At 60.3% G+C, this 56,886-nt stretch carries 53 protein-coding genes and 1 riboswitch (1 of these 54 only partly in view); of the genes, 14 read left to right on the top strand and 39 right to left on the bottom strand.

The features are described 5' to 3' along the window. From AB5Y97_RS03565 to AB5Y97_RS03540, 6 genes are all read right to left on the bottom strand, one after another. On the bottom strand, positions 1-765 hold the 5' portion of the coding sequence (locus tag AB5Y97_RS03565; protein ID WP_005334369.1) for a YfcC family protein. 711 nt of this gene lie to the left of the window's left edge; only the first 765 of its 1,476 coding nucleotides appear in the window; it begins with the start codon at positions 763-765; its stop codon lies beyond the left edge, outside the window. A 162-nt stretch (positions 766-927) separates the two neighbouring features. Next, on the bottom strand, positions 928-2,121 hold the full coding sequence (gene fabV / locus AB5Y97_RS03560) for an enoyl-ACP reductase FabV (protein WP_005353312.1): 1,194 nt from the start codon (positions 2,119-2,121) through the stop codon (positions 928-930). A 150-nt stretch (positions 2,122-2,271) separates the two neighbouring features. After that, positions 2,272-2,859, bottom strand: coding sequence for a histidine phosphatase family protein (locus tag AB5Y97_RS03555; RefSeq protein WP_368157253.1), 588 nt, complete (start codon positions 2,857-2,859; stop codon positions 2,272-2,274). A 152-nt stretch (positions 2,860-3,011) separates the two neighbouring features. Further along, positions 3,012-3,665, bottom strand: a complete 654-nt coding sequence (locus AB5Y97_RS03550) for a transcriptional regulator (protein WP_201973251.1) — start codon at positions 3,663-3,665, stop codon at positions 3,012-3,014. 64 nt (positions 3,666-3,729) lie between these two features. Next, complete coding sequence (locus AB5Y97_RS03545; protein ID WP_201947845.1) at positions 3,730-5,019, bottom strand: serine dehydratase subunit alpha family protein; 1,290 nt, start codon at positions 5,017-5,019, stop codon at positions 3,730-3,732. Positions 5,020-5,041: 22 nt separating this feature from the next. Then, a complete protein-coding gene (locus tag AB5Y97_RS03540) occupies positions 5,042-5,425 on the bottom strand; it encodes a Rid family detoxifying hydrolase (RefSeq protein ID WP_005344164.1) in 384 nt (127 codons plus the stop codon). A 251-nt stretch (positions 5,426-5,676) separates the two neighbouring features. Here AB5Y97_RS03540 and AB5Y97_RS03535 point away from each other — a divergent pair, with 251 nt between their 5' ends. The 3 genes from AB5Y97_RS03535 to AB5Y97_RS03525 all read left to right on the top strand — a co-directional run bounded on the left by AB5Y97_RS03535 (position 5,677) and on the right by AB5Y97_RS03525 (position 9,727). After that, a complete protein-coding gene (locus tag AB5Y97_RS03535; RefSeq protein ID WP_201947843.1) occupies positions 5,677-6,972 on the top strand; it encodes an amino acid permease in 1,296 nt (431 codons plus the stop codon). A gap of 193 nt (positions 6,973-7,165) precedes the next feature. Then, a complete protein-coding gene (locus AB5Y97_RS03530) occupies positions 7,166-9,172 on the top strand; it encodes a methyl-accepting chemotaxis protein (protein WP_201947841.1) in 2,007 nt (668 codons plus the stop codon). Between the two features lie 267 nt (positions 9,173-9,439). Then, positions 9,440-9,727, top strand: a complete 288-nt coding sequence (locus AB5Y97_RS03525; RefSeq protein ID WP_139493905.1) for a hypothetical protein — start codon at positions 9,440-9,442, stop codon at positions 9,725-9,727. A gap of 80 nt (positions 9,728-9,807) precedes the next feature. Here the strand turns inward: AB5Y97_RS03525 and AB5Y97_RS03520 are convergent, their stop codons facing one another. Together AB5Y97_RS03520 and speA are read right to left on the bottom strand one after the other, a co-directional pair. Next, positions 9,808-9,996: a hypothetical protein gene (locus AB5Y97_RS03520; protein WP_005334402.1), complete on the bottom strand. Its 189-nt coding sequence runs from the start codon at positions 9,994-9,996 to the stop codon at positions 9,808-9,810. Between the two features lie 273 nt (positions 9,997-10,269). Then, positions 10,270-12,171 (bottom strand): biosynthetic arginine decarboxylase, encoded by a 1,902-nt coding sequence (gene speA, locus AB5Y97_RS03515; protein WP_005344160.1) that lies wholly within the window; start codon positions 12,169-12,171, stop codon positions 10,270-10,272. Between the two features lie 1,014 nt (positions 12,172-13,185). Between speA and pepT the strand changes: the two genes are divergently transcribed. Both pepT and AB5Y97_RS03505 read left to right on the top strand, forming a co-directional pair. Further along, a complete protein-coding gene (pepT, locus tag AB5Y97_RS03510; protein WP_216951721.1) occupies positions 13,186-14,409 on the top strand; it encodes a peptidase T in 1,224 nt (407 codons plus the stop codon). Between the two features lie 213 nt (positions 14,410-14,622). Beyond that, entirely contained in the window at positions 14,623-16,332 is a 1,710-nt protein-coding gene (locus AB5Y97_RS03505) for a lysophospholipid acyltransferase family protein (protein WP_216951722.1), read from the top strand. Positions 16,333-16,446: 114 nt separating this feature from the next. Here AB5Y97_RS03505 and AB5Y97_RS03500 read toward each other — a convergent pair whose 3' ends face one another. From AB5Y97_RS03500 to AB5Y97_RS03485, 4 genes are all read right to left on the bottom strand, one after another. Further along, a complete protein-coding gene (locus AB5Y97_RS03500) occupies positions 16,447-16,755 on the bottom strand; it encodes a SelT/SelW/SelH family protein (RefSeq protein ID WP_005344153.1) in 309 nt (102 codons plus the stop codon). 77 nt (positions 16,756-16,832) lie between these two features. After that, positions 16,833-17,957 (bottom strand): adenosylhomocysteinase, encoded by a 1,125-nt coding sequence (locus tag AB5Y97_RS03495; RefSeq protein WP_182963541.1) that lies wholly within the window; start codon positions 17,955-17,957, stop codon positions 16,833-16,835. Between the two features lie 182 nt (positions 17,958-18,139). Next, the gene (locus AB5Y97_RS03490; protein WP_216950430.1) at positions 18,140-18,877 is read right to left on the bottom strand and encodes a hypothetical protein; all 738 of its coding nucleotides are present in this window, start codon (positions 18,875-18,877) and stop codon (positions 18,140-18,142) included. Further along, positions 18,877-19,437 (bottom strand): YceI family protein, encoded by a 561-nt coding sequence (locus AB5Y97_RS03485; protein WP_005334411.1) that lies wholly within the window; start codon positions 19,435-19,437, stop codon positions 18,877-18,879. Before AB5Y97_RS03485 ends, AB5Y97_RS03490 begins: the two co-directional genes overlap by 1 nt. Positions 19,438-19,546: 109 nt before the next feature. Here AB5Y97_RS03485 and AB5Y97_RS03480 point away from each other — a divergent pair, with 109 nt between their 5' ends. Next, a complete protein-coding gene (locus AB5Y97_RS03480; RefSeq protein WP_201947837.1) occupies positions 19,547-20,446 on the top strand; it encodes a LysR family transcriptional regulator in 900 nt (299 codons plus the stop codon). Between the two features lie 58 nt (positions 20,447-20,504). On the opposite strand, the gene AB5Y97_RS03475 is transcribed toward AB5Y97_RS03480, so the two are convergent. Continuing rightward, complete coding sequence (locus AB5Y97_RS03475; protein WP_201947835.1) at positions 20,505-20,933, bottom strand: hypothetical protein; 429 nt, start codon at positions 20,931-20,933, stop codon at positions 20,505-20,507. A gap of 67 nt (positions 20,934-21,000) precedes the next feature. Between AB5Y97_RS03475 and AB5Y97_RS03470 the strand changes: the two genes are divergently transcribed. Next, positions 21,001-22,731 (top strand): formate--tetrahydrofolate ligase, encoded by a 1,731-nt coding sequence (locus tag AB5Y97_RS03470; protein WP_201947833.1) that lies wholly within the window; start codon positions 21,001-21,003, stop codon positions 22,729-22,731. 71 nt (positions 22,732-22,802) lie between these two features. On the opposite strand, the gene AB5Y97_RS03465 is transcribed toward AB5Y97_RS03470, so the two are convergent. Next, positions 22,803-24,458, bottom strand: coding sequence for a methyl-accepting chemotaxis protein (locus AB5Y97_RS03465; protein WP_368157252.1), 1,656 nt, complete (start codon positions 24,456-24,458; stop codon positions 22,803-22,805). Between the two features lie 411 nt (positions 24,459-24,869). Then, positions 24,870-25,526 (bottom strand): GTP cyclohydrolase I FolE, encoded by a 657-nt coding sequence (gene folE / locus AB5Y97_RS03460; protein ID WP_005334419.1) that lies wholly within the window; start codon positions 25,524-25,526, stop codon positions 24,870-24,872. 308 nt (positions 25,527-25,834) lie between these two features. Between folE and moeA the strand changes: the two genes are divergently transcribed. Both moeA and moeB read left to right on the top strand, forming a co-directional pair. Then, positions 25,835-27,061 carry a molybdopterin molybdotransferase MoeA gene (gene moeA / locus AB5Y97_RS03455; protein WP_368157251.1) on the top strand — a complete coding sequence of 409 codons (1,227 nt, stop codon included), beginning with the start codon at positions 25,835-25,837 and terminating at the stop codon, positions 27,059-27,061. Beyond that, positions 27,058-27,813 (top strand): molybdopterin-synthase adenylyltransferase MoeB, encoded by a 756-nt coding sequence (moeB, locus tag AB5Y97_RS03450; RefSeq protein ID WP_368157250.1) that lies wholly within the window; start codon positions 27,058-27,060, stop codon positions 27,811-27,813. Before moeA ends, moeB begins: the two co-directional genes overlap by 4 nt. 71 nt (positions 27,814-27,884) lie before the next feature. Here the strand turns inward: moeB and AB5Y97_RS03445 are convergent, their stop codons facing one another. The 18 genes from AB5Y97_RS03445 to moaA form a co-directional block, all read right to left on the bottom strand. Then, positions 27,885-28,643 (bottom strand): hypothetical protein, encoded by a 759-nt coding sequence (locus AB5Y97_RS03445; protein WP_368157249.1) that lies wholly within the window; start codon positions 28,641-28,643, stop codon positions 27,885-27,887. Next, positions 28,636-29,679 (bottom strand): plasmid segregation protein ParM domain-containing protein, encoded by a 1,044-nt coding sequence (gene parM, locus AB5Y97_RS03440; RefSeq protein WP_103252105.1) that lies wholly within the window; start codon positions 29,677-29,679, stop codon positions 28,636-28,638. Before parM ends, AB5Y97_RS03445 begins: the two co-directional genes overlap by 8 nt. 105 nt (positions 29,680-29,784) lie before the next feature. Continuing rightward, positions 29,785-30,561, bottom strand: coding sequence for an alpha/beta fold hydrolase (locus tag AB5Y97_RS03435; protein WP_368157248.1), 777 nt, complete (start codon positions 30,559-30,561; stop codon positions 29,785-29,787). Between the two features lie 91 nt (positions 30,562-30,652). Beyond that, on the bottom strand, positions 30,653-31,753 hold the full coding sequence (modC, locus tag AB5Y97_RS03430; RefSeq protein WP_368157247.1) for a molybdenum ABC transporter ATP-binding protein: 1,101 nt from the start codon (positions 31,751-31,753) through the stop codon (positions 30,653-30,655). After that, on the bottom strand, positions 31,750-32,430 hold the full coding sequence (gene modB, locus AB5Y97_RS03425; RefSeq protein WP_005353447.1) for a molybdate ABC transporter permease subunit: 681 nt from the start codon (positions 32,428-32,430) through the stop codon (positions 31,750-31,752). The genes modC and modB overlap by 4 nt, the downstream gene beginning before the upstream one ends. Positions 32,431-32,541: 111 nt before the next feature. Continuing rightward, positions 32,542-33,270 carry a molybdate ABC transporter substrate-binding protein gene (modA, locus tag AB5Y97_RS03420; RefSeq protein ID WP_088869494.1) on the bottom strand — a complete coding sequence of 243 codons (729 nt, stop codon included), beginning with the start codon at positions 33,268-33,270 and terminating at the stop codon, positions 32,542-32,544. 87 nt (positions 33,271-33,357) lie between these two features. Beyond that, positions 33,358-33,831, bottom strand: coding sequence for a molybdopterin synthase catalytic subunit MoaE (moaE, locus tag AB5Y97_RS03415; RefSeq protein WP_335833838.1), 474 nt, complete (start codon positions 33,829-33,831; stop codon positions 33,358-33,360). A gap of 101 nt (positions 33,832-33,932) precedes the next feature. After that, entirely contained in the window at positions 33,933-34,178 is a 246-nt protein-coding gene (moaD, locus tag AB5Y97_RS03410) for a molybdopterin synthase sulfur carrier subunit (protein WP_005353453.1), read from the bottom strand. Continuing rightward, entirely contained in the window at positions 34,175-34,699 is a 525-nt protein-coding gene (moaC, locus tag AB5Y97_RS03405; protein ID WP_110302479.1) for a cyclic pyranopterin monophosphate synthase MoaC, read from the bottom strand. The genes moaD and moaC overlap by 4 nt, the downstream gene beginning before the upstream one ends. A 9-nt stretch (positions 34,700-34,708) precedes the next feature. Beyond that, positions 34,709-35,215: a molybdenum cofactor biosynthesis protein B gene (gene moaB / locus AB5Y97_RS03400; protein WP_005344126.1), complete on the bottom strand. Its 507-nt coding sequence runs from the start codon at positions 35,213-35,215 to the stop codon at positions 34,709-34,711. Between the two features lie 242 nt (positions 35,216-35,457). Further along, complete coding sequence (locus AB5Y97_RS03395) at positions 35,458-36,048, bottom strand: cytochrome c3 family protein (protein ID WP_107685087.1); 591 nt, start codon at positions 36,046-36,048, stop codon at positions 35,458-35,460. A gap of 11 nt (positions 36,049-36,059) precedes the next feature. Further along, positions 36,060-36,515, bottom strand: a complete 456-nt coding sequence (locus AB5Y97_RS03390; RefSeq protein ID WP_005334452.1) for a nitrate reductase cytochrome c-type subunit — start codon at positions 36,513-36,515, stop codon at positions 36,060-36,062. Beyond that, the gene (gene napH / locus AB5Y97_RS03385; protein WP_368157246.1) at positions 36,515-37,390 is read right to left on the bottom strand and encodes a quinol dehydrogenase ferredoxin subunit NapH; all 876 of its coding nucleotides are present in this window, start codon (positions 37,388-37,390) and stop codon (positions 36,515-36,517) included. Before napH ends, AB5Y97_RS03390 begins: the two co-directional genes overlap by 1 nt. Next, the gene (gene napG / locus AB5Y97_RS03380) at positions 37,387-38,124 is read right to left on the bottom strand and encodes a ferredoxin-type protein NapG (protein WP_005334456.1); all 738 of its coding nucleotides are present in this window, start codon (positions 38,122-38,124) and stop codon (positions 37,387-37,389) included. Before napG ends, napH begins: the two co-directional genes overlap by 4 nt. 16 nt (positions 38,125-38,140) lie before the next feature. Next, positions 38,141-40,630, bottom strand: coding sequence for a nitrate reductase catalytic subunit NapA (napA, locus tag AB5Y97_RS03375; protein ID WP_368157245.1), 2,490 nt, complete (start codon positions 40,628-40,630; stop codon positions 38,141-38,143). Between the two features lie 101 nt (positions 40,631-40,731). After that, positions 40,732-40,986 carry a chaperone NapD gene (locus tag AB5Y97_RS03370; RefSeq protein ID WP_031227438.1) on the bottom strand — a complete coding sequence of 85 codons (255 nt, stop codon included), beginning with the start codon at positions 40,984-40,986 and terminating at the stop codon, positions 40,732-40,734. Positions 40,987-41,003: 17 nt separating this feature from the next. Continuing rightward, the gene (gene napF, locus AB5Y97_RS03365; RefSeq protein ID WP_088869499.1) at positions 41,004-41,546 is read right to left on the bottom strand and encodes a ferredoxin-type protein NapF; all 543 of its coding nucleotides are present in this window, start codon (positions 41,544-41,546) and stop codon (positions 41,004-41,006) included. A gap of 239 nt (positions 41,547-41,785) precedes the next feature. Further along, positions 41,786-42,781: a GTP 3',8-cyclase MoaA gene (gene moaA / locus AB5Y97_RS03360; RefSeq protein ID WP_368157244.1), complete on the bottom strand. Its 996-nt coding sequence runs from the start codon at positions 42,779-42,781 to the stop codon at positions 41,786-41,788. Next, positions 42,769-42,909, bottom strand: a riboswitch (molybdenum cofactor riboswitch). Its footprint overlaps the gene before it by 13 nt. A gap of 78 nt (positions 42,910-42,987) precedes the next feature. Between moaA and narQ the strand changes: the two genes are divergently transcribed. From narQ to AB5Y97_RS03345, 3 genes are all read left to right on the top strand, one after another. Continuing rightward, complete coding sequence (gene narQ / locus AB5Y97_RS03355) at positions 42,988-44,700, top strand: nitrate/nitrite two-component system sensor histidine kinase NarQ (protein ID WP_108541440.1); 1,713 nt, start codon at positions 42,988-42,990, stop codon at positions 44,698-44,700. Beyond that, entirely contained in the window at positions 44,700-45,338 is a 639-nt protein-coding gene (gene narL, locus AB5Y97_RS03350) for a two-component system response regulator NarL (protein ID WP_204420481.1), read from the top strand. Before narQ ends, narL begins: the two co-directional genes overlap by 1 nt. A 103-nt stretch (positions 45,339-45,441) precedes the next feature. Next, entirely contained in the window at positions 45,442-46,017 is a 576-nt protein-coding gene (locus AB5Y97_RS03345) for an LON peptidase substrate-binding domain-containing protein (protein ID WP_005334473.1), read from the top strand. A gap of 249 nt (positions 46,018-46,266) precedes the next feature. Here the strand turns inward: AB5Y97_RS03345 and AB5Y97_RS03340 are convergent, their stop codons facing one another. After that, positions 46,267-48,363 carry an ATP-binding protein gene (locus AB5Y97_RS03340; RefSeq protein WP_201947823.1) on the bottom strand — a complete coding sequence of 699 codons (2,097 nt, stop codon included), beginning with the start codon at positions 48,361-48,363 and terminating at the stop codon, positions 46,267-46,269. Between the two features lie 31 nt (positions 48,364-48,394). Further along, positions 48,395-49,579: an FIST signal transduction protein gene (locus AB5Y97_RS03335; protein WP_201947822.1), complete on the bottom strand. Its 1,185-nt coding sequence runs from the start codon at positions 49,577-49,579 to the stop codon at positions 48,395-48,397. 113 nt (positions 49,580-49,692) lie between these two features. Between AB5Y97_RS03335 and yvcK the strand changes: the two genes are divergently transcribed. Then, positions 49,693-50,607 (top strand): uridine diphosphate-N-acetylglucosamine-binding protein YvcK, encoded by a 915-nt coding sequence (gene yvcK / locus AB5Y97_RS03330; protein WP_047438497.1) that lies wholly within the window; start codon positions 49,693-49,695, stop codon positions 50,605-50,607. Positions 50,608-50,646: 39 nt separating this feature from the next. On the opposite strand, the gene AB5Y97_RS03325 is transcribed toward yvcK, so the two are convergent. The 3 genes from AB5Y97_RS03325 to lpcA all read right to left on the bottom strand — a co-directional run bounded on the left by AB5Y97_RS03325 (position 50,647) and on the right by lpcA (position 52,826). Next, on the bottom strand, positions 50,647-50,982 hold the full coding sequence (locus tag AB5Y97_RS03325) for an Hpt domain-containing protein (protein ID WP_005353511.1): 336 nt from the start codon (positions 50,980-50,982) through the stop codon (positions 50,647-50,649). 291 nt (positions 50,983-51,273) lie between these two features. Beyond that, complete coding sequence (locus tag AB5Y97_RS03320) at positions 51,274-52,083, bottom strand: class II glutamine amidotransferase (protein ID WP_005353514.1); 810 nt, start codon at positions 52,081-52,083, stop codon at positions 51,274-51,276. Positions 52,084-52,247: 164 nt separating this feature from the next. Then, the gene (gene lpcA, locus AB5Y97_RS03315) at positions 52,248-52,826 is read right to left on the bottom strand and encodes a D-sedoheptulose 7-phosphate isomerase (protein WP_005334485.1); all 579 of its coding nucleotides are present in this window, start codon (positions 52,824-52,826) and stop codon (positions 52,248-52,250) included. A gap of 255 nt (positions 52,827-53,081) precedes the next feature. Here lpcA and fadE point away from each other — a divergent pair, with 255 nt between their 5' ends. Further along, positions 53,082-55,538 (top strand): acyl-CoA dehydrogenase FadE, encoded by a 2,457-nt coding sequence (fadE, locus tag AB5Y97_RS03310; protein WP_201947820.1) that lies wholly within the window; start codon positions 53,082-53,084, stop codon positions 55,536-55,538. A gap of 47 nt (positions 55,539-55,585) precedes the next feature. Here the strand turns inward: fadE and AB5Y97_RS03305 are convergent, their stop codons facing one another. Continuing rightward, complete coding sequence (locus tag AB5Y97_RS03305) at positions 55,586-56,788, bottom strand: ISL3-like element ISAeme19 family transposase (RefSeq protein WP_368157222.1); 1,203 nt, start codon at positions 56,786-56,788, stop codon at positions 55,586-55,588. Positions 56,789-56,886: the final 98 nt, after the last annotated feature.

Below are 56,886 nucleotides of genomic sequence, written 5' to 3'. Positions count from 1 at the left end.
GTCATAGACGATGTCGGCCAGCACGGAGCGGGACTTGTCCTGCTGCACCTGCTTGGCGTAGCGCATCACGAACCAGGAGGCGAAGATCACCAGCAGCAGCCACTGGATGACCCGCAAACCGATCCCTTCGCCGATGGGGATACCGGCAAAACCGGAGGCAATGCCGGTGGCAAACGGGTTGACGGTGGAGGCAAGCACCCCGACCCCGGAGCCAAGCAGGATAATCCCCGCCGCCACCATGCGATCAAAGCCCGCCGCCATCATCACCGGCACGATCAGCGCCCAGAAGGCCACCGTCTCCTCCGCCATGCCGAAAGTGGAGCCGCCGAGGGCAAACAGGGCGATCAACACAGGAATTAGCAGCCGCTCACGGCCGGCAAAGCCGCGCACAATGGCCCCCACCCCGGCATCGAGCGCACCGCTTTGCATGGTCACCGCGAGAAAACCACCGATGATGAGCACGAACAGCGCTACGTCGGCCGCCTTGTGAAAGCCCTGAATGGGGGCCTTGAGCACCTCGAATACCCCTTGCGGGTGGGCGGGTAACTCGGTGTAGCTGCCGGGTACAGGCAACAGCCGCTCGTCGCCGCTGTAATCGGCCACGGCCGCTGCCGCCACCGGCTGCTGGGTCTTGGCGGTGACATAGTCATATTTGCCCGCTGGCAGCACCCAGGTGAGGGCGGCCATCAGGGCGATGATAATAAAAAGCAGGGTATAGACAGTGGGAAGTTGGCGCTTCTTGGGCGCCTCGTTTGGAGTGGTCATAGCTTCCGTTCCTCGGCAATGCCGTCTGTGATCCGATCAGCGCAAGACTAGCGGGTTTGATATGGGGAAAAGGTGATCGCTGATAATAAAATTCCGCAAATTAGCGGGATTTTTGCCAAAAAAACAGGGCCCCGCGGGGCCCTGTTTTCACTTGAGTCAGACTCAGAGCTCGACCACGTCGAATTTCACGTCCGGATTTACATCCGCATCGTAATCGACCTCGTCCAGACCGAAACCGAACAGGCGCAGGAACTCCTGCTTGTAACCGGTGTAATCGGTCAGTTCGGAGAGATTCTCGCTGGTGATGGATGGCCACAAGTCGCGGCAGGTCTGCTGCACATCTTCACGCAGTTCCCAGTCATCCATGCGGATGCGAGCCTGCTCGTCCAGCGCCATGTCGGACGCGTAGAGACGGGTGCGCATCATGCGATCCACCTGCTCCATACAGCCCTCGTGAATGCCCTTCTCCTTCATGATCTTGAAGGCCATGGAGATGTAGAGCGGCATCACCGGAATGGCAGAGGAGGCTTGAGTCACTACGGATTTGAGCACGGCCACGTGAGCGGTGCCGCCCTTGGCAGCCAGATCGCCACGGATGGCGGCAGCGGCGCGGTCCAGATCTTCCTTGGCGCGGCCCAGGGTGCCGTGCCAGTAGATTGGCCAGGTCAGATCGGTACCGATGTAGGAGTAGGCCACGGACTTGGCGCCGTCAGCCAGCACGCCGGCATCGCGCAGGGCAGCCATCCACAGCTCCCAATCCTGACCGCCCATGACGGTGATGGTGTTCTGGATCTCTTCCTCGTTCGCCGGCTCGACGGTGGCGGTGATGATCTGATCCTTGTTGGTATCGATGGCGGTGGTGGTGTAGACCTCACCGATCGGTTTCAGGGCAGAGCGCACCACTTCGCCGGTTTCCGGCATCTTGCGCACCGGAGAGGCCAGGGAGTAGACCACCAGATCGATTTGACCCAGATCCTGCTTGATGAGCTCGATCACCTTGGCGCGGCACTCGTTGGAGAAGGCATCGCCGTTGACGCTCTTGGCGTAGAGGCCCGCCTCTTTAGCGGCCTTGTCGAAGGCGGCGGAGTTGTACCAGCCGGCGGTGCCGGTCTTGGACTCGGTACCCGCTTTTTCAAAGAAGACGCCGAGGGTGGCAGCACCGCTACCGAAGGCAGCCGCAATCCGGGAGGCCAGGCCATAACCGGTGGAAGCGCCGATCACCAGCACCTTCTTGGGACCATTCTCGATGGTGCCCTTGGCCTTGGTATAAGCGATCTGGCGACGAACATTGGCTTCACAGCCGACCGGATGAGTAGTGGTGCAGATAAAACCGCGAACCTTGGGTTTAATAATCATATGGGGTCTCGACACCGTGTAATGGATGAAATCGGGGCATAAGATACCTCATCTTGCCGCGATAAGGTGCTCTGATGTGTTGAACTGCGGCAAAAATGGGCATCCGAAGGTGGCAATCATGGTCCATGCCATGGTGCCACCTCACGGCAGCTAGCAGGCAATGCGGGTGATGTGGCCATCCTGCAGCTTATAGAAGGCATCTTGCGGCAACTCCTGTGACCAGATCGCCTCATAGTCGAGATCGGCATAGACGCCGCGCAACATGGCACCAAGCAGGCCGTGGGAGATAACGATGGCCCGCTCGGCGATGGCAGGATCCTGCAACCACTGGTGTGCCCGGCGCTGAATGCTCTCGAAGCTCTCGGCCCCCGGTGCCTGCAGATACCAGTCCCCTTTGCCGGTATCGAGCTCGGGGTGGGCAAGGCGCAGCGCCGGTATCTGGCAGCTCTCCCACTCCCCCATGCCCAGCTCCATCAATCGATCGTCCCAGACGATGCGATCCGCCGCCAGCCCCAACTGCTCGCACACCAGCAGCGCAGTCTGACGGGCACGCCCGAGCGGGCTGGCATAGACGGTCCAGCGGGCGGGATCCGCCAGTTCGGCGGCAAGGCGCCGCCCCATGGCGATGGCTTGTGCCTCCCCCTTGTCGGTCAGATCGGAGTTGCAACGCCCCTGCAGACGCTGCTCGGCATTGAAGCGGGTCTGGCCGTGGCGCAGCAGATAGATGAGTCGAGACATGATTTCTCCAGCACGTTCAGAGAGATAGAAAAATAAGGGGGACGATGATAGCAGATGAGCCCGGTGGATGGCCCAAACAGACGTGTAAACGCAGGCGTAAAAACGGGTCAGAGCTGACCCGTTTGCTGCCAATTAGGCCAGATTAAACCGGCTCAGCCCTTCTTGATCTCCCGCAGATAGCGGTAGATAGAGTGGACCGAGATCCCGAGCTGACGCGCCGCAATCTGGGCACTGTCTTTTAACTCGAAGATCCCCATGTCGTGCAGCTGGTTGACGATGACCCGGGTCTTCTGGGACGGGGGCACAGCCTCGTTGCCACGCACCTCGGCACTGACGGTGTCGATGGTGCTGTTGAGCGCTTCGTCGATGTTGCGGGCGAACACCTCCGGGGTGGCATGGCTCTCGTGGAGATGCATGCACTCCGGCATCATGGTGCGCAGCACGGATTGCAACGGGGCATCCATGTCGCTGTTGATACAGAGCAACCCGATGGCCCTGTGCTCCCCGTTGCGGATCACGGTCGTGATGGAGCGCAGGGTCTTGCCGGTGGCACACTTGGTCATGTAGGGGCTGGAGATATCCTGCCCGCTCTTGAGCTTCATCATCGCCAGGTTGGTGATGGGGGCGCCGACACTGCGGCCGGTGATATGGCCGTTGGCAATCTTGACGATCGAGGGATTGCGCGCATCCAGACTGTGGAGCAGCACTTCAGTGTGCTGACCATACATGGCGGCGATGCCGTCCACAATGTTCTCCATCGACTTGAGGATCTCAAAATCGCTCGGACTCAACTCTTGCAGCTTCACAATGGGACCTTCTTGCAAGGGTTGCTGCCGGACAATGGGCGCCGGGCAGCAACCGACAGGGACATCAGGCGGACATGATATCAATAATGGTGCTGTCTGTGGCAGACATGCCCTCCTTCACCATCTGGCCGACGTTGCGGATGGTCTGATCCACGTCACCTGCGACGATCCCCTGCCCCGACACCGAGTGGCTGTTGAGGGCCATCAGGAAGCCGCGCACCGCCGCGCCGGAGGATGTACTCACCTTCATGGCGCAGGAGGCTTTCGCCCCGTCACATACCATACCGGCACTGTCGCTCAGTACGTTCTGGATGGCGAAGCAGGATTGCTCGAAGCTGCCGCCCGCCAAATAAACCATGGCCATGGAGGCGGCCGCGCTGGTCACGGTATTGCCACAGAAGGCCGACAGCGGCGGATAGTGGGACTTGATATAGATGGCGCCCAGATGGCTCATGATGAGGGCGCGAGCCAGCTGCTCTTCGCTGGCCGCAAAGCGCTCGGCAATCACCATCACCGGAATGGTGGCGGCAATGCCCTGGTTGCCGCTGCCAAAGTTGCTCATGGCTGGCAGGGTCGCGCCCCCCATGCGGGCATCGGAGGCAGCCGCCGTCATCATCACGATACGGTTCATCACATCCTCGCCGATAAGACCGGCATTGATGTTCTGCTGCATGGTGCGGCCAATCTCCAGGCCATAGGGGTTGTTCATCCCCTCGGCGGAGAGCTTGCCGTTAAGCTCGGAGGCTTTGAGGATGAACCTGATCTGCTCGAACTCCACCTGGGTGGCGAACTCGTAGATGGCGGCGATGCTGATATCGACGCCATCGCAGATGGAACCGGTGGCGCCGCCCTGGCTCTGATCGGCGGTGAAGGTCACCTCGCCATCGAGGCGCTGCTCGACGATGCGGGTATGACCGCCGCACAGGGTCACTTCGGCGCTGTGCTCTTCACCCTTGTCATCACTGCCATAAACGGTCACGCGGCAGAAGATAAACTCGGGGGCGGCGGTGCGGCTCACCTGCACCTTGCCGGCATCGATCAGCTGCTGGGCACGCTCCACCTGTGCTGGCTGGATCGCGGCCAGCACCTCCAGCCCGGCATCGGCGTTGCCACCGATGGCACCGGCCGCGGCCGCAATGGCCAGACCGATCTTGCCGGTGCCCGGCACATAAACACCCATCGAGTTTTTATAGAGATTGTCCGACACCGCAACCTCGAGGCGACCGGGCTCACAGCCCAGTTGCCGGGTGGCGACAGCCGCGGCATAGGCGGCGGCGATTGGCTCGGTACAACCCAGCGCTGGTTTGACAACCTGTTGAATAATCTGCAGATACTGCTGCCACGCTTGTTTCATCACTTGAACCTTTTTATCAGCATTAACGAGCGATATGGGCGATCGCTTCCACTTCAACCTTGACGCCCATCGGCAGATCCTTCACTGCGAAGCAGCTGCGCGCCGGACAATCTTTCTGGAAATAGGCTTTATAGACCTCGTTGAACGCGGCAAAATCGCTGATCTCGGCGAGGTAGCAGGTAGTTTTGAGCACGGTATCCAGCGAGCCGCCAGCGGCTTCCAGCACGGATTTCAGGTTTTCCAGTGACTGGCGGGTCTGGGCGGCAATCCCCCCTTCCACCACACCACCCTGCTGCTTGCAGACCGGCAACTGACCGGAGGTAAAGATAAGGTCGCCATAGGCAGTGCCGTGGCTGTAGGGACCGATAGCGTCAGGTGCCGCTGCTGCTGTGATGATGCGTTTCATATAGCCACTCCTTTTTGTGCAATTTTTTTTGCAATCATGAATCTCATTCCGTTCAACATTATTTGCTTTTTATTTTATCCGTTCAACAAAAAGATACAAAAATGGCGTTTAAAGGCACCTTTCGGCCTCAATATAAACCGTGATCACCATCCTGATTTGAACAAAAGTACTCTTATGGGCATTGTTTATGACAGTTTCATTCAACTATATTTGCGCCGCTTTCCCACATCCCTACAAAAAAGAAGGTTTTAATGGACGCGCATAGCACTACACTCGCCAGCCCCGTGATGGGCACGCTGGAATGGAAAGAAGCGGTTCGCTTCGACAGCACCGACTGGGGCTGGATCATCATGAGCATCGGCATGGCCATCGGCGCAGGGATCGTCTTCCTGCCGGTACAGGTGGGTCTGATGGGCTTGTGGGTCTTTCTGCTCTCGGCGGTGATCGGCTACCCCGCCATGTACATGTTCCAGCGCCTCTTTATCAACACCCTGGCCACTTCGCCGGAGTGCAAGGATTACCCCAGCGTCATCACCGGCTACCTTGGCAAGAACTGGGGTGTGCTGCTCGGCGCGCTCTACTTCGTGATGCTGGTGATCTGGGTCTTCGTCTACTCCACCGCCATCACCAATGACAGCGCCTCCTTCCTGCAGAGCTTCGGTGTCACCGACGGCCTGCTCTCCGAAAACCCGCTCTACGGTCTGGTGCTGATCTGCGGTCTGGTGGCACTGGCCTCGCGCGGCGAAAACCTGCTGTTCAAGATCTCCACCTTTATGGTGCTGACCAAGATCAGCGTGGTGGCCGTGCTCGGCCTGATGATGGTGGACAAGTGGGATGCGGCCAACATCACCGCCATGCCCGCTGTCGGTGACTGGATGAAGGATGCCATCATCATGCTGCCCTTTACCCTCACCTCCATCCTCTTTATCCAGAGCCTGAGCCCCATGGTGATCTCCTACCGCTCGCGGGAAAAGTCGCTGGAAGTGGCCCGCTTCAAGGCGATGCGCGCCATGAATATCGCCTTCGGCATCCTGTTCGTGGTGGTGTTCTTCTACGCGGTCTCCTTCACTCTGGCCATGGGCCACGATCAGGCGGTCAAAGCCTCTGAAGAGAATATCTCCGCGCTGGCGATGGTAGCCCAGGGGATGCCCGGCCAGACCCTCAAGCTCCTGAGCCTCACCCTCAACATCTTTGCGGTAATGACCGCCTACTTCGGCGTTTACCTCGGTTTCCGTGAAGCCTGTCAGGGTCTGGCGATGAACCTGCTGCGCCGGGTGCTGCCGGAAAACCGCATCAACAAAGGATTGGTAGGCAAAGGGATCATGGTGTTTACCGTCATGCTCTCCTGGGGTGCCATCGTGCTCAATGCACCGGTACTGAGCTTCACCTCCATCTGCAGCCCCATCTTCGGCATGGTGGGTTGCCTCATCCCGGCCTATCTGGTCTATCAGGTACCGGCGCTGCACAAGTACAAGGGCACCTCCCTCTACATCATCATCGTCACCGGCCTGCTGCTCTGCGTCTCGCCCTTCTTGGCGTTCAACTGATCGGTGTCCCCTTATCGACCGCGGGTCACCTTCGGGTGGCCCGTTTTCTATTGGCTCGGCTGACGGCGCCCCCGCCCGGTAGTAAAAAGCCAAGGGGATCACAACTTGCAACCGGCCATCACCCAAGGGAGGCCGCTCGGAGTACTATTCAGGCAACACGAATCACGCCCGCACTCAGGTATCGAGGCTTAACATGAAATGGATTTTCAACCCCGCCATCCGGCTGGGCAATCAGCTCTCCTTCAAATACAAATTCCTGCTCTGGTCCTGCCTGATGCTGCTGCCACTGGCCTACAGCATGACCAATCTGCTAGGGCGGCTGCAGGATGACAACGCGCAGGCGAACCGCGAGCTGGCGGGAGTGGTCAATCTCGCCCCCGTGCCCGCTATCGAGCAGGCCCTGATCACCCATCGCAATCTGGTGACCCGTCACGCCCATGAGGTGGATCCGGTCGGTGATGATCAGCTCAAGGCAGCCGCACAAGCCGTTGATCAGAGCCTGCAAGCCTTTGCCGACACCCGCCAGAACAACCCCTCCTTTGAGGTGATCCAGCAGGGCTGGGCCGCCCTGCAGAGTGAAGCAGGCAAGCTGGAAGTGGAGCAGAGCAACCTGCGCCACGACAAGCTGCTGACTGAGGTGCGCCACCTCTACAAGCACATTACCGCCAGTAGCAGCCTGATCCAGGATCCGGCGCTCGGTACCTACTACATGGTGATCCTCGCCAGCGAGCGGTTGCCGCAACTGCGCGACCTGCTGGCCCAGGTGCGGGATCGCGCCGCCACCATCGCCGATTTCGGCCTGTTTCAGGCCGAGGGCTACAGCGGCCTGCGTTTTCGTCTCGACCTGATCAGCGCCACTCTGCAAGAGCTGGAGGCCGATCTGACCCTGCTCTACCAGATTGAACCGGCCTACCGCGCCGAGCTGGGTCAGCAGACCGATGCTCTGATACAGCTGGTGCGTCAGGGGGTCGAGACCATGGAAAACAAGATGATGAAGGATCAGCTGGTGCAGCTCTCCACCAAGGAGGTGCAGGCACTGGGGGATAAGATGGACGAGGCCATCACCGCACTGGCAGGCCAGGTACGCCAGCGGCTGGAGGCCGACCTGCATCAGCGGCTGGCCGCCAACCAACGCCACTTCTGGTGGGTCACCGCGCCGCTGACCGCCAGCTTGCTGCTCTACCTCTACCTGATGATCGGTGCCTATCTCTCCCTGCGCGAAACCGTGGGGCGGGTGCGTGATATCGCCGCCCGGGTCAACGCCCAGGATCTCAGCCAGCATATCGAGATCGTTGGTCAGGACGAGCTGGCCGCCATCAGCCGGGATTACAACGTGACCCTGGAGACCCTGCGCACCCTGATGCTGCGAGTGCGGGAAAATGGCGTCACAGTAGTGGAGAGCGCTACCGAGATCGAAGCGCGCACCTGCCGCTCGCAGGAGGTCATTGCCGATCAACAAGGGGAGACCCATCAGGTCGCTACCGCCATCAAGGAGCTGGCCGCCACCTCACAAGACATGGCGGGCAACGCCCTGCAAGCCGCCCGCATGACCCAGGAGGCGCAGAACGTGGTCGGTCAGGGCGAGGATGTGGTGGAGCGCACCATCAAGGCCATCGACCATATCAACCGCGAGGTGCTGTGCACCGCCGGCACCATAGGCCAGCTGGAACAACAGTGCAGCCAGATTGGCGGCGTCATCAGCGTGATCCGCGGCATCGCCGAACAGACCAACCTGCTCGCCCTCAACGCCGCCATCGAAGCGGCCCGGGCCGGTGAGCAGGGTCGCGGCTTTGCGGTGGTGGCCGACGAGGTGCGGTCTCTTGCCAACCGCACCCAGGGGGCTACCGTCGAGATCCAGCAGATGATTGAACAGCTGCAATCCGGTGCCCGCGCCTCGGTCACCGCCATGTCGGCGGCCAGCCATGAAGCGCAGGAGGGGGTCGGGCTGGCGCAGGAGGCAAAACAGGCTTTCGGCGCCATTACCGAGAAGGTGGATCGAATGGTCGATACCAACGCCATCATCGCCAGCGCCATCGAGCAGCAGGGCGCCGTGGTCAACGAGATCGAACGCAACGTGGTGCGCATCTCCGATGGCAGCGACGAGGCGTTGCAAGTAGCCAACGCCGCCCGCGATGCCGCCCGCCAGATCCACCAGCTCACCGAACAGCTGCGCGCCATGGTACAGAGCTTCGTGCTGTAACAGAGCGCTGACAAGCCGGGCTCAATGTGAGCCCGGCATTATCCCGGTCTCGCCCCGGCCTACAACGTCTCAGTTGCACGGATCATCCAGAAAATCTCTGCGGCCCACTTGCCGGGCAGATGCCAACAAAGTAGTCTCAAACGAAAATGAAATGCGGTATCCTCGGCACGCACTGTCTGCGATGTCGAGGCAAGCAAGCCGCCTGCGAGCCACAGATTAAAACCAGCGTCACGTCATTTATCACCCGCTTCAAGCGAGGATTTACCTATGGCCAGATACCAGTTTTTTACCATTCCGGCGTCCAATCGGCAGCAATACACCTTTATCGACATGGCATCTCCGACTTTTCTGAGTGAAAAGGCGGCACTGCTGACCCAAGGATTCGAGGTGGAGGAGGACTTTATTGACACGACCAGCCCACGGGAGGCCGTCGAGAAGTACCAATCCAATTTTCTCTACGTGGCGGATGAGATAGGCAAGTCCGATAGCACCTATGCCGCAGCCGTCGCCATGCTGGAGATTGGCAAGGGGTTATTGGGTAATAAAACCCGCTGAGATAAGGTACAGCGGTGAAGAGTGGTGGCCATCGTGGCAACGCGCCCGATGGCCATATGGCAAGATATCAATTCGGTAAGTCAGAAGCGCCCCAGCTGCTGGAGCATCTCGATCAGCTCCTCTTCGCTGCTCGGCTCATAGGCCAGCTGAAGGCTCGGCGCGGCGCCTCCCATCAGCATATAGACGTTGGTGCTGCAGTGATCGTAGTGATACCACTTACCGTCGATACAGACGTCGGTATAGCATCTCGGGTCCCTTTTCAGTTCCATATGCACATCCTTTTGTTACATTCCATCAACATCACTCCTGACCGTAAAATAACCACCGAGGTTCACGCTTGATGCAGATCAAGGGAAACAGCTGAAAGGGACAGATATCTGCCAGATCTGTGGCCTGCGGATGCCTTGAGCCCGCATCGGTTATCCGAATGAAGATGGGCCAAGTGCCCCGTCATATCGCCGGATGGCCCCCGGTAACAAAAACGGCGCCCGCAGGCGCCGTTTTTTCATCTCCCCGCCAAAACGAGGGGCAAGCCAAAAGGCTTATTCGTCTTCCAGATAGGCGTAGCCTTGCAGGCCCAGCTCCAGCTCGTCGAGCAGGGCTTTGCGAGTGGCATCGTCCAGCGCCGGGTGAGCGGCGATCCGCTGGTAGTTTTCGCGGATCACGGACGGGTCGATGTTGACGTAACGCAGCAGCTGGTCGACGGTGTCGCCACGCACCACGTTGCGAATGTCCATCTTGCCCTCTTCGTCCAGCCACACTTCCGCGCAGTGGGTGTCACCGAACAGGTTGTGCAGATCGCCGAGGATCTCCTGATAGGCACCGACCAGGAAGAAGCCGACGTGGCACTCTTCGTTCTCGCCGTAGACCGGCATTGGCAGGGTGCTCTCGACCCCCAGACCGTCGACATAGTGCTCGACCTGACCGTCGGAGTCACAGGTGATATCCATCAGGATACCGCGACGGCTAAGCGGACGATCGAGACCGGCCAGCGGCATCACCGGGAATACCTGACCGATACCCCAGGCATCCGGCAGAGACTGGAACAGGGAGAAGTTGGCAAAGCACTTGTCCGCCAGCTTTTCACTCAGTTCGTCAGCCAGCGCACGGTGGTTGCGGTTGACCGGGTTGAGCATCTCTTTGAGCGCCAGACAGGTGTTCTGGTGCAGCATCTCGGCCCAGGCACGCTGTTCAAGGTTCAAGAGGCCCATGGTGTACTGGGTATTCACGTCACCCAGATCTGCCACCGAGTCATGGAAGATCTCCAGCAGGGAGGGATCTTCGCTGCGCAGATCCAGCCAGCCTTTCCACATGTTCTGCAGAATGGTCGGTGCATCTTCGTCCGGCGCACTGATGTCGTTCATCTCCACCCCTTCGGCACCAATGATATTGGTAACCAGCACGGCGTGGTGGGCGGTCAGGGCACGGCCAGACTCGCTGATGATGGTCGGGTGCGGCAGATCGAACTCGCGGCAGACATCGCCGATGCCCCATACCACGTTGTTGGCGTACTCGGAGAGGCTGTAGTTGGCGGAGCAGTGGCTCTGGGAACGGGTTCCCTCGTAGTCCACACCCAGGCCGCCACCGACGTCCACGACTTCGATGTTGGCACCGAGGCGACGCAGTTCAGCGTAGAAACGGCCGCACTCGCGGATGCCGCCCTGAATGTCGCGGATATTGGCGATCTGGGAACCCAGATGGAAGTGCAGCAGTTGCAGGCAATCCAGCTTGCCCAGCCCACGCAGACGCTCGATCAGCGCCAGGATCTGGGAGGCGGAGAGACCAAATTTGGACATGGAGCCGCCGCTCGATTCCCACATGCCGGAGCCGGTGGAGGCGAGCTTGGCACGCACCCCGATGTTGGGCTTGATGTTGAGACGAGCTGACTCGTCCAGCACCATTTCCAGCTCGGAGGGCTTCTCCACCACGATGTAGACCTTGTGGCCCATCAGGTTGCCCAAGAGGGCGTGGCGGATATATTCGCGGTCTTTGTAACCGTTGCAGACGATCACCGAGCCTTGCTCATGGTGATGGGACAGCACGGCAAGCAGTTCCGGTTTGGAACCAGCTTCCAGGCCAAGCCGGGGCTTGTCGCTGTAGGACTGGCTGATGGTCTCGATGACACGACGCTGCTGGTTTACCTTGATCGGGTAAACGCAGAGGTAGTCCCCTTCATAGCCAGACTTCTCGATGGCCTGACCAAAGGCGTTGAACAGCGCATCGACCCGACTCTTGAGGATGTCAGGGAAGCGCAGCAACACGGGGGTGGTCAGCCCGGACTGACGCAACTGTTCGATGGCGTCAGAGAGCACGATATGCGCGTCAGGGCGTGATTTGTCGGGGGCGACGGTCACATGACCGGCGTCATTGATATTGAAAAAACCCGCACCCCAGTAGGGAACGTTGTAGACCTTCAAGGAGTCCTTGCTGGACCAGTTAGTCATGGGCTATGCCTCGCAAATGAGCGACCCAAAGTCGCCTTCGTTACCCTCAATCACATCCAGACCATCTAGTGCAGAGTACGGCGAGCGCTGCTATCACGAGACGCAGCCACCCAAACCAACCCTTTGCACATCGCGGCAAGCCAGAGGCTGCCTGGTGGATCTTGGGGAAGTAACGAGTCTTGATGTGGGGCTGGTGGCTTTACATCAAGCTCAACGGTATGCGGTGCCACTATGCCGTAGCGCCGCGGTACTTTGATGACAGACGACATCAGCCACGCCGTCAGTTCATCATTCGGCAGCGATCCCGACAGAAGGAGAGGGTTCCAAGGAAGAGAAGCGAAGGCGCCAGCACGCATGCGTGTTGACAGACGACAACAACCACAGCCCACCTCACCATCAGTGACCGCCCATGACAAGGGAAGATGATGAGCCGGTGGCCCACTCGGTCAAATGAAGGATGAGAGTCTGTTGTTCTCCCTGATACCGGAGCCTAACCGGTATTAAAGAAACCATTCCCCAGCAGTGTCTGTCGTTTCTGCGTGCCTCGCCCTATAGGCGTATGATCGGTCGGGTTTCTGGCGGCTCTGCCTGCTTCAGGGTTGCCCTTGGATCGGCGCGGAGTGTACACACTTACCGCGGGCAGTGACAATAAAAAATAGTGTTCAAAATCCCCTTTTAATAAGTCGATCAAATCTTGCTGGCGGGCAGGCGGGCTCTGGGATGGCGCAGGTTATGCGACAGCCCGGTTTCCCCTTGAAAAGTATGTGAAAACGCCATGATTGGGCTGACGCCTTGCTGTGCGGTCGCTGAGGGGAATTTGGTTGCCACCGCCAGCGCCTAAATATCGCAATAAATGCCACATTTATGCGATCTCCCTCCCGGACGTTGCCCCGCGCGCCGCACATTCGCCGCTCTTCCCTTGCGTCAAAAAATGGGAAAAACCTGCGCTGACGCAATGAGTGCCCCGCACGGATTGGCCACAATGACCGCTCACAATCGGTTAGAGGCTGACTAATGGATACCCTGCTTGAGCGTTTTCTGCGTTACGTAACTTTTCATACCCGCTCCGATGAGACCAATCCAGCCTGCCCCAGCAGCGAAGGCCAACTGATCTTTGCCCGTGCCCTGCAAGAAGAGATGAAGGCGCTGGGGCTAACCCGGGTCACCCTGGATGAGCACGGCTACCTCACCGGCTGCCTGCCGGGCAACCAGCCGGACGCCCCCGCTATCGGCCTGATTGCCCACATGGACACCGCCGACTACGAGGCGGAGCACGTAGTACCGCAAATCATCGAAAACTATCAGGGCGGCGACATCTGCCTTGGCAAGGGTGACGAGGTGCTCGCCATTCGTGACTACCGCTTCCTGAAAAACTACCTGGGTCAGGATCTCATCACCACCGACGGCACCACCCTGCTTGGTGCCGACGACAAGGCGGGCATCGCCGAGATCCTCACTACCATCGACCACCTGCAGGCCCACCCCGAGATCCCCCGCGGCGATATTTGGGTCGGCTTTACTCCGGATGAGGAGATTGGCCGTGGCGCCAACCTGTTCCCGCTGGAGAGATTCCCGGTCAAGTGGGCCTATACCGTGGATGGCGGCGAACTGGGCGAGCTGGAGTATGAAAATTTCAACGCCGCCAGCGCCACGGTTCGTTTTATCGGCAATAACGTCCACCCCGGCACCGCCAAGGGGAGCATGATCAACAGCCAAACCCTGGCCGCCCGCTTCCACGCCGCCATGCCAGCCGACGAGACCCCGGAGTGCACCGACGGGTATGAGGGCTTCTTCCATCTGGCCCAGATGAGCGGCACCGTGGAGGAGAGCACCCTGCACTACATCATCCGTGACTTCGACGACGAGCACTTCGCCGCGCGCAAAGCCGAGATGCAGAACCGGGTGGCCGCCCTGCAGGCCGAGTATCCGAAGGCCCGCATCGAGCTGACCCTGACCGACAGCTACCGTAACATGCGCAGCCAGATCGAGCCGCACATGCATATCGTCGAGCTCGCCAAGGCCGCCATGGAGGCCGCCGACGTGGTGCCGAAGATCAAGCCCATTCGCGGCGGTACCGATGGCGCCCGTCTCTCCTTTATGGGTCTGCCCTGCCCCAACCTCTTCACCGGAGGCCACAACTTCCACGGCAAGCACGAGTTCATCCCGCTGCAATCCATGGAGAAATCGGTCGCCACCCTGGTGGAGCTGGTGCGCCTCACCGCGGCTTGGCGCGGCTAATCGAGTCGCTATCCTTACCACGACCACCGAGGGGGGGAGCCGGTTAACCGGCTCCCCCCTTGCTATCTGGCCATCACCCATCAAGAAAGGGAAACCGGGGAGGGTCGCTCAGGAGCAACTGGCCGCCGCTGCCATCAAACTGTCATCCCGCTGACATGTCGCGGGAACAGTGTCACATCATGCTGGGAGCAACGGATCGCCGGAGCCCCCCAGATGTTCACTATCGATACCCTGCTGACCCAGCACTTCCCCCGCCTGCTTGGCTACCCCCTGCTCACCCCGCTGTTAAAGCGGCTGCTGGGCTGGCTGCTCAACGAACGTGCCTTTGCCGACTTTGCCGCCCGCTACCCGCACCTGCGCGGCCTCGACTTTGTCGAGCAGGCGCTGACCCAGCTCGATTTCGACTATCGGGTCAGCGAGGCGCAGCTGGAGCATATTCCCGCCAGCGGCCGGGTCATTCTAGTCGCCAACCACCCCATCGGCTCGCTGGACGGACTGGCGCTGCTGCAACTGCTCGGCCGCATCCGCCCCGATGTGAAGATCGTCGCCAACCAGCTGCTGGCCCAGCTCGCGCCGCTGCGCCCTTTGCTATTGCCGGTGGACAATATGGAGGGCAAGACCGATCGACAGGCCATCCTCGCCATGAACGAACACCTCGCCCATGAAGGGGCACTGGTGATCTTCCCCGCAGGCGAAGTCTCGCGGCTTGGCCTCAAGGGGGTGAAAGATGGCCCCTGGCAGGCAGGCTTTATCAAGCTGGCCCAGCGCACCCGCACCCCGCTGGTGCCCATCCATCTGGGAGGGCGCAACAGCCTCTGGTTCTATCTCGCCTCCTGGCTCAACAAGCCCGCCTCCGCCCTATTGCTGGTGCGCCAGCTGTTTCGCCAGCAGGGGCAGACCCTGCCGGTGACCATAGGAGCGCGCATTCCGCTCGGCAGTTTTCAGGAGCTGCCCGCCAAGACGGCGGCGCGGCTGGTGCGCAACCACCTCTACCGGATTGGCCGTGGCAAGGCGGGACGGCTGCAGACCGAGGCCCCCATCGCCCTGCCGGGGGATCGCCGCCAGCTCAAACAGGCCATCGAAAGCTGCGAACAGCTCGGCACCACCCCGGATGGTCAGGGGATCTACCTCTACCGCCGCCACGAACTGAGCCACTCGGTGATCCTGCGCGAGCTGGGGCGACTGCGGGAGATCGCCTTTCGCGCAGTGGGGGAAGGGTCTGGCAAGCGGCGGGATCTCGATGGTTTTGACAACGACTATCACCACCTGATCCTCTGGGATCCGGCCCGACTCGACATTATCGGCGCCTACCGCTTTGCCCCGGTGGCGGAGCTGCTGGCCAGCAAGGGGAAGGATGGCCTCTACAGCCACACCCTGTTCGGCTTTGAGGATAAGTTGCTGCCCCGGCTGGAGCAGGCTATCGAGCTTGGCCGCAGCTTTATCCAGCCCGCCTACTGGGGCAAGCGGGGGCTCGATTATCTCTGGTTCGGCATCGGTGCCTATCTGGCCCGCTATCCCCGCTACCGCTACCTGTTTGGCCCGGTGTCGCTCTCCGGCAGCCTGCCGCCGGCGGCCAAGGATCTGCTGGTGAGCTTCTACCGCCAGCACTTTGCCCCCGAGCTGGCGCTGGCCCCCTCCCGCCGTCCCTACCCCGAGACGCAGCCTCTGTTCGAAGGGGTGGATTACGGCGCCGATCTCAAAGCACTCAAGGCCCGTCTCGACAATCTGGGCTGCGCCATCCCCACCCTCTACAAGCAGTACTCCGAGCTGTGCGAGCCGGGCGGGGTGCAATTTATGGACTTTGGTATCGACCCCGACTTCAACCACTGCATCGATGGCCTGGTGTGGGTCGATGTGAGCCGCATCAAGCCCCACAAGCGGGCCCGCTATATCGGCAGTCATCTGGCCGAGCCGCGCTCATAGCCCTGCAGGCGCCAGGCAAACAGCCAAAGGCAAAAAAGGAGAGAGAGGCCATCGCCTCCCTCTCCTTTAGCTCTCATGCTCAGCACCTTTTCGAGGCGCTCGGCCCATCTGGCGTTACTCGGCAGCCTTGCGATCCGAGTGGCCGAGATCCCGCTCAGGGGCGATAACATCGCGCACCCGCTGCTTGATCTCCTTGGCCTCGGGGAAGCCGTCATCGACCACCCGATCCCACACCTGCACCCCGTTCACCAGAATGCGGAACTCCCCCTTGCTGGCCGGCACCAGCGCCACCTCCCCCAGATCGCTGTCAAAGGTGGAAAGCAGCTCCTGCGCCAGCCAGGCGGCGCGCAGCATCCAGCGACAGAGGGTGCAGTAGCGGATTTCGATGCGGGGTTTGCTGATCAGGGTTTCAGACTCGGTCATGAGTGACTCCATAAAAAAGCGGCCAATGGCGGGAAATGGCGTACCGCCACCCAATGGCCAATCCCGGTTTGGTCAAATCAGTGCTGATCAACCCCATGAAAATCGGCCAGCCAATGGCGGGCAATGGTACGCATCGCCGATTCTGGCAGCTCGAACAGGCCGGGTGCAAGAGGGCCTGCCGCCAGCATCCGGATCCCTTCCATGATCTCCGCCAGCACCAGATAGACATATTCGCCAATCACGGCGCCATGGACGAAGTTGACCGCCTCGCCCCGGTTGAGCAGGTAGATCTGGGTACCATCCGGCCGGTTGAGGGCCAGCACATGGGGGCACACCTCTTCGCTCGGCCAAGGCAACTGGGCCAGCGAGAAGGCAAACTCGTCGTCAGCCGAGGTGACCGAGGCGACCATGGTGCCGGGGCGCAGCGCCTGTAGATCCGCCAAGTCCAGCGAGCCGTTGCCGGTAGAGCAGATCACCAGCTCGGCACGGCTCAACGCCTCGGCCTTGGTGATCAGACGAAAACCGTGAGAGAGCGCTTCGACCTGTCGCAGCACATCGGTCTCCACCAGCCCGAGATGGAGGTTGCGACAGCGCAGGTCGCGGGCGATGCTGCGCCCCACCTTGCCATAGCCAAACAGCACGGCTTCGCAGACGTTGAAAGTACGGTTGAGGTTACGGGCCAGCGACTCCGCGGAGTAGACCACGCTCAAACCAATCTGGATATCCTCGGCCTGCTTGAGGGGGCTGCGCGCCACCGACACCACAGGGGTCGCCAGCACCTCCTGCTCATAGCGTTGATGGCCGTTCTCGGTCATCTCCACCACCCCGAGGAAACGGGGGCCGAAGTATTCACTCAAGATCGCCTGGGTTTTGGCAAAGTAACCGCCAATATCGAGGATCAGCAACCGCTCGTGGGGGGCCACCAGCGGCGCAATCTGCTGGATAATGCTGTCGGGTTCATTAGTCCAGCGTCGGTTGAGGGGCAGCACCGGATAGTGCTGGGATACCCACTCCAGGGTCGGACCGTGTACCGATTTCGGTTTGGGCAAAATGGCGCCAATCCGTCCAATCTGACCGAGAGCGTCGATAAAACGGGGGCGATCGGGAAGCAGGTGAGTGACCAGCAGAATGCAGAGACCATCGATACGTCCCTGTCCGGTGAAATGGCGAAAAAACAGATGCTCAGATCCTTGACTGCGCAACTGTGGCCTCCTTATGTGCCGCAAAGCAGGCAAACAGAACCCGGCTCGGCCGGGTTCTGTGTGTGTCCAAATAAAATGAAAATCCTTTTTATCTGAAACACATATGGGGCTCAATCATTATCTGCCAAGAGTATGAGCGAGTATGCAAAAATGACTGTAATTGCCTGTTTTTCATGCAAAAATCAGTACAAAGAAGCAGCAGGCCACACCCACCACAGGCTGAGCCCGGTTCCCGCGGCAGCGAGCAGGATCAGCCCCCCCCAACGCACTGGCCAGGGTTTGTCACGTAATGCCCACTCCAGCAGCGGCAGCAACCAGACCGGCAGCAACACCACCAGCGGCACCTCCACATATTGCCAGGCCAGCATCTGGACGAAGGCGAGGGCCAGCGCCAGACCGGCGGGTGCTACCTTGATGCCAACAAAGGTGGCAAGCAGGGCGCGAAAACCGGCGAAAGCGGCCAGCGCACCTGCCAGCTGGGCAATCAGCAGGCTGCCATCGATGCCAATCACCAACGCCAGCCAGATAAAGCCGAGGGCAAACCCGAGCCCCTCGCGGCTATCACAGCGCAAGGTGCTCCAGCCAAACCAGAGGATGGCGGGCAGTAGCGCCAGCCAGATCCCGGGTTCGCTCGCCAGTACCGATGCCAATCCCTGCCACCACACCAGCGCACTGAACACCGCAAAGAGCAGCAGCGAACCGCGCTGATCGTTCACCTGAGCCGCAATGGCGGGGACCAGCAGGGTCAGCGGCAGCCACTGCCACGCCTTGGCCGGAATACCATAGAGACCGCCGAGCAATGAGCCCACCAGCCAGAGCGCCAGCGCCCCCCACAGATACCCCAGTCGCGGCCAGCGCCACGATAGCAAAGCGGCTCCCAGAGGAGCCGCCAGGGTTTGCAGCAGAAGTTCCGCGCCCATTACTTGCGCACGCCTTCGACAAACAGGTTGATGTTCATCTCGTCCGGAATGCCGGGCAGCATGTAGCTCACGCCAAAGTCACTGCGCTTGATGGTGGTGGAGGCGTTGAAACCGCTGCGGTAGCCGCCCCAGGGATCCTTGCCTTCGCCAATTTTGACCAGATCGAAGGCCACTTCCTTGGAGACGCCGTGCAGAGTCAGGGTCCCTTTCAGCACGCCTTTATCCTTGGTGCCCTCGTAAGCGGAGCTGACGAAGGTCATCTTGGGATATTGTTTCACGTCGAGGAAGTCAGGGCTGCGCAGGTGTTTGTCGCGGGCCTCGTGATTGGAGTCGACGCTGGCGGCATCCACTTCAAAGCTCGCCTTGGCGGCCGCCGGGTTGGCGTCATCCATGCTGAAGGTGCCGCTGAAGGTGTTGAAGCGACCCACCAGCTCGGAGAAGCCCAGGTGACCCACCTTGAACTGCACTGTGGTGTGCGCCGCATCCACATCGTAATCCGCCGCCATCAGAGGGGTAGCCATAAACAGGCAGGAGGCCAGCAGAGCCTTGGTCATTTTCATCCGTTCGTTCCTTCATCTTGGGGTTCACATCAGTGGTTAAAATGCTAACCTCGTTCTGAAGATGAATAATCAGTGATTTATTAAATTCATTATTTACTGAGGATGGAAAATGGACCAGATCGCCGCCATGCGCACCTTTATCAAGGTGGTGGAGTGCCAGAGCTTTACCAAGGCCGCCAACCAGCTCGGCATCTCGGTCGCCATGGCCTCCAAACTGATGCAGCAGCTGGAGGAGTCCCTCGCCACCCGGCTGCTGTCGCGCACTACACGCCAGGTCAATCCCACCGAAGCGGGGCAGTTCTACTACCAGCGCTCCCTCGCCCTGCTGGCGGAGCTGGAAGAGACCCACAGCCAGCTGACCCACCACAACCAGCAGCCCAACGGCACCCTCAAGCTCTCGGTGCCGATGGACTTTGGCTATCTGCACCTCTCCCCCGCCCTGCCGCTGTTTCGCCAGCGCTTTCCCGATCTCAAGCTCGATATCGAGTACAGCGACCGGCGGGTAGCGCTGGTGGAAGAGGGGTTCGATCTGGCGCTGCGGATCGGCCACCTCGGCGACTCCTCGCTGGTGGCGCGCCAGCTTGCCACCATTCGGGTCGAGCTTTGCGCCAGCCCCACCTATCTTGCGCGCAAGGGCAGACCGGAAAAACCCGAGGATCTCAAGCAGCACGACTGTCTGATCTACACCCTGACCCAGCCGGAGTGGCACTTCAAACGGGGAAGCGAGCAGCAGAGCATCCGGCCACAGGGGCCGCTGCGGGCCAACAACGGGGTGGCGCTGACCCGCGCCGCTTGTGATGATCAGGGCATCATATTGCAGCCCACCTTTATCGTGGGGGAGGCCCTGCGGTCAGGGCAGCTGGTCAGCCTGCTGCCGGAGTGGGACAAGGGAGATGTGGGACTTTATGCGGTCTATCCGCACCGCCGCTTCGTCTCGGCCAAGGTGCGCTGCTTTATCGAGTTCGTGCAGGAGCGCTATCTCGCCCCGCAACAGTGGGATAAGCCGTGATGATTGCCAGAGCAGAAGATACGGCCTGACTGTCCGGCCTGCTGGTCCGGCTTGAAACCTAACGCTGGCCGGATGCGGTGGTGGATGCGGCAACAGGGGTGAGCTTGGCTAGCAGACGCTCCTGCTCGAGGCTTAACTGCCAGCGTGGCAAACGGGTGCGTATCACCGACAACTGCTGCTCACTGAGGGCATAGGGGAGCGCCACTTCAATCTCGGGGCAGTCAAACATGGCGGCCAGCTGCAGGATCAAAATGAGGTTTGCCTCGTCTGTCTTGTGCTTGTTGACCCGTTTGCGGATCTCGTGGCGCAGCTGGGTTTCGGGGTCCTGGGTCATCGCCTGCCAGCCGAAACCGAACAACGGCACCAGCGCGCTGACAATCCCCAGCGCCGTCATCGGCTGCTTGGGGGGATGATAGAGTGCGTTGAGATCCAGCAGAACAGGATTCTGACGAACCTCACCCTCACCAAATAAAATCGTTTTCGTCATTGGATTACCCGTTATATTCCACTAGACTGCGCCGCATATTTTACCCCGATATGCCAACGAGGTGCTGATGCTAAGCGATATCGAGATCTCCCGCCAGTCCCCCCGTCTCTCCATTCACGCGCTGGCCGAACGCCTCGCCATCCCCCAGCACCTGCTCAGCCCTCATGGCCACTACAAAGGCAAACTCAGCCTCGACCTGCTCACGTCTCAACCCAAGCAGAGCGGCAAGCTGGTACTGGTGAGCGCCATCACCCCGACCCCGCTCGGTGAAGGGAAGACGGTGACTACCCTTGGCCTCTCCATGGGGCTCAACCATATCGGCCAGCCCAGCATCGCAACCATCCGCCAACCGAGCCTCGGGCCGGTATTCGGGGTCAAGGGGGGCGCAGCCGGTGGCGGCCACGCCCAGGTGGTGCCGATGGAGGAGATGAACCTCCACCTCACCGGCGATTTTCACGCCCTGACAGCGGCCCACAATCTGGCGGCGGCAGCCCTCGATGCCCGCCTGTTCCATGAGCGTAAACTCGGCGACCAGTTCAGCGCCAAAACCGGCCTGCCGCGGCTCGATATCGATGCTGACAACATTCTCTGGCCACGCACCCTCGACATGAATGACCGCGCCCTGCGCCACCTCACGATTGGACAGGGGGGCGCAGCCGATGGTGTGGAGCGCAGCGATCGCTTCGTCATCACCGCCGCCTCCGAGCTGATGGCCATTCTGGCGCTGGCAAGCGATCTGAAAGACCTGCGCCAGCGCATCGGCCGCATCCAGCTGGCCCGCGATATTCACGACAAGCCCATTACCGCCGAACAGTTGGAAGTAGCAGGCGCTATGACGGTGCTGCTGAAAGATGCGCTGCAACCGACCCTGATGCAGACCACCGAGCAGACGCCGGTGCTGGTGCACGCCGGCCCCTTTGCCAATATCGCCCACGGCAACTCCTCGGTGATCGCCGATCGCATCGCCCTTGGTTTGACCGACTATGTGGTGACCGAGGCGGGTTTTGGCTCCGACATGGGGCTGGAGAAGTTCTTCAACATCAAGAGCCGCCAATCCGGTATTACCCCTGCCTGCGTGGTGCTGGTGGCCACGGTGCGCGGCCTCAAGGCCAACAGCGGCCTGCTCGATATCCGTCCGGGCCAGCCGCTACCAGCCAGCCTGCAGGGGGAAGATCTGCCGACCCTCAAGCAGGGCTGCGACAACCTCGCCTGGCATATCCGGAACGCCCGCCGCTACGGGGTGCCGGTGGTGGTCGCCATCAACCGCTTCCCCACCGACAGCGAGGCCGAACTGGCGCTGCTGGCCCATGAAGCGCAGCAAGCCGGTGCCTGTGGCGCGGCCATCTCCAACGCCTTCACTCAGGGTGGTGCCGGTGCCAGCGAGCTTGCCCGCACCGTGGTCGCCGCCTGCGAGCAACCCGGCAAGGTGAAACTGCTCTACCCCGACGAGGCGAGCCTCGACGCCAAACTGGCGACCCTGGTGGAGTGCGGCTACGGCGGCCGCGGAGTGCAGCTCTCCGACAGAGCGCGCCAGCAGCTGGCCCAGCTCTCCGCCGAAGGGTGGGATCACTTGCCCATCTGCGTGGCCAAGACGCCGCTCTCCATCAGCCACGACCCGGCCCTCAAAGGGGTACCGACCGATTTCGAGGTGCCCATCGACGAGGTGAAGCTCTGCGCCGGTGCCGGCTTCGTCTATGCGTTGGCGGGCCCCATCATGACCATGCCGGGGCTGGGCAGTCTGCCTGCCTATCGCCATATCGATATCGATGAGAACGGCGAGATAGTCGGCCTGAGCTGAGCCCTTCCACAACGCCAGAAACAACAAGGCCCCGCCAATTGCGGGGCCTTCTGTTATCCATGCATCAACCCTTAGAGGGTGAAGCGCTGGGTCATATGGTGCAGGGTGTTGGCCAGCTTGCTCAGCTCGACGCAAGCCTGGGCGATCTGATGAGCGCCCTGGGCATTCTCGTCAGCGGCATTGTGAATGTTGACGATGCTGCGGTTGAGCTCTTCGGTCACCGCATTCTGCTCTTCGGTGGCGGTGGCGATCAGGGTATTCATGTCGGTGATGCGCACCACGGCACCGTTGATGGTCTCGATACTGGTACCGGCATCCCGTGCCAGACCGACACTCTCCTGCATCTGGTGACGGCTCAGCTGCATGGCGTTGCCCGCCTCGGCGGCGCGGCTCTGCAGCAGCTCGATCATCTTGCTGATCTCGGCGGTGGAGTCCTGGGTACGCTGGGCCAATGAACGCACTTCATCCGCAACGACCGCAAAACCACGGCCCTGCTCACCGGCACGGGCCGCTTCGATGGCAGCGTTAAGGGCCAGCAGGTTGGTCTGACCGGCGATATCGCGGATCACATCCAGCACCACGCTGATATTGGCGCTATCGGCCTCCAGCTGCTGCACCACTGTGCCCGCCTGTTCAATCTTGACCGACACCTCTTCGATGCTGGCAATGGAGCTGCGTACCACTTCGCTGCCGGCAGCAGAGGTGCGGGAGGCATCCTTGGCGGCGCTCATGGCATCCGTGGTGTTGCGGGCCACTTCATTGACGGTGGACTGCATCTCGTTCATGGCGGTCGCCACCTGGGATACTTCGTTCTGCTGGATGGCCATGCCGCTGGCAGACTGGCTGGAGATGGCGCTCACCTCCTCCACTGCGCTGCTGAGTTGGCTCACGGAGCCGGCGATCTCACTCACCAGATCGGAGAGGGAGCCCTGCATCCGGTTGATGGCGGAGCCCAGCTGACCCAGTTCATCACGGTTGAAGCGGCTGTCACGGATCCACTGCTGCAGTTCGCCCTGACCCAGATCGCCATTGGCAATACGCTGGGCCTGACGGGCCAGCATGATCAGCGGGTCGCGGATCTGGCGGGTCAGTACCACGGAGAGCACCACCACAAGGATCAAACCGAGCACCAGCGCGATGGTGACACTCAGATTGGCGGAGTGATAAGAGTCGACAATATCGCTGCGGGATTCAGACGCATAACCATGGTTAATCTGGATAAGGGAGGCCACTGACTTGCTCAGCGCGGTGTAAAGGGGAACCCCCTCCTCAAGGAAGATGCGTTGGGCTTCGGCAAGCTGATCGCTGTCTTGCAGCTGTTTGACTCGCTGGTGCAGGGCGACGTAACGATCCCAGTCAGATTTCACCGTATCGAAGGTACGGCGCTCCGCCACATCCTCAGGCCAGATCGTCTTGTCATGGGCAATCAGCTGCTGCGCGATCGAGTTAAGCTGTTGACTGGCAATATTCCGATATTCAGCCCTTTTCAGCGGCTCGGCGGCCACCACGAAATAACCCAGCTCATAACGACGCAGCTCACCGAGAGAATCCCCGATCGCGCTGGTGCGATTGACCGCTGGCAAGATGCTGTCGGTAAACCGGATGGCAACATCATTCATGTTGCCAAACTGGACAAGGGAAAAACCGCCTATAAAGGCGACCATCAAACCGAGCACGGCAAAGCCGGCGGTGAGTTTTTTGCCTATGGTCATGGTACTGGTATTCATGGGATATCCTGGTGGTCGTTAAATTCGTAGCACTCGTCCGGTTCACGCCCTCCTGGCATGAACTATCTGGCCACCTGTTCAGTGGCGCACCATCCAACCTTGATGAATATCTCTGAATTCCATGAGCGGCAGCGAGAGCCGTGAGGGGGCGCTAGAGTAACCGGATTGTGATGGTTCGGAAAGAGTCTGTCCGGTTACTTTTTGTAAGGTGAATACGAGGGATTTATCGTGCTCGATTAAATATACCGCTCAGATGAATAAATCGAAAAAATGCATAACGTTTGCATAAGGCAAGCCGCACGGGTCAAGCCGTTGCAGGCCGCCACTCTCATCCGGGACCAATGAAAAACGCCAGCAATGGCTGCTGGCGTCTCGTTTATTCAGCGTGGCGGTTACAAAACAACCGCCATCTTATCCGCGCAGGCCGCCCAGAAATTCGGCCCGGGTATCGGGCTGGGTCTTGAACACCCCGCCGAGGGAGGTGGTGGTGGTATAGGAAGTGGAATCCATCACCCCGCGCGCCTTGACGCAGTAGTGGGTCGCCTTGATGCTGATGGCCACATCCTTGGTACCGAGCAGGGTCTGCAGCGCCAGCAGGATCTGCTGGGTTAGTCTCTCCTGCACCTGGGGACGACGGGCGAAGAACTGCACGATACGGTTGATCTTCGACAGGCCAATCACCTTGCCGCGAGGGATATAGGCCACATGGGCCATGCCGTCGATGGTGACGAAGTGGTGTTCGCAGGTGCTGGTGAGGCTGATATCCCGCACCATGATCATCTCGTCCACCTGCATCTTGTTCTCGATCACCGTCACTTTGGGGAAGGTGGAATAGTCGAGGCCGGAGAAGATCTCGTTGACGTACATCTTGGCGATGCGGTGCGGTGTCTCGGCCAGACTGTCATCGGTCAGATCCAGCCCCAGCGTCTCCATGATGGAGCGCATATGGCCTTCGATCTTCTCCCGCTTCTGCTGGCTGTTCAGCTCGTTGGTGACCAGGGGGGTTTCCAGTCCCTGGGCTTCGAGGGCAGCCCTGACCAGCAAGGCTTCCGGACTTAAGGTTGTCATTATCTTCTCTCCCACGCTCAGGGACTGTGAGGGCAGCTCAAGGAGCAACCCCTTATGTTATGGCGGCGTACAGGGCCGACAGTATCGCTGTAATGGTCGCCACACGGGATGTGACGGCCATCAGTTATGGCGGCATAGTAAACGGCCATTGCCGCCAAGATTCAAGTCAACTTGTGCGTCACCTCATACTTTATGGCCATCTACCCCCGTTTCAGCGCCGATTACCCCGAGAATCCTTGAGATAACCTGCCCATCCCCGGGGATTTTTGTGATAATCCCGCCTTCAATCATAGAAAGAGGTCATGACGATGGGATTTGATACCAGCGGACTACTCCCCTTAAGCGATGCCCTGCAAGGGATGCTGGAACAACTCGCCTGCTGCTGCGACAGCGAGCAACTGCCCCTGCCAGAGGCCCTTGGCCGGGTTCTTGCCAGCGACATCGCCTCTCCCCTCGCCGTGCCCCCCTTCGACAACTCCGCTATGGACGGTTACGCCGTGCGCCTTTCGGATCTCGCCAGCGGCACCCCGCTCATCATGGCGGGCAAGGCGTTTGCCGGTCAGCCCTATCAGGGCGAGTGGCCCGCTGGCCACTGCGTGCGGATCATGACCGGCGCCCCGGTACCGGCTGGTACGGATGCAGTGGTGATGCAGGAAGAAACGCAGGCCGACGGCGATCGGATCACTTTTCTGGCACAACCCGAACCGGGCCAGAATATCCGCCGCACCGGCAGCGATATCGGCAAGGGCGCCTGCGTTCTGCCAGCCGGCACTCGCCTCACCCCAAGAGAGATGCCACTGCTGGCCTCCCTCGGCGTGGCTACCGTCGTGGTGCGCCGACCGCTGAAAGTGGCCATCTTTAGCACTGGCGACGAGCTCAAACCGGTCGGTACCCCGCTTGCCCACGGCGATATCTATGACTCCAACCGCTACGGCGTGCGGGCCATGCTGGCGCGCATGGGCTGCAACTGCCTCGACCTTGGCATTATCCCCGACGACCCGGCCCAGCTACGCGCTGCCTTTATCCGCGCCGACGAAGAGGCCGATGTACTCATCACCACCGGCGGCGTCTCGGTGGGGGAAGCGGACTTCACCAAACAGCTGCTCGACGAGCTCGGCGAGATTGGCTTCTGGAAGCTGGCCATCAAGCCGGGCAAGCCGTTTGCCTTTGGTCGTCTGCCCCGCGCCTGGTTCTTCGGCCTGCCGGGCAACCCGGTCTCCGCCATGGTTACCTTCGATCAGCTGGTGCAACCGGCGCTGGCCAAGCTGGCGGGCCAACGCTTCGAGCGGCCACTCCAGCTACAGGCCATTGCGGCCGAACCACTCAAAAAGAGCCCGGGCCGACTCGACTTCCAGCGCGGCATCATGAGCCAAGGGCCAAACGGCCTCGAGGTGCGCAGCACCGGCTCGCAGGACTCCGCCGTGTTCAGCTCCCTGTCGCGAGCCAACTGCTACATCGTTCTTGAACGGGAACGGGGCCGCGTTGCCGCGGGCGAGACGGTGACCGTGGAGCCATTCGGGGGATTGCTGCTGTGAGCGAGATCCTGAGCAACGCCGAACTGCTGCGCTACAACCGCCAGATCATCCTCAAATCCTTCGACTTCGAGGGACAGGAGGCGCTCAAGCAGGCCCGTGTGCTGGTGATCGGCGCCGGTGGCCTTGGTTGCGCCGCCAGCCAGTATCTGGCGGTGGCCGGGGTTGGCCAGCTCACCCTGGTCGATTTCGACAAGGTGGAGCTCTCCAATCTGCAGCGTCAGGTGCTGCACAACGATGAGCGCATCGGTCACTACAAGGTGGACTCAGCAGCGCAATCGCTGCGTGCCCTCAATCCCTGGCTCAACGTCGAGACCCACGCTGCCGTGGCCGATGAGGCGCTGCTCGATGCCTTGCTGCCCCGGCATCAGCTGGTGCTCGATTGCACCGACAATCTGGCCATTCGCAACCTGCTCAACCAAAAGGCGCGCCAGCACAGAATACCGCTGGTCAGTGGCGCCGCCATCCGGCTGGAGGGTCAGCTCTGCAGCTTCACCTGGCAGGAAGATGAACCCTGCTACGCCTGCCTCAGCGCCCTGTTTGGCGAGCAGGCCCTCACCTGCGTCGAGGCGGGCGTGCTCGCCCCCGTGGTGGGTCTGGTGGGCAGCCTGCAGGCACTGGAAACCATCAAGCTGCTGGCGGGTACGGGAAAAAACTACAGCGGCCGCCTGCTGATGATCGACGGCCTGAGCGGCACTTTCCGCGAGATGAAGCTGCCCAAGCGCCCCGACTGCCCCGTCTGCTCCCAGCCTTGACACAAACGGGATCAAAAAGCCGAACCCTGTGGTTCGGCTTTTGTATTCCGATTTAGCAACGGTATCGGGGATCAGAAGATCCCCTTGGCTTTGACCTTTTTCATACTGGCCACCTGACTCGAGAGATCCTCTATCAAAGGTTCTGCCTCTGTGCCGACAACACTCTGTCGAGCGGGGGCACTGGCCAGCCGCTGGATCAACCGGTGCTGCTCGCGGATCAGCCGAGATTGCTCTTCCAGTTGGCGAGAGAGCAGCTGGATACTGCTGGCAAGGGGAGCCAGATCCTGCTCGGCCCCTGCTGATGGCAGCTTGCCAGCGATGGCTTCGGCCAGTTGGTCATGATCCAGCGCGGCAGGCAGCCCCTGTCTGAGTTCATCCCACATCTCGGCGGGTTGCTGCTCGCCAAGCCGGCTGACAATCTCGTCCACCAGAGATGTGGTATCACTCTGCCCCAACTGAGGTGCAAGCCTGGCCACAATCTCGTCAATCATCACATCTGCGGCAGGTTGCGCCTCGCCAGCGACCTCCCCCAGATTGAAACCACAGCTGGCAAAGGCATGACGCAGGGTCGTCATGCTCACCTGCTCCGGCCCTAGCGCATTGGCAATCGCTTTGCAGAGGTTGGGCGCCAGCACGTACATGAACATGCCGGAGAGGTAGATATCCTTGTGGAAACGGCTCTTGGAGAAATCAAACTCCTCGGTGCCCTCCTGGATCTTTCGCGCCCGTTGATACCAGTTCTGCAATACCCCGACCGCATAGCGATCAGACTCCAGCGCACCCGGATCCATATAGATGGAGAAGGTCATGCGCTTGAGTTGACTACTCATCGTCAACCTCGGCCATCACAGGCGCTTCGCGATAGACTTCATCCTCTTCCGTGGTGTAGAGGCAGATTTCGCGAGCCAGCGCGGACTGGGCATCGTCCAGCAGCTCGACACGGTCACCCAGGGTGGGATAGGCCGCCTTGATAGCGTCATAAATCAGAGATGCGCCGCCACCGACCAGATAGACACGGTTCGGGTTCTTGGCGAACTTCTTCGCTTCATGTGCAACCTGAGTGCCCAGCTCGTCGATCTTGTTCTGCATCTTCTCGAGGATCTTGGGGATCTGGCTCTCATCGTTGACCACATCGCGTACAAAGCTCATGTCGTGGCGACGCTTGATAAACTCGTTGGCCACCAGATAACTGGAATCGCTGTCTGCTGCGGCCAGCGCCTTGCGAGTAGCGTCGGTCACCATGGAGACACCGATCTCGTTGTTACCGTAGACATCGGAGACATCATCAAACTCACCGACGATGATCCCCATATCCAGAGTGGTGCCGCCACAGTCGATCACCAGAGTCTTGGTGAACTCGTTGCAGCCTGAACCAATCAGACGAGAAAGCGCAGCAGGCAGACTCTCCGGCATCACTTCGACACTGACGATATTGAACAGCTCGCCCTTGTTAAGGGTGATCGGACGCATCAGGTTGCGGCGTTTCTTCTCGATCTTCTCTTCGTTACGCTGGCAATCGTCCGGGTTGTAAAACTCGGTGATGGGCAGGGTTACTGTGATGGCGACATCGCACGGCGTCACACCGGTCTGCAACAGGGCATGATGCACGGAGAGCAGGTTGAGATCGTCATACTGGTACTCCACATGAGTGGTGGCCAGAGACTTGTCGGAAGTCGCGTCGTAGGTGTACTTGGTGTTGCCTATCTCGTAGTTGTAGATCTTCTTGTCTTTACGCAATGCGGCGCTCTTCCAGTCCTTGCGAAAGGAGTTGGGAGAGATGATGGTCTTGAGCACCTTGTTCTCAATCCAGCTCACCTTGACGTTGGTCGAGCCATCATCGATGGCCATTTTCATTACTTCAGACATGAGGAAACACCTGTTAATAGATCAGAAATGGGTCCGATTGCCTTGCCTTATGCCTTTGGCAAGGCGATCGAACCAATACATACACGGGGTAAAAGGGCGACAAGTTTAATGGGTTTCTAAAATCCGGTGAAGCAAATGATTAAATCCGGAAGGATCTTCCGCGGGCCAGGCGTGGTGGCCATTGGGGGTGTGGATGGTGGCGTTGGGCAGGGCGGCAAACTGCTCTACCCGTTTGGCCAGCGGCAGGTAGTCGTGACTGGTGGAGATGATGGCCACCGGCTGCCAGATGGCGCCGAGCCGGGCGCGTACCGACCAGCCGGGTAACGCCTCCAGCAGCGCCTTGTAGGTTTTCTTTTTATTGCGCACGAAACGCAGCCGGAAGGTGTGGCGCACCTGCGCCAGATCCGGGCCCGGGAAGAGCTCGCGTCCCAGCCACCAGGCGAGCGGGCGCATGCCAAACCAGCGCAGCCATTTGAGGCGCTGGGCGTAACGCTCCTGATCTTTGGGTGTTTCCAGCAGAAACTCGCTAAAACCGTTGACCAACACCAGCCCCTGCACCTTGTGGGGGAGTTGCAGCGCCAGCTCCAGCGCCACCATGGCCCCCAACGACAATCCCACCACCCAGGCGGGCTCTGGCTGCTCGTCGAGCCAGTTCACCACATCGGCTGCCAGGGTCGCCACATCGAACGGCCCCTCCTGCATGCTCTGGCCGTGGCCGCGCAAGTCCAGCGCCACCACCCGGTAGTGTTCGGAAAACCGTTCGATCTGCGCCTGCCAGTCGAGGCTGGAGGAGCCCAGCCCATGCAGCAGCAACAGCAAGGGGCCCTCCCCCGCACTGCGCAGGGCAAGACCGTTGAATTTCATCACCTGATTGCGGCGCATCAGTGTATTGCCTCTCGACTCATCACCTGAACCATCTCTTGTTGTTATGTTGCCCGTGGCCATCCTGCCACGTTATCAGCACGGCGCCCAATCAGCCTTCGCTGACCAGACTCACCGCCTTGATATAAGCGTAGATCTGCTGCTCCGGCGCCAGCGCCAGCCGCCTGGCGGAGCGGCTGGTGATCCGGGCCAGCAGTATCTGCTCACCCAGCGCCAACTGCAACAGGGTCTGGCCGGGGCGCACCTCGCGCACCGCCAGCAGACGGGTGACGAGACAGTTGGAGAGGCTGGAGTGCTCGATGGGGGCCGTGGCGATCACCACATCGCGCCCCGCCACCTTGATCTGCAAAGGGCCGCTCTCATCCGGCACCTGGGTCATGGTGACCCGCAGTTGCTGCTCACCGAGCTGCAGGGTCGCCATCTGCTCCTCTTCATCGTAGTGAGAGAGGGTCGCCGCCAGCATCACCCCGGCATCGTCGCGACTGGCGAGCGATAGATCGGTGCGGGCGAAGATTTCGCTCGGCCTGCCTTGTGCCTCGACCCTGCCACCTTCCAGCAGCACCAGCTGATCGCAGAGCAGGCTCACCTCCTCCATGGCGTGGCTGACGAAGATCATCGGGATACCGCTCTCCTGCTGCAACCCCTTGAGCACATGGGCCTGATGGATGCGGCTACGCCGATCGAGCGCCGAAAAAGGCTCATCGAGCAGCAGCAGATCGGGCTCGGCAAGCAGCGCCCGCCCCAGCGCAACCCGCTGGCGTTGACCGCCAGAGAGGGCATGGGCAGGTTGCCCCAGCAGATCGGCAAAGCCGAGCCGCGCCGCCAGCGCTTCGGGTTGCCAACGCCCCCGTCCCTTGCGGGCCGCCAGTTGCAGATTGCCGAGCACCGTCAGATGGGGAAAGAGGCGCGAGTCCTGAAACACCAGTCCGATCCGGCGCGCTTCGGGCAGCAGTTGAGCATACTCCCGATCGCGCCACAGCAAGCGATCCCCGCTTCGGCGATCGAGCCCGGCGATGATGCGCAGCAGGGTGCTCTTGCCGCAGCCCGAGGGGCCGAACAGGCCGAGGATCCCCCCCAGTTCGAGGGTCAGTGCGCAATCGAGGGTAAAGGGGCCAAACTCGCGCCGGGCATGGAGGTTCAAGGCATGGCGGGGCGGCACGTTCACAGGCGGCATAGTAGCGGGTAGGTTCATCCGAACACTCTCCGCTGTCTGCGCTGCAACACACCATAGACCAGCACCAGCATCACCAGCGAGAAGGCCATCAGGCCGCCCGCCAGAATATGGGCGTTCTGATAATCCATCGCCTCCACATGATCAAACAGGGCGATGGAGAGCACCTGGGTTTCGCCGGGGATATTGCCGCCAATCATCAGCACCACGCCAAACTCCCCCAATGTATGGGCAAAGCCGAGGGCTGCCGCCATTACGAAGCTGGGCAGGGTCATCGGCAAGATGATGTGGAAAAAGCGCTCCAGCGGGCCGAGCCCCAGGGTCGCAGCAGCTTCCAGCTCCTTGTTGCCCATGTTGACGAAGGCGGAGGTGAGCGGCTGCACCACAAACGGCAGCGAATAGAGGATGGAGGCAAACAGCAGGCCGAGAAAGCTGAAGGCGAGCGGGGCGCCAAAGGTGTCGCGCCACCAGGCGCCGAAACCATATTCGGGGGAGAAGGCGAGCAGCAGATAAAACCCCAGCACTGTGGGGGGCAGCACCAACGGCAGCGCCACCAGCGCCTCCACCAGCGGCCGCAGGCGGTTCTGACTGCGCGACAACCACCAGGCCAGCGGCGGAGCCAGCAACAGCAAAATCGCTGTGGTACTGGCTGCAAGCTTCAGGGTGAGCCAGACCGCCAGCAGATCCCCTTCACTCATTGCCGACCTCCCGGTTGATAAATGCCCCCAACGGCATGGTATCCATCCTTATTGCAAAGAGTGGCCGACCCGAAGGCCGACCACTCAGGGTATCGCATCAGGCCCATCCCCTTATTGGGGCAAGGCATAACCCGCTGCCTTGATCTGCGCCTGACCCGGCCCCTTGAGCCAGGCGACCAGCGCCTCGACCGCGGCACCTTTCTTCAATACCAGCCCCTGCTGCTCGATGGGAGGATAGAAGCTCGCTGGCACTGCCCAGGCTTCACCAGTCTTGCCCGCCTCAACCAGATTGGCCCAGGCGACAAAGCCCAGCTCGGCATTGCCGGTGTCGACAAATTGCCAGGTCTGGCCGATGTTGGCGCCGGTCAGCAACCGGTACTGCTTGGGATCGATCTTGAGATGGGTGAGGGTCGCCATGGCGGCAGCACCATAGGGAGCAGTGCGGGCATTGGCGATGGCAAGGTTGCCTTTCCAGCTACGCAGGGTCGCCTCGTCAGGGGCCGGCCCCCCCTTCTTCCACAACCCCAGCTGGCCGATGGCGTAGGTGAAGCGATCGCTCCCCATGCCCTCTTTTTCCAGCTTCTCGGGGGTCGCCGCATCGGCGGAGAGGAAGAGATCGAACGGTGCGCCGTGACTGATCTGGGTGTAGAGCACGCCGGTGGCGGCAGACGAGATTGCCAGAGTGTGGCCGGTCTTGGCGGTGAACTCCTTGCCGATACGCTCTATGGTGCCCTTGAAGTTGGCCGCCACGGCCACTTTTACTTCATCGGCCTGCACGGCACCGGTATGCAAGGTGGCGGCGCAGACGCCGGCGATGACAACAGATAACAGCGGTTTCATTCCCTTTCTCCTGATGGGGCCCGCACATCCGCGCCCCTTGGCGGGGCCGTGGTTCCCGTTGAACCTGTGCCCCTCGTGATGAACAGGTCAGGCTTGCCAGCGGGCAGCGGCGGCGTTGTCGCTCTCCTTGGCCTCGACCCAGCGTTGCACACCCTCGGCGGTCAGCTCTTTTTTCCAGAACGGCGCCCGGGTTTTCAAGAAATCCATGATGAAGTGACAGGCGTCAAAGGCGGCGTCGCGGTGGGCACTGCTCACCGCCACCAGCACGATCTGATCGCCAAGCCACAGCTCACCGATACGATGAATGAGGGTACACTCCTGCAGCGGCCAGCGGCGGCGGGCCTCCTGCACGATATCAGCCAGCGCCTTCTCGGTCATACCGGGGTAGTGCTCGAGGGCCAGCCCCTTCACCTCCTCCCCCTGATTGAAGTCGCGAACCTTGCCAACGAAGGTGACGATAGCGCCACTGTCGGGGCGGGTGGAGAGGCGGGCATATTCGTCCGCCAGCGAGAAATCCTCCCGCTGCACCAGAATGCGATCTGTGATGGCTACGACGTTCATGGCTCAGCCTCCGGTCGTTACTGGAGAGAAAGTGAAGAAGGCCACTTCGTCACCACCGCACAGCTCAGTGGTGCGATCCACGGTCATTATCTCGCTCATCATCAACCTCCGGTCACCGGCGGGAAGAAGGCCACCTCATCGCCATCATTGATGGGGGTATCGAGGGGCACCAAGGTCTGATTGACCGCGACCAAGAGCTTGCCTGCTTCCAGCGCCAGCGCCCACTTGTCGCCGCGTTCACAGAGCGCCGCGCGCAGTTGTTCGGCGGTGGCGTAGTCGCACGGCAGGCTCAACTCGTCGCAGGCCACCAGCTCTCTTACTTGCGCAAAAAACAGTACCTTGATCATGCTTGCTCCCCGCTATTTGACCCCAGCTGAAAATGGCCGGACTTGCCGCCCTTTTTCTCTACCAGCCGCACCTGTTCGATCACCATGTCCTTTTGTACCGCCTTGCACATGTCGTAGATGGTCAGCGCCGCTACCGACGCGGCGGTCAGCGCCTCCATCTCCACCCCGGTCTTGCCGGAGAGCTTGCAGAGAGTGCGGATATGCACCCGATTCTGCTCGGCCAGCGGCACTATCTCCACCTCGACTTTGGTCAAGGCCAGCGGATGACAGAGGGGGATAAGATCAGAGGTCTTCTTGGCGGCCATGATGCCAGCGATGCGGGCGGTGGCGAACACGTCACCCTTGTGGTGCTGGCCGCTCAGGATCAGCGCCAGCGTCTCGGGGGCCATGGCAACAAACGCCTCGGCGCGGGCTTCGCGCTCGGTCACCTGCTTGTCGGTCACATCCACCATATGGGCTTCGCCGCTCTGGTTCAGATGCGTCAGGTTGGGCTGGGTCTGCTTGGGATCGGTCTGGTTCATCGTTTGCTCTCAGAGGTGGGAGACAAAGTTGCACGGCTTGGTGCGGGCATCGAGCTGATCGCGGATCAGTTGCTCCCAACCCAGCTGACAGGCGCCGGTGGAGCCGGGCAGACAGCAGATCAGGGTGCGATTGGCGAGTCCCGCCAGCGCACGGCTCTGCATGGCGGAGCCTTTAATCTCGGCAAAAGAGAGCTGACGGAACATCTCGCCAAAACCCTGTACGGTGCGCTCGAACAGCACACCGACCGCTTCCGGTACCCGGTTCTGTTCATTGAAGCCGGTACCTCCGTTAATCAGTACCACCTGCACCCCCTCATCGGCGATCCACTCGCTCACCCGCGCGCGGATGCGAAACAGGTTGTCCGGGCAGAGCGCCCGATCGGCCAGCTGATGGCCCGCGTCGGTAAGGGCCGAGACCAGATAGTCGCCCGAGCTGTCATCGGCGGCAGTGCGGCTGTCGGAAACCGTCAGCACGGCGATCTTGAGGGGAATAAATGCGTTGTGTTTCTGTCCCATCGGGCAGCTCCTTGTGGCTATGGGCCGTCAACGAGGCAGGAAGAGAAGGGGTATGAGAGGCCAGCTGTCAGAGCACAAAAACGGACGCAGACAGGGGTGACCAACTTGCTCAAGCGTGTGACGGCGGGCTGATTCTACCAAAGGTTTCACGAGATATGGGATTTAAAAGACACACAAATCTGATGCTTGTCCCATATATGAACAAAACGCAGGCCGGGTAAACCCGGCCTGTCGTCGCAGGATCAGAACCCTTTCACCCCGGTCATGTCGGGCAGCTGGTGAGCGATCCCCTTGTGACAGTCGATGCAGGTACTTTCACCACTGGCCAGATTGGTAGAGTGCATCTTGGCGGCACGCTGCCCCTGCAGGGAGAAGTCCATGTACTCGAAGTTGTGGCAGTTGCGGCACTCGCGCGAATCAGTCTCTTTCATCCGCTGCCACTCCCGCTCCGCCATCTCGCGTCGGTGCGACTCGAACTTCTCGCGGGTATCCACCTTGCCGGTGATCATGCCCCACAGCTCCTTGGAAGCCTGCACTTTGCGGATGATCTTGTAGGTCCACTCGTGCGGTACGTGACAATCCGGGCAGCTGGCCCGCACACCGGAGCGGTTGGCGTAGTGGATGGTGTCGCGGTACTCCTCGTACACGTTGTCCTTCATCTCGTGACAGCTGGTGCAGAAGGCCTCGGTGTTGGATGCTTCCATGGCGGTGTTGAAGCCACCCCAGAAAATCACGCCACCGAAGAAGCCCATCAGCAGGATGACCCAGAGAGCCGCCTTCGATGGTGACTTGAAGGTGGTCCACAGACGCTGGATAAAGCCGGGTAATTTCATCTATGGATTCCTCAGTTCAGCGCTTCAACCGGTTTAAAGGTATTTTCCACCAGCGGCTTGGCATCCGCTTGCGGCACATGGCACTGCAGACAGAAGTAGCGACGCGGCGACACTTCACCCAGGGTCAGGCCGTCGCGGGTCTCGAAGTGAGTCGGGCTGATCTTGGGTGCCTTCATGGCGCTGGCATTCTTGAAGCTGTGGCAAGCCAGGCACTTGTTGACCTTGGTGTCCACCTCATAGTTGCGAATGTCGTGGGGGATCAGCGGCGGCTGATGCATGTACTGGCGATCGTAGGGCGCGCCATCCTTGCGGAAGTTTTTCAGGGGTGCGGCGGTGGCATCGGTCACCAGATCGGTGGCGCCACGCTCGGACTTGAGGCCACCGGTACTGTTGGTGATCTCGGGGGCCGCTGCCATCAAGGATCCCGCCATCAGGCATGCCAGCATTGCTCCAATCAGCTTTTTCATTATTTGTTCTCCGACGTTTTTTCTGCCTTGACGGCAAAACCTACAGTGATTTCAAAAACTTGTTCCGCGCAGACATCGATGCAGCGGCCACAGTTGGTACACTCCTGAGCCGCAATCAAGGGCCCGTGACCGCGCTTGGAGCCGTGAACAGGCCCGCGCAGGATGAGACGCTCCGGGCAGACCGCATAACAATCCATGCAGTTGCTGCACCGCTCGCGCCCCTTGGCAGAAATCTTGATAAATCCGACCCGGTTGACCAGGGCATAGAAGGCCCCCACCGGACAGAGATGACCGCACCAGCCCCGTTCAACCACGAAAAGATCGAACAGGAACAGCGCCACCAGCAGGGCCCAGCCCGCCCCCATGCCAAACAGCAGACCGCGCATGGCGAGCGACACCGGATTGACCAGCTCCCACACCAGCACGCCCGTCACCGCTGGCACCACCAGCACCATGGCCAGCAGCCAGTAGCGGGTCGCACGGCTGAACTGGCCATTGCCCTTGAGGCCAAGTCGCCCCCTGAGCCAGGCTGCGGCATCTGTGATGAGGTTGACCGGACAGACCCAGGAGCAGAACACCCTCCCCCCGACCAGCCAGTAACCGGCCAGCACAATGGCAGCCCCTAGCCAGAGAGTGGTGATGGGCCAGTGACCCGCCGCCAGCGACTGCAACAGCGTGAGGGGATCGGTCAGCGGCACCGTCTCCAGCAACAGCGAGCTGGAGAGGTTGCCCTTGAGGATCCAGATACCCGCCAACGGCCCCAGCAAAAACAGCCCGAGCACGCTGAACTGACTCAGCCGACGCAGCAACAGGAAGCGGTGGGAACGCCACCACCCCAGCTTGATGCGAGCATCTTCCCCCGGATAACGACTCATAACCCCTCCGGTTTGCGGGTGGGCAGGGTGAGCCTGTCGCCGATGAGCGACTTGTTCCCCGCCTTGGCCTTCTCTTCCCAGCCGAGCCGGTAGTGATGACCCAGCTCACCTTTGGCGAGCTGGCGTGGCACCACCTTGATGGCCGCTTCCTCCAGCACGCAGGCATGCTCGCACTTGCCACAGCCGGTACAGATATCGCTGTGTACCGTGGGCAGGAACATGGCGTGTTTGCCGGTACGCTGGTTATGCTGCAGCTCAAGAGTGATCGCCTTGTCAATCAGCGGGCAGACCCGATAACAGACATCGCAGCGCAGCCCCAGATAGTTGAGGCAGGTCTCGTGATCGATGAGCACTGCCACCCCCATCCGGGCCTGATCGATGTCGGTCATCTGCTGATCCAGCGCCCCGCTCGGACAGGCCACCACGCAAGGGATGTCATCACACATCTCGCAGGGCACGGCACGCGCCTTGAAATAAGGGGTACCAGTGGTCACAGGGTCAAACAACCGGGCGAGCTTGAGGGTGTCGTAGGGACACGCCTCAACGCAGAGCCCGCAACGCACGCAGGCGCTGAGGAACTCTGTTTCATCGAGAGCGGCGGGCGGACGCAGCGCCTGGGCAGGCACAGCTTGCGCCTGCTGGCGGGCCACGCCACCGAGCCCCACGCCAAGCAGGCCCACACCGCAGGCCCCCTTGGCCATGTCGGCCAGAAACTGGCGACGACTACGACTCATCTCACACTCCCCCGCCTTAAGCCTTCATCACCTTGACGGCGCACTTCTTGTAATCGGTCTCTTTCGAGAGCGGATCGGTGGCGTCCAGGGTCAGCTTGTTGACCAGCTGGCTCGCATCAAAGAAGGGCATGAAGACCAGTCCTTTCGGCGGACGGTTGCGACCACGGGTCTCGACACGGGTCTTCACCTCGCCACGGCGGGAGGAGACGATCACCTCTTCACCACGGCGCACGCCGCGAGCCTTGGCATCGTCCGGGTGCATGAAGAGCACCGCATCCGGGAAGGCGCGATAAAGCTCGGGCACCCGACGGGTCATGGTGCCGGTGTGCCAGTGTTCCAGCACGCGACCGGTAGAGAGCCACAGGTCGTACTCTTTATCGGGCGACTCAGCGGCGGGCTCAAACGGCAGGGCGAATATGACCGCCTTGCCATCTGGCTTGCCATAAAAACGCACCCCCTCACCCGCTTTCACATAGGGGTCGAACCCTTCACGGTAGCGCCACAGGGTCTCTTTGCCATCTACCACCGGCCAGCGCAGACCGCGCGCTTCGTGGTACTGATCGAACGGCGCCAGATCGTGGCCGTGACCGCGACCGAAGGTGGCGTACTCTTCGAACAACCCTTTCTGGACGTAGAACCCGAAGTGCTCGGCCTCGTCGTTCAGCAGACCTTTGCTCTGCTCTTTCGGGAACTGGTTGACCTGACCGTTGGCATAGAGCACGTCGAACAGGGTTTTGCCCTTCACTTCCGGCATCTTGGCAATCAGCTCTGCCGGCCACACTTCCTCAACCTTGAAGCGCTTGGAGAACTCCATCAGCTGCCACAGGTCGGACTTGGCCCCTTCCGGCGCTTTCACCTGCTGGTGCCAGAACTGGGTACGGCGCTCGGCGTTGCCGTAGGCTCCCTCTTTCTCCACCCACATGGCGGTGGGCAGGATGAGGTCAGCGGCCTGGGCGGTAACAGTCGGGTACGGGTCAGAGACCACGATGAAGTTGCGCGGGTCGCGATAGCCAGGCAGACGATCGGTATTCATGTTGGGACCGGCCTGCATGTTGTTGTTGCACATCACCCAGTAGGCATTGAGCTTGCCATCTTTGAGCATGCGATCCTGCAGCACGGCGTGGTAACCCACCTGCTCCGGAATGGTGCCTTCCGGCAGCTTCCAGATCTGCTCGGCGATGGCGCGATGCTTGGGATCGGTCACCACCATGTCGGCTGGCAGACGGTGGGCAAAGGTGCCCACTTCACGCGCGGTGCCACAGGCAGAGGGCTGGCCGGTCAGTGAGAAAGGACCATTGCCCGGCTCGGAGATCTTGCCGGTCAGCAGGTGGATGTTGTAGCAGAGGTTGTTGGCCCAGACGCCACGGGTATGCTGGTTGAAGCCCATGGTCCAGTAGGAGACCACCTTCTTGCCCGGATCGGCATAGAGCTTGGCCAGCTTTTCCAGCTTCTCTTTGGAGACGCCGGAGAGCTTGGAGACCGACTCCACATCGTAATCCGCCACGAACTTGGCAAACTCCTCGAAGGTCATCGGAGTGGCATCGCCGCTGTCCGGGTTCTTCGCTTTCTGCTGCAGCGGATCGGTCGGGCGCAGGCCGTAACCGATGTCAGTGGCCCCCTTCTTGAACACGGTGTGCTTGTTGACGAAGTCCCAGTTCACCTTGTCGTTCTGAATGATGTAGTTGGCGACATAGTTGAGGATCGCCAGATCGGTCTGCGGGGTGAACACCATGCCGTTGTCCGCCAACTCGAAGCTGCGGTGCTCGAAGGTCGAGAGCACGTGCACCTGCACATCCGGGTTGGAGAGACGACGATCGGACATCCGCGACCAGAGGATGGGGTGCATCTCGGCCATGTTGGAGCCCCACAGCACGAAGGCGTCGGCCTGCTCGATATCGTCATAGCAGCCCATCGGCTCATCCATACCGAAGGTACGCATAAAGCCGACGACCGCGGAGGCCATGCAGTGACGGGCGTTGGGGTCGATGTTGTTGGAGCGGAAACCGGCCTTCATCAGCTTGGCGGCGGCGTAACCTTCCCAGACGGTCCACTGGCCGGAGCCGAACATGCCGACAGCTGTCGGCCCCTTCTCTTTCAGGGTCGCCTTGAACTTCTCGGCCATGATGTCGAACGCCTGATCCCAGCTAATAGGGGCGAAGTCGCCATCCTTGTCGAACTGGCCGTTCTTCATCCGCAGCATCGGCTGGGTCAGGCGATCCTGGCCATACATGATCTTGGAGAGGAAGTAGCCCTTGATGCAGTTGAGGCCACGGTTGACCGGTGCATCGGGGTCGCCCTGAGTCGCCACGACCCGACCATCCTGAGAGCCCACCAGCACGGAGCAGCCGGTACCGCAGAAGCGGCAGGGAGCCTTATCCCAATGGATGGCAGTCTTGTCGGTACTGGTGATGAGATTGGCTGCCAGCGTGGGGGCACTGACACCGGCCACGGCAGCGGCAGCTGCCACCGCGTTGGCCTTCATAAAGTCGCGTCGACTCAGCTTCATGGCATATCCTCACATTGCTTATCGCGTAATAGTTGTCGAATCTGTCGAACGGGAGCCAACCATCAGCGGCAGAGGGCACGCCAGGCATCCCATCACTCGTTTCAGTGACCGCCCAGTTCATCGAACTGGTGGTAAATCAGGGCGGCAGAGAGCACACCCGGCATCGCCTGTATCGCATCAATGGCCGCCATGATCGGCCGCTGGCTCGGACCTTCCAGGGTCACGACCAGCTTGCCCTCGTCACTGACGGCGTGGATCTCGGCCCCTTCAAGGGCACCAATCTGCTCGGCGAGCTGATGGCGCAAGGGGGGCTGGGTCAGCACCACCAGACTCGATACATGGAACTCCTGATCCATTGTGGCTTCTTTCTGACTCATTCTGACTCCTGCTTGAGGGTGGGCTGGCTCGCACCACCGGATGGGGCGGCTCGCCCGTCGACCTTGATGCTGCCAACCGGACAATCCTGCACGCAGGCGCCGCAGCCATTACAGCGATCCGGCTCCACTGTCGGGGTAGGCACGCGCCCCAGCACCGGAATAAAGCGAATGGCATTGGGTTCGCAGCTGTCCTGACAGCGCTGGCAGAACACCTGACCATTGGCCAGACAGTTGGCCTCGATATGGGCCTTGTAGTGCCAGGGGGACTCGCTGGTCGGGCGAAACACAGGCGCCTTGCAGACCGTGGCGCACTCGGTGCAGAAGGTGCATTCGCCACGCTGGAAATCGACCACCGGAAAACCGCCCTCGCCATTCACCAGGATCTGCTCCGGACAGGCGGCCAGACAGTCCCCGCAGCGGGTGCAGTCGGCGACAAATGCCGACCAGTTGACTGACCAGGGCAACTGCACCGGCGGTTCAGCGGTTCTCAGCCGCCCCCGGAACAGGCCGCGGCGGGCAAGATCGATCTCATCCGGCATGTTGACTCCTGTTCTGGTGAAGAAGGGGACAGTGCGAGTCCATGATTGGCATTCTTGATACCAATTATAAGAGTGGGTGTATATTGCGGCCCTGACAAGGTAAGGGATATACCACCAGGGAGATAAACAGGGGGGATTCTTGCGCCAGATCAAAGCCTTGCAGCGCAATAAAAATGGAGGTATCGGTTAAAATACCTCCATGTGAGGATTGCTATTTAATCGTTGGCGATTTTTTGCGGTTATCCGCCGATCGAGGCGAGATGAGGGGTGATGCCGGCATTGCCCTCATGGAGACGATGGGTGGCACTCTTGCCCACCAGTGCCGCGCGAATGCGCTGTTGCAGCTCATCAGATTGCCCATCTGCGCCGAGCAGATCCCGCAGGTCAATGCCGTTGTCGCCAAACAGGCACAGATGCAGCTTCCCCAGCGAGGAGACCCGCAGCCGGTTGCAACCGGCACAGAAATCCTTGCTATAGGGCATGATGAGCCCCACCCCACCTTGCGAATCGGGGTGCATAAAGACCTGCGCCGGACCGTCATCCGAGCCCCGCAACTGCTGCACCCAGCCGCTCTCCAGCAAGCGCTGTTTGATCTGCTCGCCGCTGACATGGTGGTCACGAAACAGGGTATCCATCTCGCCGGTCTGCATCAGCTCGATAAAGCGCAGCTCGATGGGCTTGTGCCTGATCCAGCCCAGAAAGGCATCAAGCTGGTAGTCGTTGAGCCCCTTGAGCAGCACCGCATTGATCTTCACCGATTTGAAACCGGCGGCCAGTGCTGCTTCGATCCCCTCCATCACCTCGGCCAGCTTGTTCTCACCGGTGATCTGATGAAACTGGCGCGGGTCGAGACTGTCGACACTGACATTCAGCGCGTTGAGTCCGGCATCAAACCACTCCTGAGCCCGCTCCTTGAGGCGATAGCCGTTGGTGGTCATGGCGACCTTCTCGATACCCGGGGTGGTGGCAATCACCTTGACGATCTCGGTGAAATCGCGGCGCAGGGAGGGCTCGCCCCCCGTGATGCGCACCTTGCGGGTGCCCATGGCGGCAAAACCGCTGACCACGCGGCGGATCTCGTCAATCGAGAGAAAGGGTTGACGCCCCGCTTTGTGACCTTCGGGGGGGCGATAACCGTCAGGCAGGCAATAGGTGCAACGGAAATTGCACACATCGGTCACTGACAGACGCAAATAGTAAAAACGACGGGAAAAACCATCTTCAAGTGGCAACATAAACACCTTTCCAAATACGGGAGGCCAGGGCATTTCTTTCCTGACCCTTACAGCTCGAACGTCGGCTGACGGCTGGTTTCCCCCTATCGCTAGGACTTAGGCAAAACCGCTCGGAGTTCATCTAGTTTTTCGATGCTAACACAAGTTGGAGTACACTCCCACGCATCTTGCGGGGTCCTTATCACTATTCAGAGGTGCGCATCAGTATGGGAAAACGGTTCAGGGTCCATTCGGTCAGCAGTGCCATTGGTCGCGCCATGGTGTTGATCCTCTTCATGGCCAGCCTGATCGCGCTGGTCGCCATGGTCACCCTCTTCTACTCGGTACCCGATGCCAAGGCGATCAACCTCTCCGGTTCGCTGCGGATGCAGGCCTACCGGATGGCCTACGAAATCGAGCGGGGCGACAGCGTGCTGGGGCGCCTCTCCCAGTTTGAAGAGACCCTGCACGCCGAAGAACTGCAGGAGACCCAGCGCTGGATCACTCCTGCCTCTCTGCGTCGCACCTATGGCGAGGTGCTCGGCCAGTGGCAGGTAATGCGCCAGCACATCGAGGATCGCACCCCCAGACGCTACACCGATAACACCGAGCAGTTTGTGGCGGCCATCGACAATTTCGTCAATCAGATGCAGTACCACGTGGAATTCAAGGTGCGGATGCTGGCACTGGCGGAGGGGCTCGGCCTGCTGGCCATCATCACCATCGCCTGGTTCACGGTGCGCTTCACCCGCCAGCAGGTGGTCGCCCCCCTCAACCAGCTGGTCTACTGTGCCCGCCAGATCCAGCGGCAGGATTTCGATCTTCAGCTGCCCGCCCACGGCGAAAACGAGCTGGGGGAACTGTCTCGCGCCTTCGTCACCATGGCCGACGAGCTGGGCAAGCTCTATCGGGAGCTGGAAAACAAGGTGGAAGAGAAAACCGCCAAGCTGCAACAGGCCAACGACACCCTCTCGTTTCTCTACTCGACCGCCCAGAAGCTGCACGCTGCCCCGCTCAGCACCCGTACCCTTATCAAACTGCTGGACCGCGCCGCCGCCCACCAGCATATCGACCACATCCGGCTGACCCGCTTCGAGCACAACGCCATGCCGGTCTACATCTCGGGGCGCACCGGCTGGCCCGGCGATCTCGATGCGGTCGCCAGCTTCTATCTGCAGATGGATGAGCAGGAGTTCGGCCGCCTCGACATCATCAGCCAGCACCCCATCGATGAGCGGTTGATCAAGAACTTCACCATGCTGCTGGCTCAGGTGCTGCACAAAGACCAGACCCTGCTGCAACAGCAGCGACTGCTGCTGATGGAGGAGCGGGCGGTGATCGCCCGGGAGCTGCACGACTCGCTGGCGCAGGCGCTCTCCTATCTCAAGATCCAGTCTACCCTGCTCAAACGCTCTTACGCCAAGGGGCAGCATGACAAGGCGCGGGAGGCGATGCAGCAGATCGACGAGGGGCTTAGCAATGCCTATACCCAGTTGCGCGAACTGCTCGGTACCTTCCGTCTCACCATTGGCGATGCCAATCTGGGGGAAGCGATCCGCGTCATGCTCGATCAACTGCAGCCTCAGACCCAGGCCGAAATCCGGTTCCATTACGGACTGGCCGACAACGACCTGGAGGCGGGCCAGCATATCCACATTTTGCAGCTGATCCGTGAGGCAGTGCTCAATGCCATCAAACATGCCAACGCGCAAGTGATTGATGTTAGCTGTGAGACCCTCGCCAGTGGTAACATTGAGGTTCAGATTTCAGATGACGGTGTCGGGATCGGACTCGCCAGCTCGGCAATCAACCATTACGGGTTGAGCATCATGAACGAGCGCGCCAGCAAACTGCACGGTCTGCTGACCATCAACGAGCAGCAACCACAAGGCACCTGCGTGCATCTGACCTTTCCCACCAGTCTAGCGAGAGACGCCTGATGGACGAGATGAAATACACAGTTCTGGTCGTAGATGACCATCCCCTCATGCGCAAAGGGATTGTGCAGTTGCTGGCTCTGGAAGAGAACATGGAGGTGACCGGTGAAGCCTCCAACGGCACAGATGCCGTGGCATTGGCCAAAGAGTCCGAGCCGGATCTGATCCTGCTCGACCTCAATATGAAGGGGCTCTCCGGCCTCGATACCCTCAAGGCGCTGCGGGCCGAAGAGATCACCTCCCGGGTGGTGATCCTCACCGTCTCCGATGCCCGTCAGGATGTGGTTGCTTTGCTCAAGGCCGGTGCCGACGGCTACCTGCTCAAGGATACCGAGCCTGATCTGCTGCTGACCCAGCTGGCCGACGTGATGACCGGCAAGCAGATCCTGAGCGAGCCGCTGCGCCCCTATCTCGAAAACATCTACGAGCTGGATCACCTGCAGCAGAAGCTGGAAAGCTTAACGCGTCGCGAAATGCAAATCCTGCGCGAAATTGCAAAAGGCCTCTCCAACAAACAGGTCGCCTCGGTACTCCATATCTCCGAGGGAACGGTCAAGGTTCACGTGAAGAGCCTGCTGAAGAAACTCGAGGCGCAAAGCCGCGTGGAAGCGGCAGTCATGTATCTGGAGCAGCGCAACTAAGCGCCCTCAACCGCCCGAAAAGCCACCCTCCGGTGGCTTTTTTCATTCTCTGGCACAGTCGCTGCATTGTCATATTCAGCAACTACTCAATGGAGGATGGAACATGAAACTACAACCTTTGGCACTGTTCCCCTTGCCTTCCCACATACTGCCGGGCGGCAAGCTTCCTCTGCGTCTGTTCGAGCCACGCCACCTGCAGATGCTCAAGGAGTCATTCATCAACGATCAGGGCTTTGGCATCGTGATGGAAGAGTCGACCACCTCGGGACAATCCGGCCGCATTCTGCCGGTGGGCACCCGGGTCAAGGTGACTGACTTCTACACCCTTAATGATGGCCTGCTGGGGGTGACGGTGCTGGGACTGGAGCGCTTCTGTATCCACGAGATGGAAACAGACGAGATGGGCCTGCGCCGGGCCAAGGTGGAGATGCTGCCCAACTGGCCGAGCACCCACTCAGATTTCAACGACAAGCTGCTGGTCAATCGCCTGCGGGAAGTGTTCGAGCAGTATCCGGAGCTTGATGAGCTCTATCCGGACAAGCGCTTTGAAGATGCCGCCTGGCTCTGCCAGCGCTGGCTCGAGATATTGCCGATGCCAATTTATGAAAAGCAGATGCTGATTGCCAAACAAAACAGCGAAGCAGCCCGTAAATTCCTGCATCGCCTGATTTCACAATGACAAAAACAGCGTTGCAAAATGCAATTATTCCAACAATGAAAATGTGAAATTCGCATTTTGCGAGTGAGTAGGAACGCAGAACGCCATAACAAGAGAGAGCCGCTGCGCTAAACGGCCAAAATTGAACACAAAAGAGTCCCAAAAAAGTTGGCACAGATTTTTCATATAGATTGATACAACCCGATTTATCCCGTGCTCTCTTCAGTATTTGCTGAAGAACTGGTCAACCCACAAAGTTGACCATTTTTTTTATCCGCGCGTCGGCAACCGCTGACCAAAGTGACGCTGCAAACACTCTCTCAACCGTGACAAGGTGATAGGCTTGGCGAGAAAATCATCCATCCCCTGCGCCAGACAGCACGCTTTGTCCTCCGCCATCGCATTGGCCGTCAGGGCAACGATTGGCATAGTGCATCCCAACTCCCGCAAGCGCCGGGTGGCTTCCAGTCCATCCATCAGGGGCATCCGCATATCCATCAGGATCAGATCCGGGAGCTGCTCATCCACCTGCGCCAGCGCTTCCAGACCATTGGCAGCCAACCGAACCTTGCCCACCAGTTTTTGCAGCATCAGCGACACCACCAACTGGTTCACCGGGCTGTCCTCCACCACCAGCACATCCAGTGGCAGCAGTGCCGAAGCCCCCTCCTCCCGCTGCGGCTGGCTATGGCAGGGTAGCGCCATGCCGGGCAGTTCGAACCAGAAACAGCTTCCCTTGCCCGGCTCGCTCTTCAGGTGGATCTCTCCCCCCATAAGCGTCACCAGACGCTTGCTGATGGCAAGACCGAGGCCGGTACCGGAAAAACGCCGGGTGGCCGAGTTGTCGACCTGGGAGAAGGGTTCAAACAGCAGCGCCTGATCCGCATCGGCGATCCCGATCCCGGTGTCGAAGACCGAGATCAGCAGCTTCTCATCCTGCCAACCCAGGTGCAGTGTCACCTGCCCCTGTTCGGTAAATTTGAGGGCGTTGTCCAGCAGATTGCCCATCACCTGTGACAAACGCATCGGATCCCCCTGCAACTCCCGGGGGACCGACTCATCGACCCGATAAACCAGCGCGATCCCCTTGGCGGTCGCGCGAGCTTGCAGCGGCTCGACCAGAGATTGGCAAAGCTGGACGGGTTGCAGGGTCTCGCAGTGAAACACCAGGGTTTGCGACTCGATTTTCGAAAAATCGAGCACGTCGTCGATGATGGTTTGCAGCAATCTGGCCGAGTGGGTGGCATGGCGCAGCAGGCTCTGTTGCTCCGGCGCCAGCTCGGCATGCTGCACCAGATCGAGCATCCCCAACACCGCATTCATGGGCGAACGGATCTCGTGGGTCATCATGGCCAAAAACTGGGACTTGGCACGGTTGGCCGCTTCGGCCTCATCCCGTGCCCGCGCCAGCTCCTCTTCACGGCGGATCTGGTTGCTGATATCCCGGGCAGTGCCGCGATAACCGATAAACAGGCCATCATGGTCAAAACAGGGCTCGGCGCTCACCTCCATCCAACAGGGGCCGTGTTGCAGCGCAACCTGCATCCGCACCCCTCGCACCGGCTGGCGCAGCTCCAAAAGCTGCAGATATTTCTGGGCATCGCAGCTCTGCTTGTTGCAGACGTAGTCATAGAGGGTTGGCCGGGTCGCCTGCGGGGTCATCTCATCCAGATAACCCGGCTCTGAGGCATAACTGAGGCGATGCTCGGCATCTGTCTCCCAAAACCAGTCTGAAGCCATGGCGGCGAAGCTGCGAAAACGACGTTCGCTGGCCTGTAGCGCCTCGGTTTTTACCGCGACCTGTTCCTGCAAGCGGGCCCGATAGGTGATGTTGACCAGCGCCTGGGCGATAAGCGGACGGCAACGCTCCATGGCGGCCTTGCTGGTGAGATCGAAGGTGCCCGCCCGGGCGTGGCGGCAGATGAGGGTAGCGGTAAAACCGGGGGCCTGTAGCCCAGTCAGCATCACGCTGGCCCAGCCCGGCTCGCTTGCCAGCGGCGCCAGCTCAGGGAGCTGGGCGGGATCGTAAATCACCAGGGTTTCACCCGAGATGGCGCGGGCAAATGCCGGGGTCATACGCCAGCTGCGGGCTGATAGCATCGGCTCGGTACTGAGGTGGGTACTCCCCTGCTCCCCTTCCCAGGCCACTACATCCGCGTGTTCAAAGCCGATAAAGGGTTTGAGCACCTGGATAAGGCTCTCCAGCACCTGCTCCAGCGTCTTGGCATCGGCGAGGGTGGCAACCCCGCCCAGCAGGGTCTGGGACTCGTGACGATACTTGGCCTCGCGCTCGCGGCAACGCATAAGGTCGACCAGCGTGGTCTGCAATTTGTCGCCGAGGGCTTCCAGTTCACTGTTGCCAATCATCTTGTTGCCTGCTCTGTTATGTTCTGCCGACTCAACGGGTCAGGAAAATCACGCTCGATACCATCAGGTTGCCGTGGGCCAGCTCGCCATTGGGCAGCCGCCCCTGCTCGCCGAAGGTAAAGGGGGTGATAAAGGGGATCTTGCCGAGGCGAGCCTGGCTCTGCTCGACAAATTGGCACAACATATCACCTAGCGCCAAACGGCAACCAGCACAAAAGATGATGAGAGCGCCGATAGGCTGCAATTCCACATCGACCCCATACCCTGGCTCGACGCGCATGGCATTGAGGCTGCGCTGCAGCAACCCCTCCTGACTGCTGTACATCAACAGCAGACGCTCCCCTTGCACCACATCGGTAAAGAGCCGCAGCCCGCCCTGTTCGGTCACAGCTTCAGGATGGGAGAGTTTGTAGTAAGGAATGCCATCCAGCGCTCCCACCTGACGAGCCAGCGGGGTGAGCGTGGTCTCCCGCAAAATCGCCCCCACCGGCCAGGGCTGCTCGCGACCGCACCAGCGGGCATAGACCTCGGCAGCAGGCTGGTGATCGATGGTGAGTACCTCCCGCCCGTTGCAGGCGGTGATCTCGCCACTGAATTCGGCAGGCACATAACCGGAGTGAAACTGAAAAGCGAGCTGGCAATCGGGATAGAGCACCGCCAGACCGATGCCATCCTGACTCACCGACTCATCCCAGCAGAGCTGCCAGTCACCGCTGACGCTGCTATCAGCCGCGGATCCACCGACCACCGGCACCGAGGCACCGAGTTCGGCCTCGATACCGGCCAGCAGCCCCTCTTCCTTACCGGGACTGGCATGAAACAGGATCAACTGGGGCAGCTCGCCCGGCCGACCACAGTCGCTCATGGCTCGGCGCAGCAACTGCCGCACATCCACCCCGTCACCGCTGGCACCGGCTACCCCGAATGCCCCTTTCTCATCGTACAGAGCAGCAACGGCCAGCCCATATCCGTCTCGGGCGTGGTGTCCCATCTCTGTCATGACACCACCGCAAGAGCTGCACCCAAGCAGGCGGGTCGTCGGGAACTGGCGTTTGAGCACGTCGCGCAGTATCGCCCCCTCATGGGCTTGGGTAAAATAGAGTAACAGCAGGGAGGGGGCCTGATCGGCATGGTGGCACAGCTGCGCGCAGATATCTTGGGCCGCCAGCGATGAATTCTGGGCGAGGGAGTGAACGGTCAGAAATTTCAACACCATCTCCTTGTTTTATCGAATGGCAGCCTCAAGCAAAAATCATACCTTTATCAAACAATTATCTCGCTTCGCTTGCTAACATAGCGGTCAACTGAGACCAGTAACAGGACGCCCATATGTGGCAAAAAAACATCAATGACTTCGATCGGGTCGTTGCCATCGGTGGTGGCCATGGCATGGGACGAGTGCTTTCGTCCCTCTCGTTTCTCGGTCAACGGCTCACCGGCATCGTCGCCACCACAGATGATGGTGGCTCGACCGGACGCCTGCGCAAGAGTCAGGAGTGCATCGCCTGGGGCGATCTGCGCAACTGCCTGAACCAGCTGGTGACCGATCCCAGCATCGGCAGCCTGTTGTTCGAGTACCGCTTTGCCGGCAAAGGCGAGCTGGCGGGCCACAACCTTGGCAACCTGATGCTGCTGGCGCTCGATAATCTCTGTGTCCGTCCTCTTGATGCTATCAAGCTGATCAGTGACATGCTCAAAATCGAGTCACAATTGCTACCCATGTCTGAATTTCCCACCGATCTCTGCGCCCATATGGAGTGTGGCACCCAGATCCTGGGAGAGGTATCCATCGATCAACTGGCAACCCCTCCCCTCTCCCTCGGCCTGATGCCGGAAGTGCAAGCGACCCGGGAAGCGGTGCTGGCATTGCAGCAGGCGGACATGATCATTCTGGGGCCGGGCAGTTTCCTCACCTCCATCATGCCGCCATTGCTGCTGGCTGAGATCGCCCAGGCCATCAACGAGAGCAGCGCCATGCTGGTTTTCGTCTGCAATCTGGTGGCGGAAAACGGCCCTGCCAGTCAGCTGGATCTGATGAGTCAATGTCGCTGGCTGGAATCCCGGGTCGGTCAGGGTCGGCTGGATGCCATCCTGGCCCCACAAGGCGCGGGTGATGCGGGGGACTGGCAAGGGCGTGTGATCGAAGCCGAGCTGGGCGAGCTTGAGCTGCCCCATCGGCACGATCGGTTGAAGCTGAAACTGGCGCTGGACCGAATCATCCAGCAGCTGCTCAACCAGCGTTAGGCAACGGTCACGGCGCCCCGGCATCCCTGCATGGCGCCGTTACTGATAATCGGCAAGAAACGCGAGCACCTGGGGCAAGGAGGCCTCCAGCAGTTGCAATTGGCGCTCTGCCTCGGCCACATCGGCCTGCTTGCTGGCCATCTCCAGCGCCATCACCTGCTGATAGCTCGGCATGGCGCCGTAGCTGCCACAGGATGATTTCATGCTGTGCGCCACCCGAGCCAGCGCCTCCCACTCTCCCTGTTCATAGAGGGGTCTGAGCTGACTCAGCTGCTCGCCCACCTCTTCAATAAAGACTGCGATGACCACGGGCAGCATATCCGGACCGATATCCTCTGCCAGCTGCTGCAACACCTTGCGATCCACCCACTCCATGCGAGGCTCCTCCAGAACGGTATTCAAACAGACCATACTATAGATAGTTTTCGATGTCGTGGCTCATGACCAGGCAGTGATGAAGCACCCGATTGGATGACTCAGGGAATAAAGTGGCAAAAAATGTGATCAGTATCGAAATAGCGATGCTGAAACGCCCCTCAACACAACAACTTGATTGCCACAAATTAACAATTGATCAACACTCAATGCCGTCAGAGTGATGATGCTCAGCAACACCTCTCATCCCTTTTGCCTTTTATGGCTGCTGCGAAGAACCAGGGTAGGTATCTACCCTGGTATTTTTTTATCTTGCTCAAGCGCGACCTGGTTGGTCGCCACCCGCTCCCCCATGCGAAACAGATTGAATTCGCCGGGCGCCATTTTGACCCAATTCTCATTGCCGGTCAGCGGACGGGTGGTGATCAGGGTCACCACATCGTTGGGGGTGGTCTCCCTTTGAAAGTCGATCACCACCTCCTCATCCAGCAGGCTCGCCTCGCCAAACGGCGCACAGCGAGTCAGCCAGTGCAGGTTGTTGCTGCAGTAGCTCATCACATACTCCCCGTCCGAGAGCAGCATGTTGAACACCCCGAATGCTCTGAGCTCGTCACACAGGGTGGCGAGATAGCGAAACATGGCGGGAAAGTTGGCAGGACGCTTGGGATATTTTTGCTCCAGCCGATCGAGCAGCCAGCAGAAGGCGTGCTCGCTGTCGGTATCCCCCACCGGCCGGTGGCGACCGGTTGGCAGCTTCTTGTAACCGGTCAGCTGACCGTTGTGGGCAAAAGTCCAGTAACGGCCCCACAGCTCACGGGTAAAGGGGTGGGTATTTTCCAGTGACACACAGCCACGGTTGGCCTGCCGAATGTGGCTGACCACGGCGCAGCTTTTGATGGGCAGCGCCTGTACCAGTCTGGCGATGGGAGATTGGGCGCTGGGCTCGGGATCCTTGAAGGTGCGAAAGCCCTTCCCCTCGTAGAAGGTGATCCCCCAGCCATCCTTGTGGGGCCCGGTCTTGCCGCCGCGCAGCATCAACCCGGTAAAGCTGAAGCAGATATCGGTCGGCACATTGGCACTCATGCCGAGCAGTTCGCACATATCCGGCAGACTCCTTTCATGATTTGGCTTGTGTCATGTTCGACCAGCACGCTGGTTCGACAGACAGCAGGGGAAGGCGCAATACCTTCCCCTGTGACTGGCAACAACCGGCAGATGGCAAACCATGCAACCGGTGATGCCCTAGTCTGGTGACGATGGCCTGATTACTTGGCCATCTCTTTTTCGACCAGCTGGATCAGGATGTGGATCACCTTGATGTGCACTTCCTGAATACGGTCGGCATAGCCAAAGTGCGGCACGCGGATCTCGACATCCGCCAGACCCGCCATCTTGCCGCCATCCTTGCCGGTCAGGGCGATCACTTTCATGCCTTTGGCGCGGGCAGCCTCGATGGCTTTCAGGATATTGCCGGAGTTGCCGCTAGTGGAGATGCCAAGCAGCACGTCGCCACGGCGGCCGACCGCTTCTACGTAGCGGGAGAAGACATAGTCATAGCCAAAGTCGTTGGAGACGCAGGAGAGGTGGCTCGGATCGGAGATGGCGATACCGGCATAACCCGGGCGGTTCTCGCGGTAACGACCGGTCAGCTCTTCGGCGAAGTGCATGGCGTCACAGTGGGAGCCACCGTTGCCACAAGAGAGCACCTTGCCCTCTTCCTTGAAAGAGTCGGCCAGCAGTTTGGCGGCCGCTTCGATGTTTTTCAGGTTCTGCTCATCAGCCAGGAAGGCCTGCAGCACGCTGGCAGCTTCGGTCAGTTCATTGCGGATCAATTCTTGGTACATGATGTCTCTTCCACTGTTTTTAGTGTGCGTGTAGATCGCGGCTATTCTCGCACAAGCGAATCGCACAGTCGCCCCCCTGCGAGCCACAGCGCTGGCGGCGCGTGAGCGTTATGGGGATCACAGAGAGAAGGTAATGAAGATGTAAACAGCTTGATAACTTTGTGCGTATGAATTACAACAGGGGCCATATCCAACAGGTCAGACCTCTGGATCAGTTACGCCACGTTGGCAACCTAACCACGCAAGGAGCAAGCAATGACGACGACCCTCACTCTGCTCGGGGTGATCCTGGTTATCGGAGCCCTGGCCTATCGCCGGGCATCCCTGTTCATCTCCACCCTGGTCACCGGCGCCGCCCTGGTGCTTGGCGCCATCTATGGTCATGTGCCCTTGCTGGGATGGGCGCTGTTCGCGGTGATCGCCATCCCGCTCAATCTGGTGGAATTTCGCCGCAATCAAATAACCAAGCCGTTGTTCAAGATCTACAAATCGATCATGCCGGAGATGTCCCGCACCGAGAAAGAGGCGATTGAAGCGGGCACCACCTGGTGGGAAGCCGATCTGTTCGCGGGCAACCCGGACTGGAAAAAGCTGCACGCCATCCCGGTCAGCGCCCTCTCTGCCGAAGAGCAGGCCTTTATGGATGGTCCGGTCGAGGAAGTGTGCCGCATGGTGAGCGACTGGGAAGTGACCCACGAGCGCGCGGATCTCTCCCCCGAGGTGTGGCAATACCTGAAGGACAACAAGTTCTTCGCCATGATCATCAAGAAGAAATATGGCGGTCTGGAGTTCTCAGCCTACGCCCAGTCCTGCGTCCTGCAAAAACTGTGCGGCGCCAGCGCCGTGCTCGCCTCCACCGTTGGCGTACCCAACTCGCTGGGCCCGGGCGAACTGCTGCAACACTATGGCACTGACGAGCAGAAGGATTACTACCTGCCCCGCCTGGCAGTGGGTAAAGAGATCCCCTGCTTCGCCCTGACCAGCCCGGAAGCGGGTTCTGACGCCGGCTCCATCCCCGACTTCGGTATCGTCTGCAAAGGCGAGTGGGAAGGCAAAGAGGTGCTCGGTATGCGCCTCACCTGGAACAAGCGCTATATTACGCTCGCCCCCATTGCTACCGTGCTGGGTCTCGCCTTCAAACTGCGTGACCCCGAGCACCTGCTGGGTGAAGAGGAAGAGCTCGGCATCACCTGCGCCCTGATCCCCACCCACATCAAGGGGGTCGGCATTGGCCGTCGCCACTTCCCGCTCAACGTGCCGTTCCAGAACGGCCCGACCCAGGGCAAGGATGTGTTCGTCCCGCTCGATTTCATCATCGGTGGCCCGGCCATGGCTGGTCAGGGCTGGCGCATGCTGGTCGAGTGTCTGTCGGTCGGTCGCGGCATCACCTTGCCCTCCAACAGCACAGGTGGCGTCAAGATGCTGGCCCTGGCGAGCGGTGCCTACAGCCGCATCCGTCGCCAGTTCAAGCTGCCCATCGGCAAGATGGAAGGGATTGAAGAGCCGCTGGCCCGCATCGGTGGCAACGCCTACATCATGGGCGCCGCAGCCAACCTGACCGTGACCGGTATCGACCTTGGCGAGAAGCCCTCGGTCATCTCCGCCATCGTCAAATACCACCTCACCGACCGTGCCCAGAAGTGCATCATCGATGCCATGGACATCCACGGCGGCAAAGCCATCTGCATGGGCCCCAACAACTATCTGGCCCGTGGCTATCAGGGTGCCCCCATCGCCGTTACGGTGGAAGGGGCCAACATCCTGACCCGCAGCATGATCATCTATGGTCAGGGCGCTATCCGCTGCCACCCGTATGTACTGCCGGAGATGCTGGCTGCCAGCCATCCCGACAAGGAGCAGGCGCTGAAAGATTTCGACAAGGCAGTATTCAGCCACGTCGGCTTTGCCATCAGCAACCTGGTACGAAGCTTCTGGCTCGGTATCACCGGCGCCCGCTTTGCCGCGGCCCCTTACAAGGATCAGACCAAGGGCTACTACCAGCAGCTCTCCCGCCTCTCGGCCAACCTGGCGTTCCTGTCAGACATGGCGATGGGCACCCTGGGGGGCGAGCTCAAGCGCAAGGAGCGGGTCTCCGCCCGTCTTGGCGACGTGCTGAGCCAGCTCTATCTCGCCTCCAGCGCCCTCAAGCGCTATCAGGACGAGGGACGCCAGCAGGCCGACCTGCCCCTGCTGCACTGGGCACTGCAAGATGCCATGTTCAAGGCACAAGAGGCGATCGACGAGCTGCTGCGCAACTTCCCGAACCGCTGGATTGGTCTTGCCCTGCGCGCCGTGGTGCTGCCGCTGGGTCGTGACCTGAACCGTCCGTGCGACAAGCTGGACCAGCAAGTGGCCCGTCTGCTGCAAACCCCGAGCGAGACCCGCAGCCGCCTGGCCAAGGGGCAATACCTGACTCGCGAAGAGGGCAACCCCTTCGGTCTGCTGGAGCAGGCGCTCGATGACGTGCTGGCCGCCGAGCCGCTGTTCGAGAAAGTCTGCAAGAGCGATGGTATCAAGCGTCCCTTCATGGCGCTGGACAAGGTGGCCGACATCGGCCTGGCCGCTGGCGTACTGACCCAGAGCGAAGCGGAGCTGCTGCGCCGCGCCGAGGTAAGTCGCCTGCGCACCATCAACGTCGATGATTTTGACCCCATCGATCTGGTGGCCAACAAGAAGCTGTTTGAAGCCTCCGCTTACCATCACGCGGCCTGATAACCAGCTATCGACAACGCCTCCCTTGTGGAGGCGTTTTTTTAGGTTCATCGCGGCTTTCCGGGGAAGGCCGCCTTGATTTTCAGAAAAAAGTATTCTGAGTCCCTAAATCCATATGCCATGCGCTTTATCACTTTGATCTTGTTGTTCACCCCTTCCAGCACACTCGTGTGCATCGGGTAGTTTGCACTCGCCAGGATCCCCCGCATATATTTCGATAAATTTCGACCAAATCGTTGCAGCGGCGCTAGCCCGCTTTCCTTCACCTGCCGCATCCAGCTCCGCCATCGTCGCCATCCTTCCCACACGCTCGGCGCATACCAGATGCCCTTCAACCCCTCTTTCAGCACGTACACCATCGCCAGCGGTTGATTCGCCGCCAACAGCTCCTGCAACTTCACATCCTGTTTTTCACTCAACTTCGCCCGATTACGTAGCAGCAACCAACGCGCACTTTTGACCACTTTTCGCGCCGGTTTATCGCTTTTCAGTGCATTCGCCTGCTCCACTCGCACCCGGTCCACCACCTCTCGGCCATAGCGAGCCACCACGTGGAACAGGTCGTAGACCACCTCCGCCTGCGGGCAGTGTTGCTTCACCTCCAGGTCGAACGCCGTGTTCATGTCCATCGCCACCGCTTCAATCTGCTGGCATCGCTCGCCGAGCTGCTCGAAGAAGGGACGGATAGCGGCCCGGCTGTTGCCGTGCCCCACCCACAGGACGCGGATTCGCTCGGCATCCATGATCACGGTGGCATAGCGGTGTCCCTTGTGCAGGGCAAACTCATCCATCACCAGCCGCCGCACCTCCCCAAGTTCGATGGTGCCCACACTGGTCTGCAAACGGCGCTTGTCGATCTCCTTGATGGTGTGCCAACCGACCCCGGTGAGCTGGCTGACATGGCGGATGGGGAGGTACTGAACGAGCGCTTCAATCCAGCACTGCATGCGCCGGGTGAGGCGGGAGCCAGAGGGGAGCCAGTCGATATGTTCACTGACGCGACCACAGCGCAGACAGTCGACGCGGCGAACAGGCAGTTGTAACCAGACTTGTCGGTCAAATAGGTCTCGCTCACGCACCCGGCGGATACGTTGGTCGTGGATCAATGGCGTGGGTTGCAGGCATCGGCGACAACGGGGCAACAGGTCGGCGCGAGGCTCAAGGGTAAACAGGGTGTGATGGTTGGCAGAAAGCGCTTGGGCGATGACGGTATAACCTGGCCAGAAGGAGGCAATATCAATATGATGCACGGCGACAGCAGGGTGATGGTGGTGGTGTGTTTGGAGACAGCCAGTTTACCAGCACCCTGTCTGTCAACTTCCACTTCCCCAAGATCCCGCGAAGAACC

The sequence above is a fragment of the Aeromonas sp. R10-2 genome (genome assembly GCF_040908445.1).
GTDB classification, from domain to species: domain Bacteria; phylum Pseudomonadota; class Gammaproteobacteria; order Enterobacterales; family Aeromonadaceae; genus Aeromonas; species Aeromonas veronii.
Note: the sequence above shows the minus strand (reverse complement) of the source record. Positions and strands in the feature narration are given on the sequence as shown.

Coding starts and splice junctions, on each gene's coding strand:
- fadE (WP_201947820.1), top strand. CDS start 53,082: ATGACGACGACCCTCACTCTGCTCGGGGTGATCCTGGTTATCGGAGCC.
- yvcK (WP_047438497.1), top strand. CDS start 49,693: ATGTGGCAAAAAAACATCAATGACTTCGATCGGGTCGTTGCCATCGGT.
- AB5Y97_RS03395 (WP_107685087.1), bottom strand. CDS start 36,048: ATGAAATTACCCGGCTTTATCCAGCGTCTGTGGACCACCTTCAAGTCA.
- AB5Y97_RS03340 (WP_201947823.1), bottom strand. CDS start 48,363: ATGATTGGCAACAGTGAACTGGAAGCCCTCGGCGACAAATTGCAGACC.
- speA (WP_005344160.1), bottom strand. CDS start 12,171: ATGACTAACTGGTCCAGCAAGGACTCCTTGAAGGTCTACAACGTTCCC.
- AB5Y97_RS03475 (WP_201947835.1), bottom strand. CDS start 20,933: ATGACGAAAACGATTTTATTTGGTGAGGGTGAGGTTCGTCAGAATCCT.
- AB5Y97_RS03335 (WP_201947822.1), bottom strand. CDS start 49,579: ATGGTGTTGAAATTTCTGACCGTTCACTCCCTCGCCCAGAATTCATCG.
- moaC (WP_110302479.1), bottom strand. CDS start 34,699: ATGAACCAGACCGATCCCAAGCAGACCCAGCCCAACCTGACGCATCTG.
- AB5Y97_RS03505 (WP_216951722.1), top strand. CDS start 14,623: ATGTTCACTATCGATACCCTGCTGACCCAGCACTTCCCCCGCCTGCTT.
- moaE (WP_335833838.1), bottom strand. CDS start 33,831: ATGAACGTCGTAGCCATCACAGATCGCATTCTGGTGCAGCGGGAGGAT.
- napF (WP_088869499.1), bottom strand. CDS start 41,546: ATGCCGGATGAGATCGATCTTGCCCGCCGCGGCCTGTTCCGGGGGCGG.
- AB5Y97_RS03325 (WP_005353511.1), bottom strand. CDS start 50,982: ATGGAGTGGGTGGATCGCAAGGTGTTGCAGCAGCTGGCAGAGGATATC.
- AB5Y97_RS03535 (WP_201947843.1), top strand. CDS start 5,677: ATGGACGCGCATAGCACTACACTCGCCAGCCCCGTGATGGGCACGCTG.
- AB5Y97_RS03530 (WP_201947841.1), top strand. CDS start 7,166: ATGAAATGGATTTTCAACCCCGCCATCCGGCTGGGCAATCAGCTCTCC.
- fabV (WP_005353312.1), bottom strand. CDS start 2,121: ATGATTATTAAACCCAAGGTTCGCGGTTTTATCTGCACCACTACTCAT.
- folE (WP_005334419.1), bottom strand. CDS start 25,526: ATGACAACCTTAAGTCCGGAAGCCTTGCTGGTCAGGGCTGCCCTCGAA.
- AB5Y97_RS03470 (WP_201947833.1), top strand. CDS start 21,001: ATGCTAAGCGATATCGAGATCTCCCGCCAGTCCCCCCGTCTCTCCATT.
- AB5Y97_RS03480 (WP_201947837.1), top strand. CDS start 19,547: ATGGACCAGATCGCCGCCATGCGCACCTTTATCAAGGTGGTGGAGTGC.
- modB (WP_005353447.1), bottom strand. CDS start 32,430: ATGAGTGAAGGGGATCTGCTGGCGGTCTGGCTCACCCTGAAGCTTGCA.
- AB5Y97_RS03555 (WP_368157253.1), bottom strand. CDS start 2,859: ATGTCTCGACTCATCTATCTGCTGCGCCACGGCCAGACCCGCTTCAAT.
- napG (WP_005334456.1), bottom strand. CDS start 38,124: ATGAGTCGTAGTCGTCGCCAGTTTCTGGCCGACATGGCCAAGGGGGCC.
- parM (WP_103252105.1), bottom strand. CDS start 29,679: ATGTCTGAAGTAATGAAAATGGCCATCGATGATGGCTCGACCAACGTC.
- moeA (WP_368157251.1), top strand. CDS start 25,835: ATGGGATTTGATACCAGCGGACTACTCCCCTTAAGCGATGCCCTGCAA.
- moaB (WP_005344126.1), bottom strand. CDS start 35,215: ATGGGACAGAAACACAACGCATTTATTCCCCTCAAGATCGCCGTGCTG.
- AB5Y97_RS03465 (WP_368157252.1), bottom strand. CDS start 24,458: ATGAATACCAGTACCATGACCATAGGCAAAAAACTCACCGCCGGCTTT.
- napH (WP_368157246.1), bottom strand. CDS start 37,390: ATGAGTCGTTATCCGGGGGAAGATGCTCGCATCAAGCTGGGGTGGTGG.
- AB5Y97_RS03370 (WP_031227438.1), bottom strand. CDS start 40,986: ATGGATCAGGAGTTCCATGTATCGAGTCTGGTGGTGCTGACCCAGCCC.
- AB5Y97_RS03540 (WP_005344164.1), bottom strand. CDS start 5,425: ATGAAACGCATCATCACAGCAGCAGCGGCACCTGACGCTATCGGTCCC.
- modC (WP_368157247.1), bottom strand. CDS start 31,753: ATGAACCTACCCGCTACTATGCCGCCTGTGAACGTGCCGCCCCGCCAT.
- AB5Y97_RS03435 (WP_368157248.1), bottom strand. CDS start 30,561: ATGCGCCGCAATCAGGTGATGAAATTCAACGGTCTTGCCCTGCGCAGT.
- AB5Y97_RS03525 (WP_139493905.1), top strand. CDS start 9,440: ATGGCCAGATACCAGTTTTTTACCATTCCGGCGTCCAATCGGCAGCAA.
- AB5Y97_RS03490 (WP_216950430.1), bottom strand. CDS start 18,877: ATGGGCGCGGAACTTCTGCTGCAAACCCTGGCGGCTCCTCTGGGAGCC.
- narQ (WP_108541440.1), top strand. CDS start 42,988: ATGGGAAAACGGTTCAGGGTCCATTCGGTCAGCAGTGCCATTGGTCGC.
- AB5Y97_RS03500 (WP_005344153.1), bottom strand. CDS start 16,755: ATGACCGAGTCTGAAACCCTGATCAGCAAACCCCGCATCGAAATCCGC.
- lpcA (WP_005334485.1), bottom strand. CDS start 52,826: ATGTACCAAGAATTGATCCGCAATGAACTGACCGAAGCTGCCAGCGTG.
- AB5Y97_RS03545 (WP_201947845.1), bottom strand. CDS start 5,019: ATGAAACAAGCGTGGCAGCAGTATCTGCAGATTATTCAACAGGTTGTC.
- pepT (WP_216951721.1), top strand. CDS start 13,186: ATGGATACCCTGCTTGAGCGTTTTCTGCGTTACGTAACTTTTCATACC.
- AB5Y97_RS03485 (WP_005334411.1), bottom strand. CDS start 19,437: ATGAAAATGACCAAGGCTCTGCTGGCCTCCTGCCTGTTTATGGCTACC.
- modA (WP_088869494.1), bottom strand. CDS start 33,270: ATGAAACCGCTGTTATCTGTTGTCATCGCCGGCGTCTGCGCCGCCACC.
- AB5Y97_RS03345 (WP_005334473.1), top strand. CDS start 45,442: ATGAAACTACAACCTTTGGCACTGTTCCCCTTGCCTTCCCACATACTG.
- AB5Y97_RS03390 (WP_005334452.1), bottom strand. CDS start 36,515: ATGAAAAAGCTGATTGGAGCAATGCTGGCATGCCTGATGGCGGGATCC.
- moaD (WP_005353453.1), bottom strand. CDS start 34,178: ATGATCAAGGTACTGTTTTTTGCGCAAGTAAGAGAGCTGGTGGCCTGC.
- napA (WP_368157245.1), bottom strand. CDS start 40,630: ATGAAGCTGAGTCGACGCGACTTTATGAAGGCCAACGCGGTGGCAGCT.
- AB5Y97_RS03445 (WP_368157249.1), bottom strand. CDS start 28,643: ATGAGTAGTCAACTCAAGCGCATGACCTTCTCCATCTATATGGATCCG.
- narL (WP_204420481.1), top strand. CDS start 44,700: ATGGACGAGATGAAATACACAGTTCTGGTCGTAGATGACCATCCCCTC.
- moaA (WP_368157244.1), bottom strand. CDS start 42,781: ATGTTGCCACTTGAAGATGGTTTTTCCCGTCGTTTTTACTATTTGCGT.
- AB5Y97_RS03320 (WP_005353514.1), bottom strand. CDS start 52,083: ATGTGCGAACTGCTCGGCATGAGTGCCAATGTGCCGACCGATATCTGC.
- AB5Y97_RS03520 (WP_005334402.1), bottom strand. CDS start 9,996: ATGGAACTGAAAAGGGACCCGAGATGCTATACCGACGTCTGTATCGAC.